This is a genomic window from Bradyrhizobium sp. CCBAU 051011, from assembly GCF_009930815.1.
Taxonomy (GTDB): domain Bacteria; phylum Pseudomonadota; class Alphaproteobacteria; order Rhizobiales; family Xanthobacteraceae; genus Bradyrhizobium.
On sequence record NZ_CP022222.1, the window covers coordinates 3,756,388 to 3,813,227 of the forward strand.

The 56,840-nt window shown below is 63.4% G+C and carries 55 protein-coding genes (2 of these 55 only partly in view); 9 read left to right on the forward strand and 46 right to left on the reverse strand.

Annotated elements, in window-relative coordinates; all coding sequences use genetic code 11:
- From ACH79_RS17760 to ACH79_RS17920, 33 genes are all read right to left on the reverse strand, one after another.
- Nucleotides 1–841 carry the 5' portion of a hypothetical protein gene (locus ACH79_RS17760; RefSeq protein WP_161852146.1) on the reverse strand. 293 nt of this gene lie to the left of the window's left edge, so only the first 841 of its 1,134 coding nucleotides appear in the window; its start codon is at nt 839–841; its stop codon lies off the left edge, out of view.
- Between the two features lie 21 nt (nt 842–862).
- Nucleotides 863–2,035: a caspase family protein gene (locus ACH79_RS17765; protein ID WP_161852147.1), complete on the reverse strand. Its 1,173-nt coding sequence runs from the start codon at nt 2,033–2,035 to the stop codon at nt 863–865.
- Nucleotides 2,036–2,046: 11 nt separating this feature from the next.
- On the reverse strand, nt 2,047–2,835 hold the full coding sequence (gene legP / locus ACH79_RS17770; protein WP_161852148.1) for a Dot/Icm T4SS effector Zinc-dependent metalloprotease LegP: 789 nt from the start codon (nt 2,833–2,835) through the stop codon (nt 2,047–2,049).
- Between the two features lie 119 nt (nt 2,836–2,954).
- Entirely contained in the window at nt 2,955–4,553 is a 1,599-nt protein-coding gene (locus ACH79_RS17775; RefSeq protein ID WP_161852149.1) for a phospholipase D-like domain-containing protein, read from the reverse strand.
- 370 nt (nt 4,554–4,923) lie between these two features.
- Nucleotides 4,924–5,775 carry a phytanoyl-CoA dioxygenase family protein gene (locus ACH79_RS17780; protein WP_161852150.1) on the reverse strand — a complete coding sequence of 284 codons (852 nt, stop codon included), beginning with the start codon at nt 5,773–5,775 and terminating at the stop codon, nt 4,924–4,926.
- Between the two features lie 106 nt (nt 5,776–5,881).
- Nucleotides 5,882–6,382: an L-2-amino-thiazoline-4-carboxylic acid hydrolase gene (locus tag ACH79_RS17785; RefSeq protein WP_161852151.1), complete on the reverse strand. Its 501-nt coding sequence runs from the start codon at nt 6,380–6,382 to the stop codon at nt 5,882–5,884.
- A gap of 192 nt (nt 6,383–6,574) precedes the next feature.
- Nucleotides 6,575–6,958 (reverse strand): nuclear transport factor 2 family protein, encoded by a 384-nt coding sequence (locus ACH79_RS17790; RefSeq protein WP_161852152.1) that lies wholly within the window; start codon nt 6,956–6,958, stop codon nt 6,575–6,577.
- A gap of 315 nt (nt 6,959–7,273) precedes the next feature.
- On the reverse strand, nt 7,274–9,946 hold the full coding sequence (locus ACH79_RS17795) for an alpha/beta hydrolase fold domain-containing protein (protein ID WP_161852153.1): 2,673 nt from the start codon (nt 9,944–9,946) through the stop codon (nt 7,274–7,276).
- A gap of 114 nt (nt 9,947–10,060) precedes the next feature.
- Complete coding sequence (locus ACH79_RS17800) at nt 10,061–11,251, reverse strand: ABC transporter permease (protein ID WP_161852154.1); 1,191 nt, start codon at nt 11,249–11,251, stop codon at nt 10,061–10,063.
- Nucleotides 11,252–11,253: 2 nt separating this feature from the next.
- Entirely contained in the window at nt 11,254–12,414 is a 1,161-nt protein-coding gene (locus ACH79_RS17805) for an ABC transporter permease (protein ID WP_161852155.1), read from the reverse strand.
- Entirely contained in the window at nt 12,411–13,091 is a 681-nt protein-coding gene (locus ACH79_RS17810) for an ABC transporter ATP-binding protein (protein ID WP_161856421.1), read from the reverse strand. Before ACH79_RS17810 ends, ACH79_RS17805 begins: the two co-directional genes overlap by 4 nt.
- Nucleotides 13,092–13,140: 49 nt before the next feature.
- On the reverse strand, nt 13,141–14,217 hold the full coding sequence (locus ACH79_RS17815; RefSeq protein ID WP_161852156.1) for an efflux RND transporter periplasmic adaptor subunit: 1,077 nt from the start codon (nt 14,215–14,217) through the stop codon (nt 13,141–13,143).
- A 408-nt stretch (nt 14,218–14,625) separates the two neighbouring features.
- The gene (locus ACH79_RS17820) at nt 14,626–15,639 is read right to left on the reverse strand and encodes an NAD(P)-dependent alcohol dehydrogenase (protein WP_161852157.1); all 1,014 of its coding nucleotides are present in this window, start codon (nt 15,637–15,639) and stop codon (nt 14,626–14,628) included.
- Between the two features lie 73 nt (nt 15,640–15,712).
- Nucleotides 15,713–16,339 (reverse strand): FMN-dependent NADH-azoreductase, encoded by a 627-nt coding sequence (locus ACH79_RS17825; RefSeq protein WP_161852158.1) that lies wholly within the window; start codon nt 16,337–16,339, stop codon nt 15,713–15,715.
- 13 nt (nt 16,340–16,352) lie between these two features.
- Nucleotides 16,353–17,930 (reverse strand): isochorismatase family protein, encoded by a 1,578-nt coding sequence (locus ACH79_RS17830; RefSeq protein ID WP_161852159.1) that lies wholly within the window; start codon nt 17,928–17,930, stop codon nt 16,353–16,355.
- Nucleotides 17,931–17,950: 20 nt separating this feature from the next.
- Nucleotides 17,951–18,799, reverse strand: coding sequence for an MBL fold metallo-hydrolase (locus ACH79_RS17835; protein WP_161852160.1), 849 nt, complete (start codon nt 18,797–18,799; stop codon nt 17,951–17,953).
- A 42-nt stretch (nt 18,800–18,841) separates the two neighbouring features.
- Nucleotides 18,842–19,732: an amidohydrolase gene (locus ACH79_RS17840; protein ID WP_161852161.1), complete on the reverse strand. Its 891-nt coding sequence runs from the start codon at nt 19,730–19,732 to the stop codon at nt 18,842–18,844.
- Nucleotides 19,729–20,847, reverse strand: coding sequence for a VWA domain-containing protein (locus tag ACH79_RS17845; protein WP_161852162.1), 1,119 nt, complete (start codon nt 20,845–20,847; stop codon nt 19,729–19,731). The genes ACH79_RS17840 and ACH79_RS17845 overlap by 4 nt, the downstream gene beginning before the upstream one ends.
- Entirely contained in the window at nt 20,844–21,725 is an 882-nt protein-coding gene (locus ACH79_RS17850; RefSeq protein ID WP_161852163.1) for a MoxR family ATPase, read from the reverse strand. Before ACH79_RS17850 ends, ACH79_RS17845 begins: the two co-directional genes overlap by 4 nt.
- A 9-nt stretch (nt 21,726–21,734) precedes the next feature.
- Complete coding sequence (locus tag ACH79_RS17855; RefSeq protein ID WP_161852164.1) at nt 21,735–22,757, reverse strand: xanthine dehydrogenase family protein molybdopterin-binding subunit; 1,023 nt, start codon at nt 22,755–22,757, stop codon at nt 21,735–21,737.
- A gap of 2 nt (nt 22,758–22,759) precedes the next feature.
- Nucleotides 22,760–24,343 (reverse strand): xanthine dehydrogenase family protein molybdopterin-binding subunit, encoded by a 1,584-nt coding sequence (locus ACH79_RS17860; protein ID WP_161852165.1) that lies wholly within the window; start codon nt 24,341–24,343, stop codon nt 22,760–22,762.
- 11 nt (nt 24,344–24,354) lie between these two features.
- A complete protein-coding gene (locus ACH79_RS17865; protein WP_161852166.1) occupies nt 24,355–24,834 on the reverse strand; it encodes a (2Fe-2S)-binding protein in 480 nt (159 codons plus the stop codon).
- Nucleotides 24,835–24,840: 6 nt separating this feature from the next.
- Nucleotides 24,841–25,659: a xanthine dehydrogenase family protein subunit M gene (locus ACH79_RS17870; RefSeq protein WP_161852167.1), complete on the reverse strand. Its 819-nt coding sequence runs from the start codon at nt 25,657–25,659 to the stop codon at nt 24,841–24,843.
- 16 nt (nt 25,660–25,675) lie between these two features.
- Complete coding sequence (locus tag ACH79_RS17875; RefSeq protein ID WP_161852168.1) at nt 25,676–26,119, reverse strand: SRPBCC family protein; 444 nt, start codon at nt 26,117–26,119, stop codon at nt 25,676–25,678.
- Nucleotide 26,120: 1 nt separating this feature from the next.
- Complete coding sequence (locus tag ACH79_RS17880) at nt 26,121–26,558, reverse strand: SRPBCC family protein (protein WP_161852169.1); 438 nt, start codon at nt 26,556–26,558, stop codon at nt 26,121–26,123.
- 9 nt (nt 26,559–26,567) lie between these two features.
- On the reverse strand, nt 26,568–29,465 hold the full coding sequence (locus ACH79_RS17885) for a flotillin family protein (RefSeq protein WP_161852170.1): 2,898 nt from the start codon (nt 29,463–29,465) through the stop codon (nt 26,568–26,570).
- Nucleotides 29,466–29,489: 24 nt separating this feature from the next.
- Nucleotides 29,490–30,323 carry a phosphoenolpyruvate hydrolase family protein gene (locus ACH79_RS17890; RefSeq protein ID WP_161852171.1) on the reverse strand — a complete coding sequence of 278 codons (834 nt, stop codon included), beginning with the start codon at nt 30,321–30,323 and terminating at the stop codon, nt 29,490–29,492.
- A 2-nt stretch (nt 30,324–30,325) separates the two neighbouring features.
- Nucleotides 30,326–32,563: an ABC transporter permease gene (locus ACH79_RS17895; RefSeq protein WP_161852172.1), complete on the reverse strand. Its 2,238-nt coding sequence runs from the start codon at nt 32,561–32,563 to the stop codon at nt 30,326–30,328.
- Entirely contained in the window at nt 32,556–33,338 is a 783-nt protein-coding gene (locus ACH79_RS17900) for an ABC transporter ATP-binding protein (RefSeq protein WP_161852173.1), read from the reverse strand. The genes ACH79_RS17895 and ACH79_RS17900 overlap by 8 nt, the downstream gene beginning before the upstream one ends.
- The gene (locus ACH79_RS17905; RefSeq protein WP_161852174.1) at nt 33,331–34,416 is read right to left on the reverse strand and encodes a branched-chain amino acid ABC transporter permease; all 1,086 of its coding nucleotides are present in this window, start codon (nt 34,414–34,416) and stop codon (nt 33,331–33,333) included. Before ACH79_RS17905 ends, ACH79_RS17900 begins: the two co-directional genes overlap by 8 nt.
- 1 nt (nt 34,417) lies before the next feature.
- On the reverse strand, nt 34,418–35,428 hold the full coding sequence (locus ACH79_RS17910; protein ID WP_161852175.1) for a branched-chain amino acid ABC transporter permease: 1,011 nt from the start codon (nt 35,426–35,428) through the stop codon (nt 34,418–34,420).
- A gap of 130 nt (nt 35,429–35,558) precedes the next feature.
- Nucleotides 35,559–36,386 (reverse strand): AraC family transcriptional regulator, encoded by an 828-nt coding sequence (locus ACH79_RS17915; RefSeq protein WP_161852176.1) that lies wholly within the window; start codon nt 36,384–36,386, stop codon nt 35,559–35,561.
- Between the two features lie 141 nt (nt 36,387–36,527).
- Nucleotides 36,528–37,778, reverse strand: a complete 1,251-nt coding sequence (locus ACH79_RS17920) for an ABC transporter substrate-binding protein (RefSeq protein ID WP_161852177.1) — start codon at nt 37,776–37,778, stop codon at nt 36,528–36,530.
- 325 nt (nt 37,779–38,103) lie between these two features.
- On the opposite strand from ACH79_RS17920, the gene ACH79_RS17925 reads away from it, so the two are divergent.
- Nucleotides 38,104–38,955, forward strand: coding sequence for a DUF2066 domain-containing protein (locus ACH79_RS17925; protein WP_246738582.1), 852 nt, complete (start codon nt 38,104–38,106; stop codon nt 38,953–38,955).
- A gap of 43 nt (nt 38,956–38,998) precedes the next feature.
- Here the strand turns inward: ACH79_RS17925 and ACH79_RS43000 are convergent, their stop codons facing one another.
- The 4 genes from ACH79_RS43000 to ACH79_RS17935 all read right to left on the reverse strand — a co-directional run bounded on the left by ACH79_RS43000 (nt 38,999) and on the right by ACH79_RS17935 (nt 41,437).
- Nucleotides 38,999–39,184, reverse strand: a complete 186-nt coding sequence (locus tag ACH79_RS43000; protein ID WP_202639262.1) for a hypothetical protein — start codon at nt 39,182–39,184, stop codon at nt 38,999–39,001.
- Nucleotides 39,185–39,187: 3 nt separating this feature from the next.
- The gene (locus tag ACH79_RS17930) at nt 39,188–39,952 is read right to left on the reverse strand and encodes an MATE family efflux transporter (protein WP_246738583.1); all 765 of its coding nucleotides are present in this window, start codon (nt 39,950–39,952) and stop codon (nt 39,188–39,190) included.
- Nucleotides 39,915–40,358 carry an MATE family efflux transporter gene (locus tag ACH79_RS44000; protein WP_246738584.1) on the reverse strand — a complete coding sequence of 148 codons (444 nt, stop codon included), beginning with the start codon at nt 40,356–40,358 and terminating at the stop codon, nt 39,915–39,917. Before ACH79_RS44000 ends, ACH79_RS17930 begins: the two co-directional genes overlap by 38 nt.
- Before the next feature lie 77 nt (nt 40,359–40,435).
- Nucleotides 40,436–41,437, reverse strand: coding sequence for an alpha/beta fold hydrolase (locus tag ACH79_RS17935; protein WP_161856422.1), 1,002 nt, complete (start codon nt 41,435–41,437; stop codon nt 40,436–40,438).
- 245 nt (nt 41,438–41,682) lie between these two features.
- Here ACH79_RS17935 and ACH79_RS17940 point away from each other — a divergent pair, with 245 nt between their 5' ends.
- Entirely contained in the window at nt 41,683–42,324 is a 642-nt protein-coding gene (locus tag ACH79_RS17940) for a TetR/AcrR family transcriptional regulator (RefSeq protein WP_161852179.1), read from the forward strand.
- Between the two features lie 100 nt (nt 42,325–42,424).
- On the opposite strand, the gene ACH79_RS17945 is transcribed toward ACH79_RS17940, so the two are convergent.
- The 4 genes from ACH79_RS17945 to ACH79_RS17960 all read right to left on the reverse strand — a co-directional run bounded on the left by ACH79_RS17945 (nt 42,425) and on the right by ACH79_RS17960 (nt 46,450).
- Entirely contained in the window at nt 42,425–43,399 is a 975-nt protein-coding gene (locus ACH79_RS17945) for a TRAP transporter substrate-binding protein (RefSeq protein WP_246738585.1), read from the reverse strand.
- A gap of 13 nt (nt 43,400–43,412) precedes the next feature.
- On the reverse strand, nt 43,413–44,720 hold the full coding sequence (locus tag ACH79_RS17950) for a TRAP transporter large permease (protein WP_161852180.1): 1,308 nt from the start codon (nt 44,718–44,720) through the stop codon (nt 43,413–43,415).
- Nucleotide 44,721: 1 nt separating this feature from the next.
- Complete coding sequence (locus tag ACH79_RS17955; protein ID WP_161852181.1) at nt 44,722–45,267, reverse strand: TRAP transporter small permease; 546 nt, start codon at nt 45,265–45,267, stop codon at nt 44,722–44,724.
- A gap of 499 nt (nt 45,268–45,766) precedes the next feature.
- Entirely contained in the window at nt 45,767–46,450 is a 684-nt protein-coding gene (locus ACH79_RS17960) for a helix-turn-helix domain-containing protein (protein ID WP_161852182.1), read from the reverse strand.
- Between ACH79_RS17960 and ACH79_RS17965 the strand changes: the two genes are divergently transcribed.
- The 3 genes from ACH79_RS17965 to ACH79_RS17975 all read left to right on the forward strand — a co-directional run bounded on the left by ACH79_RS17965 (nt 46,449) and on the right by ACH79_RS17975 (nt 49,732).
- Entirely contained in the window at nt 46,449–48,554 is a 2,106-nt protein-coding gene (locus ACH79_RS17965; RefSeq protein WP_161852183.1) for an ABC transporter substrate binding protein, read from the forward strand. The genes ACH79_RS17960 and ACH79_RS17965 overlap by 2 nt on opposite strands.
- Nucleotides 48,555–48,563: 9 nt before the next feature.
- Entirely contained in the window at nt 48,564–49,175 is a 612-nt protein-coding gene (locus ACH79_RS17970) for a response regulator transcription factor (protein ID WP_161852184.1), read from the forward strand.
- Nucleotides 49,176–49,360: 185 nt separating this feature from the next.
- Nucleotides 49,361–49,732: a response regulator transcription factor gene (locus tag ACH79_RS17975; RefSeq protein WP_371419422.1), complete on the forward strand. Its 372-nt coding sequence runs from the start codon at nt 49,361–49,363 to the stop codon at nt 49,730–49,732.
- A gap of 166 nt (nt 49,733–49,898) precedes the next feature.
- On the opposite strand, the gene ACH79_RS17980 is transcribed toward ACH79_RS17975, so the two are convergent.
- Entirely contained in the window at nt 49,899–50,351 is a 453-nt protein-coding gene (locus ACH79_RS17980; protein ID WP_161852186.1) for a hypothetical protein, read from the reverse strand.
- A gap of 157 nt (nt 50,352–50,508) precedes the next feature.
- Between ACH79_RS17980 and ACH79_RS17985 the strand changes: the two genes are divergently transcribed.
- Genes ACH79_RS17985 through ACH79_RS17995 form a run of 3 tightly spaced genes read left to right on the forward strand, consistent with a single transcriptional unit; the run spans nt 50,509 to nt 52,619 of the window.
- Complete coding sequence (locus ACH79_RS17985) at nt 50,509–50,964, forward strand: hypothetical protein (RefSeq protein ID WP_161852187.1); 456 nt, start codon at nt 50,509–50,511, stop codon at nt 50,962–50,964.
- Complete coding sequence (locus ACH79_RS17990; RefSeq protein WP_161852188.1) at nt 50,957–52,189, forward strand: HlyD family secretion protein; 1,233 nt, start codon at nt 50,957–50,959, stop codon at nt 52,187–52,189. The genes ACH79_RS17985 and ACH79_RS17990 overlap by 8 nt, the downstream gene beginning before the upstream one ends.
- A gap of 13 nt (nt 52,190–52,202) precedes the next feature.
- The gene (locus ACH79_RS17995) at nt 52,203–52,619 is read left to right on the forward strand and encodes a hypothetical protein (protein ID WP_161852189.1); all 417 of its coding nucleotides are present in this window, start codon (nt 52,203–52,205) and stop codon (nt 52,617–52,619) included.
- A gap of 42 nt (nt 52,620–52,661) precedes the next feature.
- On the opposite strand, the gene ACH79_RS18000 is transcribed toward ACH79_RS17995, so the two are convergent.
- From ACH79_RS18000 to ACH79_RS18015, 4 genes are all read right to left on the reverse strand, one after another.
- Nucleotides 52,662–52,868: a hypothetical protein gene (locus ACH79_RS18000; RefSeq protein WP_161852190.1), complete on the reverse strand. Its 207-nt coding sequence runs from the start codon at nt 52,866–52,868 to the stop codon at nt 52,662–52,664.
- Nucleotides 52,869–52,986: 118 nt separating this feature from the next.
- Nucleotides 52,987–53,985, reverse strand: coding sequence for an SIS domain-containing protein (locus tag ACH79_RS18005; RefSeq protein WP_161856424.1), 999 nt, complete (start codon nt 53,983–53,985; stop codon nt 52,987–52,989).
- 11 nt (nt 53,986–53,996) lie between these two features.
- Nucleotides 53,997–54,941, reverse strand: coding sequence for an N-acetylmuramic acid 6-phosphate etherase (locus ACH79_RS18010; protein ID WP_161852191.1), 945 nt, complete (start codon nt 54,939–54,941; stop codon nt 53,997–53,999).
- Nucleotides 54,942–54,960: 19 nt separating this feature from the next.
- Nucleotides 54,961–55,908 carry a BadF/BadG/BcrA/BcrD ATPase family protein gene (locus ACH79_RS18015; protein WP_161852192.1) on the reverse strand — a complete coding sequence of 316 codons (948 nt, stop codon included), beginning with the start codon at nt 55,906–55,908 and terminating at the stop codon, nt 54,961–54,963.
- Nucleotides 55,909–56,025: 117 nt separating this feature from the next.
- Here ACH79_RS18015 and nagA point away from each other — a divergent pair, with 117 nt between their 5' ends.
- A protein-coding gene (gene nagA, locus ACH79_RS18020) for an N-acetylglucosamine-6-phosphate deacetylase (RefSeq protein WP_161852193.1) crosses the window boundary here: on the forward strand, nt 56,026–56,840 show its 5' portion. The gene runs 367 nt beyond the window's last position; only the first 815 of its 1,182 coding nucleotides appear in the window; its start codon is at nt 56,026–56,028; the stop codon falls past the right edge of the window.

Consider the following 56,840-nt stretch of genomic DNA (forward strand, 5'->3'; position numbering starts at 1 on the left):
CCGCGAGCGCGTCCGGAAGCCAGGGATAGGAGGCGACCAGATTGCCGGTCCACTCGTCCAGGCCTTCGAGCTGGTTGGCGCGTATCAGCACGTAGGCGCCGAGTGTTGCGCGAAGCGGGGATTGCTTTTTCGTAGCGTAATAGTCGGGTCGGGTGACCAGCGTGCGCGATATCGACCGTGCCTCGTCCGCCTTGCTGTTGTTGGCGAAGTCGAGCAACGAGTTCAGTTCGCCGTCGTGAAAGTCGAACTCGAGGGTGAGCTTGTCGGTCTTGAGGTCCAGAGACCATTCGACCGTCGTTGAACCGCCTTCGTCGATCGGCACGGCGAAATAATTGTATTGCTTCGATCTCTCGATTTCGATCCAGACCGCTTCGCGCGAAAACGGGATATCCAGGTTTGACCGGGTCGTAGGCTCTCGCTTGAGTGGGATCTGGGAGCCGGTACCGGAGATCTTGTCGGCCAGCCAGTTGCCGCGAACAAGCGCAAACGACTGCCTGAAAAAATACTGCGTGACCGGGCGCGAAATCTCCCACAATGAATCCGAAAGCGTGTCCGTGGTTTCGAGGCTGGGAGGAAAGGCGACACCCGGGATCGCGATGTTGAGCTGCTTGCTCTCGCCGGGATTGACGACCACGACGTCGTCGACCGTGGACTGGTCGCCGCTGGGAAGCAGCGCCGTGACGTAGTAGCGCCCCGGCGGCACTTCCAGGGTGTCGTCGCTGACCCCGCGTGCCCTGAGCACGAGCTTCTCGTCACGCACCTCGATCGGCAAGGCGCCGCTCCATCTTTGGTTCGGCGGCGTGTCGAGCCTGAACGTGAGGGTTGCTTTGGGATCGGCCATAACAGTTTTCCTGAGCGGGCCTCAGTTCTGGGGCCTAAGCAGCGATGCCAGATTGTGCGTCCAGGGCTTCAGCGTCGGCTTCATGAACGGCCGCGGCGCCGAACGGAACGGGTTTGAGGTCAATCGTCCTGCGTTGACTTCCACCCGATAGACTCCTGCCTGGACGGTGAGCCCAAACTTCGTCTTGGCGCCGGGGTTGCATCCGGCAACCGCGGCATTGTTCTGATCGAGGACGCCGATGGCGCAGGGCAGACCCAGGCTGTCCGGTTGAACCTCGACGGATATGTCGATATCCGGCGGGCCCGCCAGATACCGGATCACCGGCGAACCAACCAGGCTGCCCATGGTCACGAGCGTCCCGAGATTGTTCTTGGTGTAATAGAAATCCAGCGCGTTCTTGATCGTTGTCGCCGTCACCGGCCACTGCCCGGTCTCCTCATCCGGCTCTTCGGCGCCACGGTTCAGGGCCATCGTCAGCGCCTCGGCGAAGTGGCTCGGCTTGCGGCTGCGTCCGAGCGCGAACGCGCCGTCGACCGTGCTGTAGATCAGCGGCGCCGCCCGCTTGTCCTTGCCACTGAGTTCGATTCCGAACACCGGCGGGACCGCCGGATTCAGAAAACTCCTCAGTTTTGCGTTTCGGTCCATACAGGCATCGACGAAGTAGAATTGCGTCAGCGCAATATTCGGGCGTGTAGCTGTCGGCGCCATGCCGCTTTTCAGATTGTGCATTTCGAAGCACTCGTTAAGCGGCGCGTCGCTCGTCAGGAAGTCCTCGAGCATGAGCACGGAATCCTCCGATCCGCGCTGCGTCCCGTGGCCCGCGAAGTAGAAGAAAGTCATGTCCTCCGGATTGTTCGAGGCGTCTTTGCGCCACTGGGCCGCGAGTTTGGACAATGCATCCCGGTTCGCGCGGGTTGGCGTCGCGTTGGCGAGCCGGGGCTCGACCTGCACCTCGGCCGGCGACGGCGAGAGCAACAGCCGAACGGTTTTCAGCGGCAGCCGCAAGCCGGTCGTCGTGATGAAGTCGAAGATCTTGAGGGCCGAGAGTGCAGGCGAAGAGAGCTTGTTGAGGTTCCACGTCTCATCGGAGGACGGCTCGCCGGCCTCGGGCAGGTTGAGATAGTCGCTGACGCCGACGATCAGCGCATGAACGCCGGCGCCCTCGACATTGTCGTTCTTGACGACCAGTCCCACCGGTCATCTCCTCATATCGTGACGAGCTTCTTCACCGATGCGATGTCGCCGGCGCTGAGCTTCTTGCGCTGCCCGATCTCGACGCCGGCCTTCTTCGGAATGATCGTGTCCTCGCCATTGGCGCTGAACGCGTTGCGCGGATAATGCATGATGGAGCCATAGTCGTAAGCGAGGAGGTCGACGCCATCCTGAATGTGCTGATTGAAATTGTGACGGGCACTCGGTAGCACCGCATCGAGCTTGACGGTCACAAACTGATTGCGATCCTTCCTGCTCTGCTCGTGCCAAAGCCCGACGGTGTGGCCGATTTCGTGAATGCAGTTGCCGGTGCTGCAGGCGCTGCCCAGGATTACCTCCTGCCGCCCGCCGCGCCGGCCAACCGAGGACGCGCAACCGCTCCCGGGACGAAACACGACGAAATCGCGATGGGCGGGATCAGCCGCGTTGCGCTTCACAAATTTGATCGGCGTGTTGTCTTGCCAGTGCTTGATGGCGTCGAGTACGCGCTGCTGGTTCGGCAGATTGGGATCGATCTCGAAGGGAATTGTGTTGTTCTTCCAGCGGAATTGGACGCCACGGATCCCGGCGCCCAAGGCTTGGGCGTCGTCCTGCAGGATGCCCGGATTGTCTTCCACCGTCTTCTTGGTGGTCTGCGCCTCGGCTACCGTTCCAAGGATGATGCATCCTTCGAACACCGCAAGACCGTCGACGGCGGTGTAGGTGACTTCCTTCCAGTTCGTGCCGAGCGGCTTGATCCAGGTCGTGTCGGTTGTATCGCTTGTCAGAAATCCATCGGTCATAACATTCTCCCATCATGAAACGGGGTCAGGCGGTAATTCGCCGAATGTGCTAGCGGGTGCAGTATCGAAACAGTTCGAGTTGCAATTCCAAAGCCGTCAACTAATAAAGGCACGGCCGCCTAGCCGTAGTAATCGCGCCATGACATCCGCACCATGCCCGGAGGCGTCTCGTCGCCGTCGCGCGCGACCGTCACCGGTGGATCATCCTCGATGAAGGCGCTGGCGCGGTTCTCCCAGTCGAACACGAAGGCGTTTTGGTAGTAGGTCGCGATTTCCTTGTTGAAGATGATCAGTCCGGCGTCCCGGTTGCGCAGCACGCCGTCGCCGGACCAGTTCGCGCTGCTGACCAGCACAATTTCACCGTCCACGATAATTCCCTTGTTGTGGATGCTGCTCTGGCTGCGGAATACCGTCTCCTTGAAGCCGGATTCCACGAGCTTTCTGATCTTGTCGCCGGCGCCGTTGCTGCCGACGATAATTCTCATGTCGAAGTTCGGGCGGTTGCTGAGCTCGGCGAGCTTCGCGAGCATGTCGGTAAATTTCTTGTCGATCTTCTTGTCGCTGAAGGTGATGTAGGAGAACTGCAGGAAGATCGATCGTTTGGCGCTCCCGATCAGCTCCATGATCCGGGCGATGTAGTTGTCCGGCGTCAGGACCGGCGCAACCTCGAACTCGCCGGGCCTGGTCGGCAGGATTTCGGGGGCGATCGGCGTCGGCGTATCGGCGACATCGTCGGCGTCGAACAATGCCTCGACCGGCACAAAGACATCAGGCAATCGGGCAGCGGCCTGCGCATCCAGCAGAACGCCGTCCTCGCCGTTCTCCGCTTCGGCCTCCGAACCATCGCGGTCGTGCTTGATGTAGCGCTCGAAGAGCTTGGCCAGTTTTTCGTCCTCGACGATGACATGCCATTCCCGGTTGCCCTTGCTGTACATTCCTTTCGCCTGGGCAGGGATTCCGATCGGGTCGATGTTCGGCTGGCTGCGCAAGCTCCAGTTTCCGCTGGACAGCCAGAATGCGCTGGAGTCCCGGACCGCGACCTTCTCGTGATAGGCGCTGGCGAAGCGGCGCGAGGCGCCGCACCGCACGATAAAGCCGTCGAGGTTGTCTTTCAGGGACCTCCTGAGCTTGGTGCGGATCTTGGTCTCCGGCTCGGTCATGCCGTCGTCCCAGGTCAGCACGACCTGGAGATCCTTGTCGCGCACCGTCTCGATGAAGCTCTTCGCGATATAGTCGGCGTTGAAGTCGTACATCGCGACGGAAAGCGTCTTTTTCGTCGCCTCGAGGAACGGCTGCAGCACCGGCCAACCGGCGTCAGGACCGATGTGGCAGACGATCGGTTTCTTGATCTTGAACTTTGCGTTGATCGGGTTTCCGGTGATCGGCTTGTAGGTGAGGCCGGAAGCCGAAGCCGCGATGCTGTCGGCGATGGGCTGATCGCTCATCAACGTCATGACCTGCCGCAGCGGGTCGGCTTGCATCACGCTGACGCGATAGGATCCGAGCTGCCGCGGCATGCGCTCTTCCGGCAGCACGCTGGTCGGCGGCTTTTTGTGGGCCACGTAGACGATGACCGCCGGCTCCTTGTGCACGGTGCCATCGATGATCGGAAAGCCGGGCTCCGCGGAAACAAATCCCTCGACCGCGGCCAATTGCGCCACGTTGGCGTCGATTACGGCCTGCACCTTGTCCTTGGTCTGTTGATCGAGGAAGCGCATCGTTCCGGTTCCCCCGCTTCAAATGAATTAGTCGCAATGGCAGTCGTGGCTTCTGTTTTCAAAAGGTGCGTACGGCAGTTGGGCGATCGGTTGCGCTGCGTGCCGCTGCCGCAGGCGGTAGCGACAAACTGCTGTATCGCCAGAGAAAAATTCGGTGGCCTGCAATCACTGTCAGCACGGAGATATACTCCGAGGTGCGATGCCTTCGGTTTCTACTTTGCCGGACCAGTGCGTACCTGTCAGTGAAGCACTTCACAAACCAGTTCAGAGGTTGCGAAGAAGGAGGACGAGCGCATCGTGTTCGATGCGTTTCCTGCGAGGGCATCGTGTGCAGATGATCGTCCCGTCCAGGTGCCGCGCCCGGTATCCGTCAATGCGTCCGCAGCAAGCGCCTGGGATGAACGCCGTCGACATAGCCCATGAACGGCGGATGGATCGAGTAGCCGATTAGTTCGCGTGCGCGCTCCGGCAATTGGCTGGCGAGATCGGCGGGGACGGCGAGTGCCATGTTCTCCAGTTGTCGCACCCAGCCGACGCAATATTGCGGCGTGATGATCAGCCGCGGCCGATCCGACCGGTTGGCGCCGCCGCGGTGCCATAACGTTCCCTTGGTGATCGCCAGCGATCCGGACGGCATGGTCAGCTTGATGGCGTCCGTTCGATTGCCTTCATCGTGCTCGGCTTCGTTGGTGAAGTGCGAAGGTTTCACCGCGCCCTCGATGTATTGTCCGTCCCAGAGATGACTTCCCGGAATGATTTCGGTGGCGCCGTTCTGCTCGGTCGTATCGTCGATCGCCCAGAACGTAGAGATGCCGAGCGCCGGACGGGGCCGCGGTATCTTGACGCTACTATCGTCGAAGTGCCACGGCTGAACCGTCTCGCCGGGATGAAGATTGATCGCGAGCATGGCCGTCAGCAGGCAGCTGTCGCCGAGCTCGGCTTCGGCAAAGGCCAGGGCGAGCGGATGGATCGCGAGCTCGGCAAACACCGGCGACTTTGCCAGCAAGGCATACACGCGGTTGGTTTTGGTGCCTTCGAAATCGTTGCGGCCGAGCAGATCGCGCGCCAGATGCGGCGCCAGCGCCGCGCGGATTTCTGCGACGCGGTCGGGCGCAAGTACGCGTTCGAAGATCAGGTAGCCATTGCGGTCGAACTCTTCCTTCAATGAGGCGAATGAGCGTCCCTTGAGCCAGGGCGAAATCTGCTCCGCTGTCGCTGCCATCGGCGCTCTCCCTTGCTGGCGCGGTCAAGCCGGGCTTGTTGGGATGCATCATACGCCACTATCGATGGCTTTCACGAGATTTCTGCGAGGCCACTGGGCGCGGAAATCATTCCCGCGGCGCGAAGGCGTAGCGGAACGTGCAGCTTGGCGCACCCTGCATCAGGGTCTGGTCGCGGCTTAGGCTGACCTCGCTGCCGCCGGCGGCAACGATATCGAAATCCGTGGCGCAGACCAGCAGCGCGCCGAGCTCCGGCTCGCCGAGCGCACGAAAGAATTCCGCAAAGCGGCAATGCGTGACGTCGAATTCCAACGCCTCCTTGTCTTGCCGGCGCATTTCCACCGTCACTTCGCGCTCGCTGACGTCGGCAAGCGCGGTGTGCATCGCCGCCCATTTGCGGCGCGCGCTGCCCTCGACGCTCGCGCCGACGTCGGCGAACAATTGCTTCGACCAGTCACGCAAGGCCTGTTTGACGATCGCGTCGGCTTTTTCCCCTCCCAGTTCAGCGCGCAACGCTCGCAACACGGGCAAAAGGACCTGGGCCTGGATCCGCGTCTTGTCGAGCAGCGATAGACGGGGATCGACCATGTAGCCGTCGAGGACATTCATCGCCGGTTCCTTCCATGTCGCGACGCACGGGCCTCTTCAACCTCGCCCCGCTTGCGGGGAGAGGTCGGATTGCGGAGCAATCCGGGTGAGGGGGTACAGGTCTCACGTCGCTCAGAACCCGCGGAAGTAGCCCCTCACCCCGACCCTCTCCCCGCAAGAGCGGGGAGAGGGAGTGGAGAGAGCTTGCGGAAATCACTCCCGCAGCTCGGTCATAAAAACCTTTTGCGCGATCTGCCAGCGGTCATCGATCTTCAGCAGCGACAGTTGATCGGTAAAGAAGCGCGGCGGGATGGCGCATTTGAGCTTGACGTAGGCCATCGTCGGACCGACGAGATCGATCGACAGTATCTCGTCGTGGCGCGCCAGGCCACGCTGCTTTGGCGACGGTCTGTTCCGCACGTTGCCGAGCCAGGTGTCGCGCGGCGTGATCGTCACTTCGCCGCCGTCGGTGACGCTGGTCAGTGCGCTGGTTGGATGAAAGGCGCTGGCAATCTTGTCGGCGTCGCCCTCGTGGAGACCGTCGAGATAGGAGTGGATCACGCCTTCGATATTTCTGACATCGTCTGTGCCGGTCATGAGGTCCGCTTTCTCCGTTTTTTTGATGAGCGTCCCGGCGACGACAAACGAAATCAATTGAGCGGTCAACGTAGAAAATCTAATGCATGATAGTCTGCTAGTCTCATGACATTCTTCGAGCCGGGGATCAGTCATCGGCTGGTATTGCAAACGCCCATTGCTGAGGGGATGACGGAGCGCCAGCAACGCGAACTCGTTTCGGCCTGCGCCGTGCCGTCGTCTCCCTCTCCCCGTTCTTCACGGGGAGAGGGCAGGGGTGAGGGGCTGTCTCCACGGGCTCGATGATGCAGCGGAGCGACCGTCATTCCGTGCGCGCTATCCAGCCGCGGCGTTGACCGCGATCGGCGGGGCGTCGCCACTCTCTTCCAGCTTTCGCGGCAACCCGGCGAAACCGCGCAGGGCTTCGGCCATCTTCGCGCGACCGCTGACGCCGGTGATCACCACGTCCACCATCATTAGCGACGAGTGGATGTGACCACGCGCCTGCAGCTGCTCGACCGGCACGCCTGCGGCAGCCAGCGCCTCGGCATATTCGATGCCTTCGTCGCGCAGCGGATCGAACTCGCAGGTTGCGACGAACGCCGGCGGCAGGTTCGCCAGATTGCCGCGCAGCGGCGATGCGCGCGGATCGGTGCGGTCGGCGGGCGAACAATAGATGTCCCAGAACCAGAACATCAGCGCGCGCGTCAGGAAATAGCCGACCGCGTTCTCGTTGTAGGAGGGGCGGTCATACCTGCAATCGGTGACCGGGCACACCAGGAGCTGGCCCGCGATCTCTGGGCCGCCGCGATCACGCGCGAGCTGGCAGGTGACGGCCGCGATGTTGGCGCCGGCGCTCCAGCCTGCGACCAGCACCGGTCCTGGCCTGCCGCCGAGTTCGGCCGCGTGCTCGGCGATCCAGCGCGTTGCCGCATAGCCGTCCTCGGCCGCGGCCGGGAAGCGATGCTCGGGCGCATGGCGATAGCCGACGCTGACGACGATCATGCCGCTGCGGCGGCAGATGTCGCGGCAGAACGGATCGTCGGATTGCTCGTCGCCCAGCACCCAGCCGCCGCCATGGAAATAGACCACGATCGGATGCGGCCCCGGCGTTGCCGGCCGATACAGGCGATACTGCAGCAGGCCATCGGCGCCGTGCACGACGCCATCGCCGACCTCGCCGACGGGACGGCCGGGAGGACGGGCCTTGTTAAATTCGGCGAGGAAGTCGCGCGCGCCCTGCGAGCCGAGCGACTCGATTTGCGGCAGGTTCATCTCCGCCAGCATGCCCAGCACCAGCCGCACATCCGGCTGCAGGCGGACCACTTCGCCGTCGTTGCACTGCTCGGCAACATCAGGCCCGGTCAATTTGAAGCCGAGCATGCCGCGGCCGACGACCTCGTTGCAGATGCTGCGATAGGGGCCGACGCCGCCAGTATAGGGCATCACGCCCTGCGCCTTGCCGGGCACGTTGGCGCCCGTGTACCAGGTGTTGGCGAGCCGATGCAGCGTCAGCGTCGAACAATCCGCCATGTGCTGCGCCCAGCCGGCTTGTGCGGTCTCCGTCGCGTCGATCGTTGTGAAGCCGGCCTCGCGCATCGCTGCCAGCCGGTCGACCACCCAGTCGACATGCTGTTCGATCGATACCGCCATGTTCGACAGTACCGACGGGCTGCCCGGGCCCGTGATCAGGAACAGATTGGGGAAGCCGGAGACGGTGAGGCCGAGATAGGTCTGCGGGCCGTTGGCCCAGACGTCGGACAACGATTTGCCGTCGCGGCCGGTGATCGGATGCACCGCCGTGATGGCGCCGGTCATGGCGTCGAAGCCGGTGGCGAACACGATCACATCGACGTCGAACGCGCGTTTGTCGGTCGTGATGCCGGACGCCGTGATCTGTGTGATCGGCTCCTGCCGCAGGTTCACCAGCGTGACATTGGGGCGATTGTAGGTGGCGTAGTAGTTGGTATCGAGGCACGGACGCTTGGCGCCGAACGGGTGGTCGTACGGCGTCAACGCTTCGGCCGTCTCCGGATCCTTCACAACCGCGCGGATCTTCTCGCGGATCAGATCGGCGAGCAGCCTATTGCCATCGACGTCGACGCCCTGGTCGGCCCAGAGCTGGGTCAGGATGTGGACGAGATCGCCGGCGGCCCACGCCTGCTCGAAGCGCTCGCGGCGTTCGGCGTCGCTCAACTGCCAGCTCACCGCCATCTGTTGCGGGTAGGGGACGCCCGCGAGCGACCAGCGCGCCTGCTCGCGATAGGTAGCGCGGTCGGTTTCGAAGTAGGTCTTGCGATCGTCGGGCTGCGGACCGTTATGCGCGGGCAGCGCGAAATTCGGCGTGCGCTGGAACACGGTGAGATGCGCCGCTTGCTCGGCGAGCAGCGGGATCGACTGGATGCCAGATGAGCCCGTGCCGATGACGGCGATGCGCTTGCCGGCGAGCTTGACCTCGTCATGCGGCCAGCGGCCGGTGAAATAGACCTCGCCCTTGAAGTCCTTGACGCCGTCGATCTCCGGCGGCTTCGGCGCGGAGAGGCAACCGGTCGCCATGATGTAATAGCGGCAGGAAACGCTCGCGCCGTTGCTCGTCGTGAGCCGCCAGCGCTCCGCAGTCTGGTCCCAATTCGCCGCGGTGACCTTGGTGCCGAAGCGGATATCGCGCCGCAGGTCGTAGCGGTCGGCGACGAAGCCGAGATAGCGGAGTATTTCGGGCTGGGTTGCGTACTTCTCCGACCATTGCCACGCGCTGTCCAGATCGGGATCGAATGTGTAGCTGTAGTCGATGGTCTGGATGTCGCAGCGTGCGCCGGGATAGCGGTTCCAGTACCAGGTGCCGCCGACATCGCCGGCTTCCTCGATCACAACGGCGGAGAAGCCGGCCCTGCGCAAGCGATGCAGGAGATAAAGGCCGGCAAACCCGGCGCCGACGACGGCGACATCGACTTGCTGTGTCGTGCCGCTGTCCGCTTCAGAAGAACGTGCCGCAACCGCTGCGTCTGGCATGCCACTCCTCCCGTATGTTTTATTTTGGAGGAGGCTACGCCCACGGATTCAGTTTGTCATCAGGGCAAATGCAATCATTGGATGTTCGACAGGGCCTCAACGGCAGCAAGAAGTTCAGTTCGCGTAGAGGCCTTCGACGATCGGCAATCGCGCGGCGCGGACTGCCGGAAACAGTCCACCGATCAGGCCGACGATCAGCGCAAGCGCGACGCCTTCACCGATCAGCCAGGGACTTAGCTTGAAGTCGAATACCACCTGGGTGAAGTTGCCGCCGAGCGTCGAGGCGGTGACGCCATCGAAGATCAGATAGGTCGCAGCAGCACCTAGCAGGCCGCCGATGGCGGCGAGCAACAGCGACTCGGCCAGCGTGCCGACGAAGGCGGGAAAGCCGCCGAAGCCGATGGCGCGCAGCGTCGCGATTTCCGTGGCACGTGATGCCACCGACGAATACATCGTGTTGAGCGCGCCTGCGATCGCCCCGAGCGCCATCGCGATCGCCAGCGGCCAGCCGAGCTTCTGGATCAGATCGGTGGTTTGCGAGGCCTGCTCGGCGAAGTAGCTGGCTTCGGATTTGACGTCGAGCTTCAGCCGCGGATCGGTGTCGCTATGGTTCTTGAGATCGCTCAGCGCGGCGGGGCTGGTGAGGCGCGCGCGCACGGTCTGGACGATGTTGTTGCGGTTGAACAGGCTCTGCACCACATTGAGATCGGCCCAGATCTCGGATTCGAACACGCTGCCGCCGGCCTCGAATACGCCGACGACGTTCCAGCGCGTGGAGCCGAACGACACGGTAGAGCCGATGTCGAATCCCTCGAACTCCCGCAGCAACGCCTTGCCGACCACTACCTCATTGCTGCCGCGATTGAACATGCGGCCTGCGGTGATGGTAACGCCCTTGCGCAATTCGCTGCCCTGTTCGCCGATGCCGCGCAGCGGCAGATTGGCCTTAGTCTTGGTCGAACGCTTGATGCCGTCGACCACGAGATAGAGTTCCGGCGAGATCAGGGGCTTGCCATCACTGCCGCGGGCGATGCCGGGACCGTCCTCGATCAGCCGCACCTGGTCGCGGCTCACCGTGCTGTTAATCTCGGCCTGCGAGCCGGCCCGCAGCACGATCGCAATGTCATCGGCGCCGGAGCCTGCGATGGTGCGCTGGAAGCCATTGGCCATCGCCAGGAATGCCAGCAGCACGATCACCACCAACGCGATCGCGATCACCGTCGAGAGCGAGAGCCAGCGCCGCTGCGAAATGCTCTTGAGATTGATGGCGGTGACCGCCGCGACTTGAAGCCAAAGCGAACGCATGCCTATCCCCGTCCGAGCGCGGTTGCAATCTTGAGCCGCATGGCGTTGAGCGCCGGGATGATCCCCGTGATCAGCCCAAGCGCGATCATCAGTGCCAGCCCTTGCAGCGCTATGGTTGGCGATACCGCAAAGGCGGGCGCGATGTTGGAAAGGCTGGTGCGGAGCGCCATGGCGATCAGCGCCGCAATTGCGAGGCCAGGAATGCCGCCGAGCAGCGCCAGCAATACGGATTCGCCGAGCACCATCGTTAGGATCCGCGGACCCGAAAAGCCGAGTGTCTTCAGCACGCCGATCTCGCGAGTGCGCTCCCGGATCGACAGCGCCATGGTATTGCCGACGATCATCAGGATGGTGACGAAAGCCGCGCCAACCACCAGCAATACGATCAGCGCGATGTTGCCGAACTGGGCCGCGAACGCTTTGCCGAACGCCTTTTCGGTGTCGGTCGAGGTCTCGGCGGTGGAATTGGCGAACATCGCGTCGATCGCCTTTGCCACGCGATCGTTGTTTTCGGGCGAGGTGGTCTGAAGGATCATCCAGCCGATAGTGTCCTTGCCGAAACTGCGGGTCTCGTCGAAATAGGGGTACTGAAACAGCAGGAAATTGGTGTCGACGTGGTCGGCCTTGCCCTTGAGGATGCCGGCAATCGTGAGATCCCAGGTGTGTCCGCCGCTCTTCTGACTGAAGATGTTGCTATTAAGAGGGATGCGGTCGCCGATCTTCCAGCCCCACTTTTGCGCCAGGCTTTCGCCGACCACCGCGCTGCCGCGGTCACGCATGAAGGCCTGAAGCTGCTCGGGCGCAACCTCGAATTCGCTGCGGTACACATCGAAATAGGTATTCGGCTCGATCGCGAGCGCCATGATGAAGTTCTTCGGGTCCTGATAATAGCCGCCGAACCAGTTGGCGAAGGTCACCTGCCGCACTCCTTCCACCGCGCGCACGCGATTGAAGTAGGCGATCGGCATCGGTTGAGTGAAGTTGATCTTGTTGACGGTGATCATCCTATCAGCGGCGGCGGCATCCTCGCCAGCCGTGAAGGCGCGGTAGAATCCGGCGAGCACGCCGAAGATCATGAAGGCGATCAGGATCGACACGATCATCAGGCTGGCGCGCAATTTGCGGCGGAACAGGTTTTTTCGGACCAGGTCGAAGTCGTTCACGCGGCAAGCTCCCGTTCGACGAAACGGCCCTTGTCGAGATGCAGGACGCGCTTGGCGTAGTTGGCCGCCGCCGGGTCGTGGGTGACCATGACGATGGTCTTGCCGAGCTCGCCATTGAGCAGTTGCAGGATCGACAGGATTTCGTCGGCGGACTGACGGTCGAGGTCGCCGGTCGGCTCGTCGCACAACAGCAGGTTTGGATCGGAGACGATGGCGCGGGCAATCGCCACACGCTGCTGCTGGCCGCCCGACATTTCGCGCGGACGGTGTTTTGTGCGATCGGCGAGCCCGACCACGGAAAGCGCGGTTTGAACACGCTCCGCGCGTTCCTTGCTGCGCAATTTCGTCAGCAGCAGCGGCAGCTCCACGTTCTGCGCCGCGGTCAGCATCGGCATCAGATTATAGAACTGGAAGATGAAGCCGATATTGGCGGCGCGCCAGGCCGCCAGCTCGCCCTCGGAGAGACCGTCGATGCGGTGGTCCGCAACCGCAATCTCGCCGGCGTCGGCGCGGTCGATGCCGCCCAGCAAGTTGAGCAGCGTGGTCTTGCCCGAACCGGACGGCCCCATGACGGCAATGAAATCGCCGCGGGGAATCGCAAGGTCGAGGTGATCGAAGATCGAGATCGTTTCCTTGCCTTTGGTGAAACGCTTAGCTACGCCGGTAAGGCGAACCATCGGATGCTCGGCTGTCACGCTTGTCTCCCTTGAGGATTCCGGCTGGAAGCTATTTCGCTGCGGTGGCTTCGGTGGCGCCCTTTGCCTTGGCGTCAGCCAGGAAGTTCACCTTCACCGCCATGTCAGGCAGAATGCGCGGGTCCTTCTTGTCGAAGCGGATGCGCACCTTCACCGTGGCCTTCTCGCGGTTCGCGGTCGGCACGATGGCAATTACCGAGGCGGGAATGGTCCAGTCCGGATAGGCATCCAGCATCGCGTTCACGGCGCCTCCGGGGGCGACCCGGCCGATGAAGGCCTCGTTGACGTCGACCTCGATTTCGATCGAATCCATGTCGACGATGGTGCAGATGCCGGTGCGTGTGTAGCCGCCGACCGACATCGGCGAAATCATCTCGCCCGGCTGCGCGCTACGGTCGATGACGACGCCGGCAAACGGCGCCCGGATCTTATGCTTGTCGAGCATCGAGGCGCTGCGCTTCGCGTCGATCTTGGCAGTTTCGAATTGCGATTGCGCCTGGCGCAATTGCGCGCTGAGCACACCGACCCGGGCCTGCGCCTTGGTCAGATCGGCTTCGGTGGCAAAATTCTTTTGCGACAATGTTTGGACGCGCGTCATGATCCGGGTCGCGTCCTCCAGATCGGCGGTGATCGCGGCGATCGCGGCATCAGCCGTCTCAACGCGCGAGCGGGCCAACTCATAATCCCTTTCGGCAAGCACGCTATCGAGCCGCGCGACGATCTGACCCTCGGTCACCGTCATGCCTTCGTCGATGAAGACCTCGACCACCTTGCCGGTGATCTCGGCCGCCACCGTCGCCTTGCGGCGCGCCACTACATAGCCGGAGGCCGCCAGGCTGCCGGCCGCCTTGTTATTCGTTGCCGGTTGCTGAGGTTGCGGCTGCTGCGCTGTCTGCGGCTGCGCGGCGGGCTGCTGTGCGGTCTGCGACGCAGTCTCTTTGGGCGGGTCTTGCCGGCTGAACTCGAACGCGCCAAAGGCGGCGAATGCGACGACGCATGCGACAATCGCCGCGGAGATCGGCAACCAGTGGCGATTGGACCGTTCCGGCTTGTTGGCGCTGCGATCGATCGAAAGCGATCTCAGCAATTTGCTCTTGTCTTCGGTCATCGTTCATTTCCATCCGGCTGCTCGCTGCAACTTCCGCGCGGGCAGCGTCATTCTCGCGCTGGTGGTCTCACTCACAGCCGGTTCATGTCTCGCCAAAGAAGGGGGCAGGCCTCAAGCTTTCCGTAAGGCGGCGACCCCGGCTCGGTTGTAATCCCGTTGAGCTCTCGCGAGCGCCGGGCGGCGCCCGTTTTTCGACGAGGCGAGTTACAGGAATTTAAAGCCTAATGGCGACGGAGGCAATTCCTGAAACCAGCACGAGTTGTACGATCGGTGTTGCCAGTTGTGGCCATGAGTATCGAGGATCCGTCGCGCAGACGCCTGTCGATCCCCGAATACGCTCAAAACTCGGCAAAATCTTGCAGCGGGAACCAGTTGCTGAAATCGGCAGTCGATGGCGAAATGTCGCGGTCAGCCGATCTCGATCGCCACCTTCCCGAAATGCGCGCCGCTCTCCATATGAGCAAACGCCTGTTTCGCCTGGTCGAACGTAAAGGTCCTGTCGACCACCGGCTTCATGCGACTTGTCGCGATGCCATCCACCATCGCCTGGAGGTCTTCGACCGATCCGACGGTGACACCCTGCAGCCGCTGCTGCTGCATGACCATCAACGGCAACCGCGAGTCGGACGACGGCGGCCCGGCGAGCACGCCGATGAAGGCGATGGTGCCGCCGATCCTGGTCGCCCGGATCGATTCGTTCAGCGTACCGACCCCGCCTACCTCCACGACGAGGTCGACGCCGTGGCCGCTCCACTCGCGGGCTTTCTTTCCCCAGTCGGGCGTCGCCTTGTAGTTCAAAGTGAAGTCTGCGCCGAGCGTCTTCAAACGCTCGATCTTGGCGTCGCTGGAGGAAGTTGCGATGACACGCGCGCCGCACATTTTGGCAAACTGAATGGCGAAGAGGGATACCCCGCCGGTGCCCTGTGTCAGAACGAGCTGACCGGGTCTTATCCCGCCGAGCTTGACGACCGCGCTCCAGGCCGTGACGCCGGCGCAGGGGAGAGCGGCGGCTTCGATGTCGCTGAGATGCTCCGGCGTTCTGACCAGCGCATGCTTCGGAAAGATCCGATACTGCGTGAGGACGCCGTCCACCGAGCCGCCGAGTGCAGCGCGCATCTTGGCTTCGCTCGGTTCGCCGCTGATCCAGCTTTCGAAGAAGCTGCCGATGACGCGGTCACCGGGCGCGAATTCCCGCACGCCCGGGCCGACCTGCTCGACGACGCCGGCACCGTCTGATAGCGGCACAAGCGGAAATTTCTGGCGCGAGCCATAGCCGCCCTTGACGGTGATGAGATCGCGATAGTTCAGCGTTGCCGCTTTGATCCGGACGAGCACCTGGCCTTCGCCGGGCTCAGGCACAGGCTTGTCGACGAGGGCAAGTCCATCGATTCCGTTCGGTCCCTGCAGCTCATAGCACTTCAACGGAAATCTCCTTCGGCACGCTCCAGTAAGCGCAATATTGCCGCAAATGTTCCGGTTCCGCCAAGCCAGCGCGTCAGAATCGCGCAGCCATCTCGGCCAGCCGGCGATGCGCAGCTTCGCGTGCGGTGCGGATCGGCTCGGCTGGCCCGGTGGTCGGTCCGATCGGCACAAAGCGCACGTCGCTGACGCCGATGAAGCGCAGCGCCTCGCGCAGGTATGGCGTCGCCATGTCGATGCGGCCGCGATTCATGCCGGTGACGAAGTCGCTGCCGCTGGCAAGGATGACGACCGTCGGCCGGTCCTTGAACAGCGGCAGATACCCTTGCGCCGGATCGTAGCGGAACGCCAGCCCGGGCTGCGTGATGACGTCGATCCATTGTTTCAGCTTGTAGGGAATACCAAAATTCCACATCGGCGTCGAAATCAGCACGCGATCGGCAAGCGCGAAGCGGATCGCGATGCGCTCGGCGACCGCAAAGGCATCGCGCTGCGAATCCGTGAAAGGCCGCCCGTTGATGCGGGCATATTTGGCCTCCAGGACATAACCCTCGAATTCCGGCAGGTGATCGCGCCACAGGTTCATCGCGTCGAGGTCCCAGTCCGGCCGTGCCTGGCGGAAGCGGTCGATAAAGATCCGCGCACCGGCGGTGGATTCCGAGTCCGCGCGCGGCGAGCAGCTCAGGTGAAAGAGTTTTGGCATGGCCGGGGCCCGCTCATCCCAATCCCCTGATGACCGCATCGGCGTTGGTGACGACGGCGACGTTCTGCATGGCGAAGTTAATCGAGGCGCTGTGCCATTCCGCATTCATGGTCGAGCAGCAGTCTTCGGGCACGATCATGAAATAGCCCTTGTCCGCGCCGGTGCGGGCGGTGTGCTCGATCGACATGTTGGTCCAGGCGCCGGTGTTGATGATCATGTCGCGGCCGGTCGCCTTGAGGATGGTCTCCAGGCGGGTGCCTTCCCAGGCGCTCATCCGCATCTTCTCGACGATAAAATCGCCGGCGCGCGGCTCAAGCCCCGGAACGGGAGCCGCGCCCCAGCTTCCGCGCACCATCGCGCCGCTGTCGACCAGTCCCTCGAATAGTGGCGCATTGAGTGTAACGCCGGGGGCGCCCGGCTCGACGATGAACCAGACATGGATGATGACAACGCCGCGGGCGCGTGCCGCCTCGGAAAGGCGGCGGACATTGTCGATCACGCGCTGCTGGCGCGCGTGGCCAGGCGAGCCGGAATCCGCGAATGCGCCGCCTTCCATGATGACGTCATTCTGCAGATCCTGGATGATCATGGCGCAGCGACGCGGATCGAGTTGCATGTCGCCGCCAGTTAGCTGAGGAGGCGCGGGCGAAGCAGAGCTGGTGTCAGGACCGCTCGAAGCCCGGCCGCTCATATAAGGTTCATGGCGCGGCCCGGCTTTAACCGGGATCGCATAGACCGAGTGTGTCGCGGTCAGATAGAGCGTGCGAAAATCAGGCCCGCCCCAGGCGAGATTGGCGACGAGTTCGGGCACGCGTACCTTGCCGAGCAATTCGCCTGATGGCGAATAGACCCAGACGCCGCCTGGCGCGGTGACCCAGATATTGCCACGCTGATCGCACTTCATGCCATCGGGCAGGCCGGGTTCGAGCTCGGAACGGATGCCGCTGGCGAAGACGCGTGCATTGGACAGCGAGCCATCGGCTTCGACGTCGAAGGTGCGGATCAGTGCCTGCACGGTGTCGTTGACGTAAAGCAGGCGTTCATCGGGTGAGAAGCAGAGGCCGTTTGGCTGGTCGAACAGATGGCGGTCGACCACGAGTTTTGGCGGGCCGCCGCCGGGCGGCACGCGAAAAACGCCCTGGAAGCCGAGCTGGCGCGGCCGCTCGACGCCGTAGACCGGCATGCGGCCGTACCAGGGATCGCTGAAATAGATCGCACCACTCGAATGGACGCAGACGTCGTTCGGGCTGTTGAGTTCCTGGTTCTCGAAATGCGAGGCAATCACCTCGCGCCTTCCGTCGGGACGTTCGCGGATCAAGGATGAAGTCGCATGCTCGCAGACGATCAGATTGAGCTCGGCATCGTAGGTCATGCCGTTGCATTTGTTCGCGGGACGCTTGACCTCGACGACGCCGCGCTTGGCGTCCCATCGCCGGCGCACATCGCCGGGCATATCCGAAAACAAGAGATAATGATGCGTTGGATGCCAGATCGGTCCTTCCGTAAAATCAAAGCCGGTGCCGACCTGGCCAACGGGGGCATAGGGGTCGATCAGAGTCTCGAACTCGGGGCGCAGCGTGACGTGCGTCATCGGTCCGTCCTTCTCTCGCGTCAGGCCGGGAACCAGTTGCGCTGGGGCAGGCTCTGCACCACGGGGCCGGGCACCTGATCGTGCAGCCGGCCGACCACATTGCCGCCTTCGATTTTTGCCGGGCGGTCGTGGACCGGGAGCAGATAGCGCGAATTGCTCAGGAGTTTTTTGATTGCCGCCTTCTCCGCGCGCTTGCTGGTGCCGTGATTGCCCGTGGTGCGCGGCTCGGCATCATGAATCTCGTGGAAGGGCGTGACGATCTGGTCATTAAAATCGTAGATCACGTCGCCGCAGATGGTGGCGATGCCGTCAGCGGTATGAACGTGGATGTTCATGGAGCCTTCGGTGTGGGCGTTGGCGGCCTCGCAATAGATGCCCGGCATCAGTTCGACCGGACCGGTCACTTCGAGATCGAGGAAGCGCAGCGCGCTCTTGGTGTGCAAACGGTCGATCAGGTGCTTGATATCGGGCGCCGGATACTGCGGGTGCATCAGGCCGGAGACGGAATATTCCAGCTCCTTGCGATTGAGCACCACCGTCGTGTTCATCGGAAACAAATCGTCCTTGCCGGCGTGGTCGATATGTAGATGAGTGTGGCAGACGTAGCGGACGTCGCCCATGCGCACGCCGTGGCGCGCGAGCTGATTCTCGATCATGTTCTCGTGGAATTGCAGGCCGCGCATGCCCAGCGTTTCCATGATCTGGTTGGAGCGATAGCCGGTGTCGACCACGACCGGATAGGGGCCGCCGACGATCAGAAAGCCGAGCGTCAGGACGCGGCGGGTACGGCCGCAATCGCGGCCGAGCACGAGAAAGCTCGATTCCAGTTCGATATCCCCGTAGTCGAGGATCTTGATCTCAAGCGGCATATGTTCCCTCCCATATTCTTTTAATTGTCGATACGCGCGCCGTCATCGGTCTAGCCGGTAGACGCGCATGGCAGTCGTTCGCAGAACGGCGTCGCGCTGATCGGCGGCAAGCGAGGCCGTGGCGGCGAGAAAGGCGTCAATCAACTCGCGATAGGTCGTCCAGAGTTTTTCGATCGGAAAATTGGAGCCGAACAGGCAGCGATCGGCGCCGAAGATCGCCACCGTATCGGTGAGAATGGAGGCGATGTGCACGGGATCGTTGCGATGGATGAAGGTGCCGAGGCCGGAGAGTTTTGAGACGACGTTCGGGCAGGCGGCGAGCCGGGTCATGCCGTCAGGCCACGCCGATCGGCCCTGCGGCGAGAGGTCTTCCAGCATGCCGGCGTGCTGCAGGATGAAGGTGACATCGGGACAGGATTCGGCGAGGCCCGCAGCATCCGCCATCTGCGGCGCGAACACCTGCAGGTCGAAGCTGAAGCCATAATCGGGGAGCCGCGCGATATTGCGCCGGATTTTTGGATCGGCGCAGAGGTCCGGTCGGGCCGCAAAGCGATAGAGCGGGTTTTCGTGCCAGTGCAATTGCATGCGCACGCCGCGCACTAACGGATAGTGCGCGAGACGATCGAGCTGCGGGCGGACATCGTCGACGTTGAAATCGGCGTAGGAGACGATCGCGTGTGGCCAGCCATGATCCTTCGCGGTTTCCTGCACCCAGGCGGTTTCGTCCTCGAAGCGGTCGTTGGCCCAGTTGGTCTGCACATAGACCGAGCGGGTCACGCCGGAGCCCGCGAGATCATCGAGATATTCCTGGATCGGATAGTCGCGCCGGATCGGCTCGTAGGGGCCGAAGATGCGCGGCTGCATCGGACCAACAAGCCAGGGCAGGTCAGCCTGACGCCAGATATGATGATGGGCATCGACGATGTCGGTCACGCGGCCTTCCTTTGTCCAAGCGAGAGAACGTGTGAAACGATCGCGGCTGATGATCCGCCGTCGACCAGATCATCCACGAAATGGCGGATTGCGATCAGCGCTTCGGTCTGCGGTTGAAAACCGGGACCTGTGGCGAGCGGCGTCAGCCAGCTCAGCCGCCAGGCGCGCTGCGACAATTTTGCGACGGCATCGCGCAACGCAGAGGGATCGCCGCGCTCGAGGCCGTCGGACAGGATGACGACCGCGGCGCCGCGCGCATAGCCGCCGAACCGGGGCACCGCCAGGAACGCCTGCAGCGCATCGCCGATCCGGGTGCCGCCGTCCCAGTCGCTGACTAGATGGGCGGCGGCCGACAGCGCCTGCTCGCGCCGCTTGAGGCGGAGCGCGCGGCTGACACGGGTGAGCCGGGTGCCGAAGGTGAACACCTCGACATTGGGAGCCGCATGTACCACGGCATGCGCAAGCTTCATATTGTCGTCGGTCCGCCCCTTCATTGAACCGGAAACGTCGATCAGCAACAAAACCTTGCGCGGGCGGGTGCGCCGTTTCAGCCGGCCGAGCCGCAGCACCTCGCCGTCATTGCGCACGCTCTCACGCAAGGTGCGGCGGAGATCAGCCCAAGGGCCGCGCCGGGCGCGCATGCGCCGGTGGCCGCGCCGCCGGGGCAGACGCGTGGGCGCCTCGCGTGCAAGCCGGCGCAGGGCATCGCCGGTTTGGCTTGGCGCGAAGCGGCGTTCGACCAGCGCCTCGGCGCGGGCTGCAACAAGCCCGGATTCATTGGCCTCGTCGGCCAGCAATGTTTCGTCTTGGCCGCGGCCTTCCTCCTGCAGACGAACCACTTCTTCATCTTCCGCGCCGGCATGATCCACCGCCTCGCTGCCGAGGAAATGAAGGTCGAACAGCCGATCGTAGGTCGCGCGGCGCTCGGGAGGCGGGGCGAGTGTCGCCAGCCCGGCCTGCCGGATCGATTCCATGCTGCGCGGGCCGAGAAGCTCGATCGCTGCGAGGAACGCCGTTGTCTGTTCCGGCGCGACCGCGAAGCCGTTGACGCGCAGCAACGCGACAAAGGACACGAAGACGCCGGCGGCGCGCGGTAATCGAAATTCGTCGCTCACGCGGCAGCCTCCGCAATCAGGGCGTCGAGCCGGCCAGAGATAAAGGTGAGATCCTCCTCGTCCTTCAGCGCGACGCCAATCGAGCGCTTGAAGGCGTCCGGCCAGCGCGCGCCGCGCGCGTGCAACAGCGTGGCCGCTTCCGCCCAGTCCACGGCTTCCGCAATGCCCGGCGCCTTGCTCAGCGGCTCGCGCCGCAGCTTGCCGACGGCGGCGACGACGGCACGCGCCGTGGATTCGGCAACGCTCGATGCCCGCATCATCACAATGCGCGCCTCGCGCTCGGCGGTGGGATAATCGATCCAGTGATAGACGCAGCGGCGACGCAACGCTTCGTGCAGGTCGCGAGTGCGGTTTGAGGTCAGCACGACGACGGGGCGCTCGGCGGCGCGGACCGTGCCGCGTTCGGGGATCGAAATCTGGAAGTCGGAGAGGAATTCGAGCAGGAAGGCCTCGAATTCCTGGTCGGCGCGGTCGATTTCGTCGATCAGCAGCACGGTGGAGTCGGGCGCGCGCAACGCGGCGAGCATCGGCCGCTCGATCAGAAAAGTCTCGCCGTAGATGTCGATGCTTTCCTCGCCGGCCTGGCGGATCGCCAGCATCTGGCGCGGATAGTTCCACTCGTAGAGCGCGGCTGATGCGTCAATACCTTCATAGCATTGCAGGCGGATCAGGCGGCGGCCGAGCACGGCGGCGATCGCCTTGGCGGCTTCGGTCTTGCCGACGCCGGGCGCGCCTTCGAGCAGCAGCGGCTTGCCGAGCGCCAGCCCTAGATAGGCCGCCGTGGCCAAACCGTCGTCGGCGAGGTAATACGCCGTGCGCAAGGCTCGTTCGAGCGCCTCCGGACTATCGATGCCGACGATGTTGCCGCGTACCACCATGGAAAGACCTCAGCGCCGCGCTTGCGGCCGCGCGCCGCCCTGCGCCTTGATTGCCCGCAAGACTTTCTCCGGAGTGATCGGCAGTTCATCCATCCGCACGCCGACGGCATTGAAGATGGCGTTGGCGACCGCCGGCAGCACCGGGTTGGCGCACATTTCGCCGGGGCCCTTGGCGCCGAACGGCCCGTCGGCAGCAGGACGTTCCAGCACCGCGATATCGTGCGGGCAGATGTCGCCGGGGCCGGGCATCAGATATTCGACGAAGTCGCGCGGGCCATGCGCCGGATCGGGATAATAAGGCTCGGGTGTTTCAAACAGCGCGTGGCTTACTCCCATCCACGCACCACCGACGAGCTGTTGCTCGACGAGCCGCGGATTGAGCGCGCGACCCAGTTCATATGCGCTGTCCATGCGCACCATCGCGACCTCGCCGGTCTCGTCGTCGACCTCGACCTCGGCGACCAAGCAGGCGTGCGCGTAACAGGTGGCGGGCGACATTTCGCCGGTCTCGGGGTTCACCTCCGACAACGGCACCAGAAAAATGCCGCGTCCGGATATCGTCTTGCCCTGCTTGAACTGCGCCGCGATGGCGACGTCCTTGGTCGAGATCGAGCGGTGCGGCGCGCCCTTGACGTGGATATTGCCGCGCCCGTCGGTGTCGAGGTCGGCGGCATTGACTTCCAGTTCCTCGGCGGCGGCCTCCATCATGACGCCGCGCGCCTCCTTGGCCGCCGCCATGACAGCATTGCCGACGCGATGGGTGCCGCGCGACGCGAACGAGCCCATGCAATGCGGACCGGTGTCGGAGTCGGCGGTATCGACATAGACATCCTCGACCGGCACGCCGAGCGTTTCGGCGCAGATCTGCCGCGTCACTGATTTCATGCCCTGGCCGAGATCGATCGACGACAGCGACACCGTGAACTTGCCGCTGGGGTTGGAATGAACCAGCGCCTGGCTGGGGTCGCCGCCGAGATTCATGCCGATGGGATAGTTGATCGAGGCGATGCCGCGTCCGCGATGTTTGGCCATGGTCAGCGCCTCCTGGTGCCGAAGACGGAGGAGAAGCGGGTGGCGCCGTGAGACGACGGCGGCGCCTGCGGCCTTGGAGGAGGGGGTGGCGCGGGAGGCGGCGGCTCGTGGATCGGTGCAGGAGACGCGCGATCGTAGGTGGTCCGCTGCTGCGAGACGGCGGCGCGCTGCGGCACCGGTTCGAGCGGCGTCGGCGATATCGCCGCGCGGCTGCCGCCGCCGTCCTTGCGCGACGACATCCGCTTCACCTCCTCGCGCAGCGGCCATTTTGCTTTCTCGGCGGCGACCTGCACGCATTCGATCAATGCGGTGTTTTTCGCCTCGCGCCGGTGCGCCTTCATGTCACCGTCGCGATAGGCATTGAGGATGCGGAACTCCATCGGATCGATACCGACCAGATGCGCGAGCTTGTCCATCTGGCATTCGAGCGCAAAGTCCATCGCCGTGACACCGAAGCCGCGCATCGCGGTCGCCGGCGTCCGGTTGGTGAACACGCAGTAGACGTCGCCATGGACGTTCGGGATCGTATAGGGGCCCGGCAGGTGAGCCACGCATTTGACGACGGCGTAACTTGAGAGCCGGGTATAGGCACCGCTGTCGAAATAGGCGCGGATCTTGCGGGCGACGATGCGGCCGTCGCGCATCACGCCGTCCTTGATGTAGATGCGCTCGGCGCCGCGCGGGGAGCCGAATTGCATCTCCTCCTCGCGGCCGAGTTGATAGCGCACCGGACGCCCGGTCAGCATCGCGCCGAGAATGGCGAGCGGCTCGGTTAGCGTATCGACCTTGCCACCAAAACCGCCGCCGACGGTGCCGCCGATGAAATGGAAGGTGTTGGAGGGGACGTCGAGGATTTTTGCGCAGGTATCGAGCGAGAAGAATAGTGCCTGTGTTGAGGTATACACGACGTAGCGTCCATTGGTGTCGGGCGCTGCGATCGAGCCATTGGTTTCGGTCGGCGCATGCTCGATCGGCGACATCTGATAGCGCTGTTCGAGCACATGGTCGGCTTCCGCAAAACCGCGCTCGACATCGCCGAAGCGCAGCTTCTGATGGTCGTAGACATCGTGATAGACGAAGGTGTTCCTGGGATAGGTTTCGTTGACGACGGGCGCGCCGGATTTCAAGGCGTCCTCGACGTCGAACACGGCGGGTAGCGGTTCATAGTCGACACGCACTTTTGCGATGGCCTCATAGGCCTCACGCGGGCTGTCGGCAACGACAGCGACGATCGGCTCGCCCTTGTAGCGCACCTTGTCGACGGCGAGCGACGGCTCGTCGTCCTTGCCGAAGTTGATCAGGCTTAGCAGGGTGTTGAGATTGACCGGCACGTCGGCACCCCGGATGATGCGCCGCACGCCGGGCGACCGTTCCGCTTCCATCGTGTCGATGCGGCGCAGGCGGGCATGCGCATGCGGGCTGCGCAGTACCTTCAGATGCAGCATGCCCTGCAGCTTGTGATCGTCAAAATAGGTCGAGGTGCCCGTGACATGGCCGAGCATGTCCTGGCGCTGCGTGCCCTTTCCGATCTCTTTCAAATTATCATCGCGCTCGTCGGCGAAGATGTCCTTGCGCAGTTCCAGCATGGTCGTTCCCTCTAGGCGCGGGCGCGTCCGCTCGTGGCGGCGGCGAGGACGGCGTTGATGATCGGCTCGTAGCCGGTGCAGCGGCAGATGTTGCCCGAGATCGCCTCGATGACCTCAGCGCGGGTCGGCGAAGGGTTGCGGTCGAGCAGCGCTTTCGCCGCCATCAGCATGCCGGGCGTGCAGTAGCCGCACTGCGCCGCGAACTGCTCCATGAAGGCACGCTGCAGCGGATGCAGGTTGGGTCCATCCTTCAGCCCGTCGAGCGTTTCGATCGAGCGGCCGTTCACGGTTTCCGCCAGCGTCAGGCAGGATAGATGCAGTTCGCCGTCGATCAGCACGCTGCAGGCGCCGCAGCCGCCCTGGCCGCAGCCGAATTTCGGCGTCATGTCGCCGATCAATTCGCGCAGCGCGACCAGGAGATTGACGCCACCGTCGACGAACAAGGCGACGTCGCGGCCATTGTGACGAAACTGGAGCGGGGTCTTGGTCATGATTGCTTACTCCAGGCCCGACAGCAGGCGGCGAAGATGAACGCCGACGATCTCGCGGCGATACCAGGCGCTGCCAAGGGCGTTGTCTGCGGGCGATACGCTCTCTGTTGCGGCCGCGGCGGCAGCGCTGATTGCGGAATCGTCAAGCGAGCGTCCTTCCAGGGCGCGCTCGGAGGCTCTGGCGCGAATTTGCGTCGCGGCCATCGAGCCGAGGGCGATGCGGGCGCCTGAAATTCGGCCGCCGCTCAACGGCAGGTGCGCCGCCAGCGTGATCACCGAGCCGCCCTTCGGCTTGATGCGGGCGATCTTACGATAACGGAAGGCCTCAGTGCTCGCTGGTCTCTGACAGGAAACCGCCAGCACCAGCGCGCCGCTTTGGCGTTCGCGGGATTGCAAAAATTCCTCGATCGGCATGTCGCGGGCGCCCAGGCCGCCCTGCACCGACACGGCGGCGTCGAGCGCGAGCAGCGCGACGGTGAAGTCGCCATAGGGGGTGGGCGCGAACAGATTGCCGCCCACCGTGCCCATATTGCGCACGGCCGGCCCGCCGATCGAACGCGCAGGCGCGTGCAGAAAGGCAAGATCGCGCTCGGCCAGAATTCTTGCGAAGGTGACGCCGGCGCCGAGCGTGACCCGCGAGCTGGCCACGTCGATGCGGGACAGCGCCTGATCGGTCGCACGCACGACGGTCGAGATCGAGACGTCGCCTTCGTTGAGCGCGCGCATGACCAGCGTGCCGCCGCCGAGATAGCGCGCGCTACGGTCGGACGACAATGCTGAGGCCGCCTCGCCGAAGCTTGCAAATGTCTTCACCGTGACGGGCATCGTGGCTCCTCCGCTTTCATGCGGCCTCCTTCAGATGCCGGCGAATGGCGTCGAAGCCGGCTTGATAGATCTGTTCCGCGACCATCTGCGTCAGCCGCTCGGCATCCGCAGGCCGCGTGGTGAACCTGGATTCCCAGTGCCAGAAGGTGCGGTCGCCGTCGGTGACCGGCAGCAGGCGGACATGGGCGACATAGTTGAACATCGGGATCGGCGTATCGAGCAGGCAATAGCTGAAGGTCTGTTCGAGGTCCGACAGCGCCAGCAATTGCTCGCGCAGCTCCGAGCCATCCTGCAGCTTGAAGCGCCTGACACAGCCGATCTTGTCGGAGGCCTGCGCGCGCTCGATCGTGCTGGTCGCCACCGCCGGATGCCAGCGGTCGTGGCCGTTGAAATCGCGCAGCACGTTCCAGACCGCGCCGGTCGGCGCGTCGAGGATCGTGCTTTTGACGATATGCGGCACGCTAGCCTCCGAAGGCGCGCTTCAGCGCGTCGAATCCGCCCTGGAACACGCCCAAGCCGATATTGTTGACGAGTTCGTTCTCCCGCTCCGGCGCGCAGTCGAACTCGGCGGTCCATTCGAGAAAGGTCTGGTCGCCGTCGGTCACCGGCGTCAGCCGCAAGGTAGCGACGTAGTTCTCCACCCCCATCGGCGATTCCAGAATGGAGTAGGTGCAGAACATGTCGTAGTCCGAGAGCCCGAGCAGCTTTTCGCGAATGCGATCGCCGTTGCGCAGGCGAAAATCGCGCACGCAGCCGATCTTGTCGGCGGGCTCCCCGCCCTCGATGCGGCTCTCCGCGATCGCGGGATGCCAGTTGGGCATCCCGTTGAAATCACGCACGCGCGCCCAGACGCGGTCGTTGCGTGCGTTGACGACGGTGGAGACGTAGACGCGGGCCATGGCGTGTTCTTACCCTTTCTTGCGCGGTCCGCGTTCGGCGGCCGGCGCGCCGGTGGCGTCGGGGGCTGGGGGTGCATCGGGCTTGCTCGGGCCGGCCTTGCGCGCCGATTCCTTGATGCCCTGCATGTCGCGCGCTTCGCGAATGAGGCCGGGCATCTTGGCGAGGCTGCCGCCCTCGACGCCGATGTCGGAGAGAATCGAGTCGATCAGCGGCGCCTGCACGCGATAACGCAGCGCCGAGTCGATCACCTCGTCGGTGGCGCTGCGGCCGCCACCACCGCCCGTGCCATTGCCGTTCAGGCCGTCGACACTGAGAATCCGGATGCCCTCGATCTTTTCCATCGGTTTGACGCTCTCGCGCACGATGCCCTCGATGCGGTCGAGCAGCTTGCGGCGGAACAGCGAGTAGCGCGCCTGGTCGGTGAGCACGTTTTCGGCTTCGTTGAGCAGCCGTTGCGCCTCGGCCTCGACGGCGGCGCGCACGCGCTCGGCTTCGGCCGCGATCCTTGTTTCCTCGGCTTGCTTCTCTGCAAGCAGCACCTCGATGGTCTTGCGCCGCTTGGCGATCTCGCTTTCGCGGGCGGTGACGACGCGCTCGGCCGCCTCGGTCGCCCCCACGCGTGCATCCTCGGCTGCCACCTTGGCGGCGGATTCCTCCAGCGACTTCTGATAGAGGGCGATCGCCTTTTCCATCAGCGCCGTTTCGACTTCCTTCTCGCGATCGACTTCCAGTTTGCGCAGGTCGCGCTCGCGGCCGATGCGCGCTTCGTCGAGGCCACGGTCAGAGGCGATGCGGGCGCGCTCGACTTCCTCGCGGGAGGCGATCTCGGCTTCCTGCAGCGCCTGGACGCGGGCGACTTCGAGCTGTTCGATCGCGCGCCGGCGGGAAAGCCGGGCCGCTTCGAGCGCCTGTTCGCGCGAGACATCTGTTGTCTCGACTTCCTTGCGCGCGATGATCTCGGCCTGCTTGACCTGACGGTCGGCGTCGATCCGCTCGGAGCGCTTGGCAGCGAGCGCAATCACGCGCTCCTCGTCGGCGATCTCAACCGCTCTCTTCTGGTCGATATTGAGCACCTCGCGCGTCCTGGACGAGGCGATACGCTCGGCCTCCAGCGCCAGTTCGACCTCGACGCGCCGCCGTTCGATCGCATCGCGCCGCTTGAGTTCGGCGGTCTCAATGGATTCGGTGCGCTCGATCTCCAGTCCCCGTGTTTCCTTCTCGGCCCGGATGCGCTGGGCGGCGATTACCTTCTCCTGGGCAATGCGCGCGGCCTCGATGGCTTCGCGCGAGGCGATGTCAGCTTCCTCGATCGTGCGGTTGCGCGCGATTTCGAGCGAGCGAACACGCTCTTCCTGGGCAATACGTGAGGCTTCCGTTGCCTCGCGCGCGGTGATCCCTGCGACTTCCAGCGCCTGGTTGCGTTCGATTTCCAGCTTGCGGGTGGAGTGCTCGGCGCCGATCCGCTCCGCGGCCAGCGTCCGCTCTCGCGCAATCCGTGCCGCTTCCACCGCCTTCTGCGCCTCGATCTCTGCTTCCTGAATGATGCGAACCTGCGCAATCTCCAGCGAGCGGGTGCGCTCATCGGAGGCGATGCGCTCGACGTTGACGATCGTGGTCTGGGCGATGCGCGCCTTCTCGGTCGCCTCGCGCGCCGCGATTTCGGCTTCCTCGACCGCGCGGGTGCGTTCGATCTCGCGCCTGCGGGTTTCCTCCTCATTGGCGATCCGCGCGTCGGTGATGACGCGATCCTGCTGGATGCGCGCCTTCTCGACGGCTTCGCGTGCGGTGATCTCGGCTTCCTCGACCGATCGCGTGCGTTCGATGTCACGTTGCCGAACCTCGCGCTCGGAGGCGATGCGGGCGGTATCGACCGCGCGCTGGTTGGCAATTTTGGCCTTTTCGATTTCCTCGCGCGCGAGTAGTTCCTTTTCCTCGACTGCGCGCGTCCGCTCGATCTCGCGGTGTCTTGTTTCCCGCTCGGAGGCGATGCGGGCTTCGGCGATCGCAAGCTCGTTGGCGATGCGGGCCTTCTCGATCGCCTCGCGGGCGGAAATCTGCGCCTGTTCGGCCTCGGTCTCGCGCAATGCGCGTTCGCGCGCCACTTCCGTGCGCTGCAGCGCGCGGCGCATCTCGATGTCACGTTCCTGTTCGAGGCGGGCGGTCTCGCTTTCGCGCTCGATCTCCAGTGCCTGCCGTTCGGCTTCGAGGTTGCGGGAGCGGATCTTGATCATCGAATCCTGTTCGATGTCGTTGCGCAGCTTGCGCCTGGCCTCGATGTCCTCCATCAGGCGGGTCAGACCCTCGGCGTCGAACCGGTTCGACGGATTGAAATATTCCAGGTCGGTCTGGTCGAGGTCGGTGATGGCGACGGATTCGAGCTCAAGTCCATTCTGGGCCAGCGCCTCGGCGGCGGCGGCCTTGACGCGGGCGACATATTCGCCGCGTTGCTCGTGCATCTGCTCCATGGTCATTTCCGCGGCGACCGAGCGGATTGCCGAAACGAATTTACCGGACAGCAAAGCGTGCAACTGCTCGGGTTCGAGCGTGCGCCTTCCGAGCGTGGCCGCGGCAATCGCGACCGCCTCGCGGGTCGGCTGCACCCGCACATAGAAATCGGCCTCGATGTCGATGCGCATGCGGTCGCGGGTGATGACGGCGTCATGCTTGGACCGCACGATGCCCATCGGCAGCACGTTCATGTTGACGGGCGTATAGTCGTGAATGAACGGCAGCACGAAGGCGCCGCCGTTGATCACGACGCGTTCGCCCAACAGACCGGTGCGGACGAAGGACACCTCCTTCGACGAACGGTGGTAGAGCCAGTTCACGATATAGACGACGATGGCGATCACGACGATCGCAACAATCAGCCAGAGGATCAACTCGCCAACCAGAGTCCCCGACATCTTCTCCTCCCTTTGGTCTCGGCGTTATCGCGCGCCGATCGCCTTGAATTTACGAACCTGTTCCGTGAGCGCCCGCTCCACCGGCAGGCGCTCCATCGAGGAGGCACCGTAGAAGCCGTGGCACTTGCGCGTGTGTTTCATGATGAAGTCGGCATCATCTGGCTCGGCGATGGGGCCGCCATGGGCCAGCACGAGTATGTCCGGATTGACGCTGAGCGCCGCCGATGCCCAGGTGTCGATCTGTTCCGGACAGTCTTCGAGCTTCGGCGCGGTGTGCGCCCCGATCGCGCCGCCGGTGGTCAGGCCGAGATGGCAGACGATGATGTCGGCGCCCGCGATCGCCATCGCGGTCGCCTGGCTCTCGCTGAACACATAGGGTGTGGTCAGCATGTCCTTGTCGCGCGCCTTGGCGATCATGTCGATCTCCAGCGCGTACGACATGCCGGTCTCTTCGAGATTGGCGCGAAACACGCCGTCAATCAGCCCGACGGTCGGAAAGTTCTGCACGCCGGCAAAGCCCAGCGCCTTGAGCTGATCGAGGAAGGTATCCATGTCGCGGAACGGGTCCGTGCCGTTGACGCCGGCCAGCACTGGCGTCCTGGTCACGACCGGGAGCACCTCGCCGGCCATCTCCACCACGATGGCATTGGCGTCGCCGTAAGGCATCAGGCCGGCGAGAGAGCCGCGTCCGGCCATGCGGTAGCGACCGGAATTGTAGATGACGATCAGGTCGACGCCGCCGGCCTCCTCGCATTTGGCTGATAGCCCCGTGCCGGCGCCGCCGCCGACGATCGGCTCGCCCTTGGCGGCCATGGTGCGGAACTTCTTCAGGATGGCTGAACGTTCGAATTTCGCCATGGTCACCTCGCGACTTTCCGACGTGTCCCCGGGCGTCCGACCAGAGGGCGGAGCGCGTTGACGATGGCGGATGCAAATTCGGGCTCGTTGATGTGGCGCTTGATGCGGATGAGCTGGCGGTTGCCGGTCTGGCGTACGCTGCGTTCCAGCGCGGTAAACAGCGCCGCATCCGCCTCCGGATCCCAGAACGGCTGGCCCGGTGCATCGAGTGCGGAGACGCCGCCTTCGGGGAGAAAGAAACGTACCGGCCCGTCCATGCGGTTGAGCTTGTCGCCGATCCAGCGCCCCATCCGGTCGTTCTCTTCCGGCGTGGTGCGCATCAAGGTCACCTGCGGATTGTGAACGTGGAATTTGCGCTGGCGATAGCGATCGGGAATGGTGTCGGGCCCGCCGAAATTGACCATGTCGAGCGCGCCGACCGAGCCGATGAAGGGCAGGCGGCTGCGGATGATCGCACCAAAGCGGTCGTCGGTGGCGGGGAATACGCCGCCCATCAGGAGATCGCAGACTTCCGTCGTCGTGAGATCGACGACGGCGGCGAGCATTCCGGAATCGACCAGCTTCTCCATCGAGCGGCCGCCGACGCCGGTGGCGTGGAAGACGAGGCATTCGAAATCGTTGCGCAGGTCGGCCGCGATCTTCTGCACGGCCGGCGTCGTCACGCCGAACATGGTGATGCCGATAGCCGGCAGATCGGCCTGCGCCCTGCGCTCATTCGCGGCCTGATTGTCGAGACGCGCCTTCACCATGCCGGCGATGGCGTTGGCGCCGTTGGCGAGAACGGCGCGCGAGATCGAGTTGAGGCCCTGCACGTCGGTGACCGAATACATCATGGTGATATCGGCAGGGCCTACATAGGGTCCGACATCTCCCGATGCGACCGACGAGATGATGAGCTTTGGCACGCCGACGGGAAGGGCGCGCATGCCTGGCGCGACCAGCGAGGCGCCGCCGGAGCCGCCCGCTGAAATAATGCCGGCGACATTGCCCTGACGGCGCAGCCAGTTGGCGAAGGCATCCGCCATCGCGGAGACCGACGCGCCGCGATCGGCGCCGAACACGCTCGACCCGCCACGCCCATGGTTGAGCGCGATTTCCTGCGCGGAGACGTCGCAGGTGGAGAGCTTGCCGCTGGTGGAGACGTCGACCAGGCGCGTCCGCAAGCCCTGACCGGCGATCACGTCGCGGATAAAGCGTAGCTCTTCGCCCTTGGTATCGAGCGTTCCGACGACGAGGACGACGGGTGGTCCGGACGCGCTTGGTACGATGGCGCCGGCCTGGCGCCTTTGCCGGGTGGCGTCTTCGATGCGCGTAACGCCTGCCGAAAGCGTGCGCGCTGCGCCCTCGATGCGCGCAATGGGGGCCGGCTGCGACCAACGTGTCGGCAAGGTGGGATTGGAGATATAGATCCGGACTGGCGCTGTGCTTGACGCGCGCGGCGGCACGGGACGCGCCTTGGCCTCGGCGCTGGCATCGGCGGCGTCGATATCCGAGTCCGGCTCGGCATGGACTCCAACGACACCGACGCCAAGCAGGCGTTGCTGCAATTCGCGGTCGGCCGCCAGGCGCGCGGAGTCGATGATGCGGTTGACGCGGCCATTGACCATGATGGCCACATTTTTGGAGATCGCGGTGGCGACGCCGATATTCTGCTCGATCACCAGTACCGACATGTCGCCGTCTTCGCCGAGGCGCACCAGCATGTCCTCGACCTGGGCGACGATGACAGGCGCCAGCCCTTCGGTCGGCTCGTCCATGATGAGAAGCTGCGGATTGGTGAGAAGCGCGCGAGAGATCGCCAGCATCTGCTGCTCGCCGCCGGAGAGCTGGCCGCCGCCATGGTCCTTGCGCTCGGCAAGGCGGGGAAATGTTTCGTAGATGCGATCGATGGTCCAGGCGCCGCGGCGCATGCTGGCTGCCAATCGCAAGTGTTCGTCGACGCTGAGCGACCGCCACAACCGACGTCCCTGCGGCACATAGCCGACGCCCGCTTGCGCGATCCGCGCCGGGCTGAGGCGGGTGATGTCCTCGCCGCGGACGCGGACCGAACCGCCGCTCGCCCGCAGCAGACCCATGATGGTCTTGCACAGCGTGGTCTTGCCCATGCCGTTACGGCCGACCACCGAGAACACGCCGGAATCCAGCGTCAGGTCGACGCCTTGCAGCGCATGCGAATGGCCGTAATAGACATCAAGGCCCCTGACTTCGAGCGCGGGTGCGGAGCGGCGGACCTCACTCATGGCCGGCCCCCAGATAGAGTTCCTGCACCTCCGGGTCGGCCTCGATCTCGTGCGGCAGACCCTCCTTGAAGACGCGGCCGTTGTGCATCATCGTGACGCTTTCGACGACGCGCAGCGCGACATCCATGTCGTGCTCGATGATGATGTAGCCGATGTGGGCGGGCAGCGACGTCAGGATTTCGATCAGCTCGCGCCGCTCGGTGGGGGAGAGGCCCGCGGCCGGTTCGTCGAACAGGATGAAACGCGGGGCGCCGGCGAGTGCGAGCGCGATCTCGAGCTGCCGCTGCTGGCCGTGCGCGAGTTCCGCGACGCGCTGCTCCCTGACCGCTGTCAGGTGCACGGCCTGGATCAGGGCTTCAGTCGCATGCATGAGGGCGTCGTTCGTGCCCGGACGCAGTACGGAAAATCGTCCGCGGGAAACGCCGCGGCAGGCTAGATAGACATTGTCCCGCACCGTGAGGCCGGGGAATAGCGCTGAAATCTGGTAGGTGCGGCGGAGGCCGCGCCTGATCCGCTCATAGGGCGGGAAGTGGGTAATGTCCTCGCCGAAGAAGCGGATGGTGCCGGATGACGGCGGAAAATCACCGGTCACGCAATTGAACAGCGTGGTCTTGCCGGCGCCGTTGGAGCCGAGCACGGCGCGGCGTTCGCCCGGGCGAACCGTGATGGTGACGTCGGTCAGTGCCGCGAGCGCGCCGAACAGCCGCGTCACGCCGCGCAGTTCCAGCGCAGCGCCGGCAGCCACCGATGAAAAGCGTGGCGCGGCGTTATCCATGCGGCTTCCCTCCGCCCGGACGAGCGTCAGTGGCAGCGCGGCGGCGCCAGCGCCAGCGCTCCCACAGTCCGATCACGCCATCCGACGACCAGAACACGATGGCGAGGAAGCCGAGCCCGATCAGCAGCCGGAAGCGGTTGCCGTCGAGACCGAACTTGACCAGCAGATCGAGCGCGAAGGTGCGCAGGATGACGAAGATGAAGGCGCCGATATAGGGGCCGACGGGACGGCTGATGCCGCCGACCACGGCAATAATCAGGATGTCGATGCAGGCGCCGACGCTGACCGAGCCGGGCGAGATCTGCCGGTAGTTCCAGACCTGCAGGACGCCGCCGAGTGCGGCGATGAAGGCCGCGAACGCGTAGGCTGCCACGCGGTGCGCGTTGACATTGAAACCGAGCGCCGCCATGCGGCGGGGATTGTCGCGCACGCCCTGCAGCGCGAGGCCGAACGGCGCGAGCGAGACATATTGAACGGCGAAATAGCAGAGCGCCGCGACGACGAGCGTGACGTAGTAGAAGGGGATGTCGGAACGCCAGTCGACGCCCCAGAATTTCGGCGTCGCGACCGTGTTGATGCCGGTATGGCCGCCGAAGATCGCCCAGTTCTGGTTGGTGAAATAGTAGAAGGCCGCGCCGATCGCGAGGGTGATCATGATGGTGTAGATGCCCTCGGTGCGCACCGCGAGCGCGCCGCCGAGCGTGCCGAAGGCGGTCGCGAGCACCAGCGCCATCGGCGTTGCCAGCCACCACGGCCAACCGAGGCTGATATTGGTGTTGGCGCTCATGCCGAACACCGCGACCATATAGGCGGCAAAGCCGGCGACGGTGAGCTGCATCAGACTGACCATGCCGCCATAGCCAGCGAGGAACATCAGGCTGAGGGCGATAGTCCCGAGGATCATCGTCGTGGCGAAGATCTCGATCAGGAAGAACCCGTTGGCGATGAACGGCATGATCAGCAGGATCACGCCGACCAGCCAGACAGTCGGCTTGTTGAATTCCGGCCATGCCAGCAAGGCTGCGCGCGCCGCTGCCGGCTGACTGATCTGAGGTTGGGCGCCCTGGATCAGCGACATGTCAGCGCCTCGCCAGAAGGCCCTGCGGCCGCAGCGCCAGCACCAGCACCATGATGAGGAAGGTCACTACGATCGCGTAGGTCGGGATGTAGACGGAGCCAAGCTGTTCGGCGAGACCGATGATGACGGCGCCCAGCGCAGCTCCCGGGATTGATCCCATGCCCCCGACGATCACGACGACGAGCGACGCCAGCAGAAAGCGGGTGTCCTCGCCCGGCGAGATCGACTGGAACGTGCCGCCGACGACGCCCGCGATGCCGGCAAGCCCGGCGCCCAGCGCGAACACGGCCACGAAGACGAGCTGGATCGGCACGCCGGTGGCGGCGAGCATGTCGCGGTCATCGACACCGGCGCGCACCATCATGCCGACGCGGGTCCGGTTGAGCGCCAGCCACATCGCGATGCCGATCACGACGGCCGCGACGAAGATCACGAGCCGCACCAGCGGATAGCGCAGATACACCGCCTCGCCGGAGGATCTGACCGCGGTGACCAGCGGCAATTCGACCGGGCCGACCAGCCAGCTCGGGGTCTGGATCTGATAGAAATCGCCGCCGAATGCCCACAGCATCAGATCGGCAAACACGATCGAGAGCCCGATCGTGACCATGGTCTGGCGCAGATCCTGCCCTTCCATGCGGCGGAAGACCACGATTTGCAGCACGATGCCGACCAGGGCGACACCGAGAAACGCGATGATGAAGCCGAGGATCCAGGAGCCGGTCCAGGCGCTGATGGCGTAACCGATGTAGCCGCCGAACAGATAGAGCGAGCCATGCGCCAGATTGACGTTGCGCATCAGCCCGAAGATCAGCGTGAAGCCGCTCGCGACCAGGAAGTAGAGGCCGCCGAGCGTGATGCCGTTGAAGACGGCGTTGAGAAAGACCCGCTTCCTGCCGAATGCCTCTTCGAGGCCGGGTGGCCAGACGGCAAGGATTAGCCACAACAGCACCGCGACCGCGACAAGTGCGATCAGCGCCCATGCCGGATGGCGTTCGATGAATCTTGTCACGGTAGCAGCGCGGCCGTCACCATGCCGTCCTCCCAGACGCCGCGGCCGTTTCGGCTCGCGTTTTGGGACCATCCTAATGGGGCCGCGGACCTTGCACTTGATTGTCAGTATCTTTTCGCGCGCTCTGCGCTCAGGGGCGCAACACTTTGGCGGCGCGGCGGTATTCCGTCGGCGCCATTCCGACATTGGCGGCGAAGAAACGGGTGAAACCGCTTTGGGAGGAGAAGCCGAGATCGAAACCGATATCGGCGATCGGCACCTCGGTCGCGACGAGCGCGTCCAGCGCCTGTTCCATGATCAGTGTATTGAGATAGAGGTTCGGGGTGACGCCGGTCTGGGTGCGGAACAGCCGGTAGAAGTGCGGGCGCGACAGCCCGGACGCCCGCGCGATCGAATCCAGCTCGATCTCCGCGCCCGGGCTTTCGGACATCAGCTTGATGGATTTGCGGACGCGAAAGTCGGTGATGGCGCTGGCGGTGCGCGTCTCCTGCACCGGCTCGGAACTCTGCCAGCTCTCGTCATAGCAACCGTCGATCAACTGCCTGAGTTCGCAATCCAGACTGCTCAGCGACGGTGCGCCGCAGACCAGCGCCGCGGTTCGCCTGATATGCCTGTCGAGGGCGACCGTGCGCTTGAAGCAGGTGTGGCCGAACCGCAGGCCGTGAGCCCGCGCCGCGTCGGGCGCGAACCATTCGGCGTTGACGTAGAGCACGAAGAAGATCGCGCCGTTCTCCACATCGGTCGGGACAAAATTGTGTGGTTCCCAGGGGTTGATGGCAACAATGGAATCTTCTGCGAGAAGCCATCGCTCATCGCACACATCAATGCGCGCCGGCGTTCCACCGACATGAAAGATCAGGTGCCCTTCACGATGCGCGTGCATGTTGAAGGGGCGGTTCAACTGATAGACCGTCGCGCGACCGAACCGGCCGTGGAAGACGGCGAGAGCCTTGCTCATGCCTTCCCTCCCGCGGGATGTTCTTGTCTTTTCAACCAGCGTTCAACATCCGCCGCGAGAATGCAAGGGAAGATCATGTCCAGGTTCGGGCCCGAGTGGACCCCGGCGCCTGACCGGGGCCCGTTCGCAAATGCGAAGAACTCAGTACTTCTTGCACTCCGGAACCGTTCGGCTCGGCAACCCGATCTTGGAGAACACCGCGGGGTCGTAGCCGAGCGTCTGGTTGACGTTCGGGATCACCTTCACGACCTTGCTGAACAAGGCGCCCTTGCCGTCATCCACCACTTCGGTGACGAAATTGGTGCCGATGGCCTGGCGGTTGGAGTCGAGCTTGATCTTGCCGTTGGGCGCGTCGAGCTCGATCTTGGCCAGCGCTTCTCTGTATTTCGCCTGGTTGTTGCTGAGATCGCCGTTGACCTGACGCAGCGCGAGGATCAGCGCCGCCGTCGAGTTGTAGTAGTTGGTGGCAAGCAGTGACGGGCTTGGGAACCGCTTGTTCGGTGGGAACGCGTCCTGATAGGCCTTCACGAACTTCTGCCAACCCGGATCTTCCCAGGTATCGGCCTGGCCGCTCGCGGCAATGGTGCCGATCAGCGCATTCTTGGCGTTGCCCTTGGCCGAAAGAATGGTCTGGTCGACCATGATCGAGCCGCCCATCAGACGAGCCTTGCCGCCGGCCTGCTGGTATTGGTTCAGGAAATTGACGGCGTCGGCGCCGCCGAGGCCGAGATAGATCGCATCGACATCGTCGGGAAGAGCAGCAATGACGGAGGCGAAATCCTTCGTTCCGAGCGGCACCCATTGCCGGTTCGTGACCTGTCCGCCGGCGCCGCAGAACTCCAGCACAAGTCCGAACACCTGGGTGTAGATGAACGAATAGTCGTCGCCGACCGTCGCTATTTTTTTATAGCCTTTGGTTTCATAGGCGTATTTGCCGAGGCCGACCTGCCATTGGGCGCCGTCCATGTTGTAGCGGTAGAAGTTCGGCGCCGGGTCGACATAAGTCGTCTCCTGTGCGCCGGAAGCGGCGTTGATGAAGGTTAGCTCCGGACGCGTCTTGGCAAAGTTCTTGACCGCGATGCCTTCGTCGCCGGACAGGGGTGAAAGCAGGATCTGGACCTTGTCCTGTTCGATCAGCTTGCGTACGGCACGAACCGCGGAATCGGGCGTGGCATCCGTCGAGGCGATGATGAATTCGATTTCCTTGTCGCCGACCTTCTTGCCGAGCGTGTTGATCGCCGTCTGATGTCCGCGTATGCCGTCCTCGCCGAGCACGGTATAGGTACCTTCGAGTGTCGCGGTAACGCCGACCTTGATTTTCTCTTGGGCTATGGCGGCGCCGGAAAGCAACAGGCTGCTCAGCGCGACCAGTCCCGCACAGCTTTTAAACATCGAACCCCTCCCTTGTATCGCCGGTTTTTCTATCGTCAGGTCGTTCCAAACTCGCCATGCCGTGGATGACCGATTGCTTGATCGTGCAGCCGGAATGCATGGCGAGCGGGACCGCCGGGCGAAAACTAGCTGATGACGAGGGCGACGCGCGCAGCTTCACCTGCCACAACTTGACCGGTAGTCTCATTTTGCATGTTGCGCCGCGACGAGGTTTGCAGTGATAGAAGGCGGCGATTGAAGATGGCGGAGCGCAAAGACGACGCAATAAGTCCCTGATTTTGCTGGCAAGCCATGCTGTTTGGAAGTTGGCGTTTCCGCAGAACGAATGCCCAAGAACAAACACATGACCGAAAAGAACAACATTCCCGAACGGAACCGCGAGATAGTCAGGACATCTCTTGCAGCCGCCTTGATCTGGTGCGCCGGCAGCATGGCCGCCGTGGGCGCCGAGCTTTATCGCACGAAGGTCACTGCGACGGGGCAGGGCGAAGCAAACCGCATCGCCGGCTTTGCGACATGTCTGGAAGACGTCCTCATCAAGGTATCCGGCGCGCAGAAGCTCGCCGGCGACCGGCGGTTGGCGGCCTACAAGTCGAAAGCAAAGGATTTCGTCACGACATTCAGCTATCGCGACCAGTTTTTGGGCAAGCCGATCCGCGACGAGCAGGGCACCCGCGATCGGCCCTACGACCTGACGGTCGATTTTGAGGAAAGCAAGATCGACGAGCTTCTCAAGAAGCTCGGCCTCAAGCCCTGGCTGTCACGCCGTCCGGTGCTCGCGGTCTTTGTCGCGATGGAGCAGGGCCCAAGGAACTACATCGTGACCATAGATGGAACCCAGTCCGACCTGCAGCGCGACGTGTTGCTCGCCGCGGCAGACAAGCGCGGCATGCTGATCGTGTTGCCCGGCGCGGCGGCATTGACGAAATCGAACATCACTGGCGAGACACTCGGGACGACGCCGTTGTCGGCGCTTGCGCCTGTTGCAGCCGAGCAGGACGCGGAGGCCAACCTGACCGGGCGACTGGTCTGGGATGATCGGCAGCTCGGCTGGGCCACGCAGTGGCAGATCGATTGGGCCGGCCGGACGCACCGCTGGCAGGTCCGCGGCGTCACATTCGATGAAGCCTTCCGGCGTGGCATCGGCGGCGCGGCTGAAGTTTTGTCCGGGCAGTAGCGGCGAAAGCAGCCGGCTGCGTCAGGATGATCCGTGTCGGGGATTATTTCGAGGTCTGACCGGCCGGCCCCCAGCCGCGGAGCCAAAGTGCAGATGCGACGATGCCGCCGGAAATCAGCGAGCCTGCGGCGACCACGATGAAGAGCTCACGTAAACCTCCGCCAAGTCCGGCAACGACGATCCAGCCCAGCCCCGCCGCGACGAGCAGCCGGACGGTCCCTCCGATCACCGGTCACATCACGCGGCCCGCCCCTTGGCCTGCGAAATAGAGCAGCATCCCGAGACCGGCTACACCGTAAAATGGTGCGACGATGCGGAAATAGGTCGAGCCGGCGGCAAGAACCTCGGGCTCGGTGCTGAACAGCGACAGCCAGGCGTGTGGAAATATTGTCACGACAAGTCCGAGCAGTTCGGTGACACCGGCTGCAAATAACGCGGCAATCCATGCGATGCGCTCCGCCCTTCCGATCTGGCCCGCTCCGATGTTCACGCCGACCATGGTGAGCGCCGCGCTGCCCAGCGCGAACAGCAGCGGAATCTGGATGTAATCGAGGCGCGACGCGATCCCGTAGCCTGCGATGGCGTCAGTGCCGAACAGCCCGACGGCGCCGGTGACCAGAACGACGGTCAGATTGGACTGGATGGTGCCGACGGCCGACAACCCGCCGACGCCGAGGATATCACCGAGCAGCCGCCACTTGACGAGGCGTATATCGAAAGGCAGGCGCAGCGAGGTCCGGGCCGAGCGCATGTAGGCGATCAGCACGAGCGCGCCGACGAGATAGTAGACGATAACGGCAATGCCGGCCCCCGTCACGCCGAGCCGCGGAAACGGCCCCCAGCCGAAGATCAAGGCCGGCGAAAGCGGAAGCAGCACGAACACGCCTAGCAGAATGACGGCAGCCGGCGCGACCGTGTTGCCGGCGCCGCGAAGCGCCGCCGCCAGAAGGCTGACAAATTCAGACCAGGGCCGCGCCGAAGAAGATGACGTGGCCATATTCGAGCGCCGCGTCGAGCGCTCCGGCCTGGCCGCCGAGCAGCCGGTAGACAGCCTCGCCAAACAGCCATTCCGCACCGGCAAAGACCATTCCGAATATAATGGCGAGAACGAGCGCGTTCAGCGCAAGTGCTTCGGCTTCGGCCACCTTGCCGGCGCCGATCGCGCGCGCGATGGCTGACGCGACGCCGCCGCCGATGCCGCCGTTCGACATCATCTGCATCAGCATGAAGATGGGAAACACCAGCGTGACGCCCGCCAGGGCTTCCGTGCCGAGGAAGCTGACGAAATAGGTCTCCGCGATCCCGACAAAGGTTTGCACGATCATGACCACGAGGGTCGGCAAAGCGAGTTTCAGGAGCGTCGGCAGGATCGGGCCGTCGAGCATCGCCTTCTTGACGTTCACCGCGTCGTTTTCTTTCCGGCTGCCGGCTATGGCCACCGGTCGGGGTAGGAACGGTTGTTGGGAGGGCAGAGTTGTCATCAGCGCCTCGGCAGGTCTCGAATGAATTCCACCAGCGCGGCGCTGACCTCGTTCGGTCGCTCCTGCTGGGTCCAGTGGCCACAGCCGGGGAGCATCTGAATCTTGCGCAGGCCGGGAACGAAATTCTTCTGGTTGGCCAGCAACTGGTCCGTTCCGGGAAAGGAAAGCAGGAAGTCGCGATCGCCTGCGATGTAGAGCGCCGGGACGGACACCTGCAGGCCGGCAATCGCGCCGGTGATTTCCCAGTTGCGATCGATGTTGCGGTAGTAGTTGAGCGCGCCCCGGAAGCCGGTTCGCTTGAACTCCTCGCCGTAAAAGTCGATGTCGCTTTCGCCGAGCCAGGATGGCAGGGTTTTGGGCGCGCCGGGTCCTTGCAGAAATCCGCCGCCCTTCGGCACCATGCCGAGGCTCAGTGCAGGTCCGCCGGCGGCGACGGCTGCGCGAGCTGCAGCTACGCCATCGCCGGACGCGCCGAACAGCATGTTGCGAATAGTCGCGCGCGGATCGCGTCCCAGCTCCGCCTCGGCAGGACCCGGCTCCATGAAATAGAGCTGATAGAATTGCGCAGTCTCCGTGCGCGGCATGAGGCTGGTCGGCGGCGCCTTGCCGCGCGGGCGGAACGGGACGCTGAGCGCGGCGACTGCCCAGAAGCGGTCGGGCCGCATCAGGGCCGCCTGCCAGGCGATGCTGGCACCCCAGTCGTGACCGACGATGACGGCCGTCGCCGCGCCCAGGGCATCGAGAATGCCGACCATGTCGCCGACGAGGTGCAGGATCGTGTACTGATCGATCGCCTGCGGCGCGTCGCTCTTGCCGTAACCGCGCAAGTCGGGCGCGACGACACGGAAGCCGGCGGCGGCCAGCGCGTCGATCTGATGCCGCCAGGAGAACCAGGATTCGGGAAAACCGTGCACCAGCAGCACCAGCGGTCCTTCGCCCTGTTCAGCGATGTTGAGGCGGATGCCGTTGCATTCGATGATCCGTTGCGTCGTGTTGCTCATTTTTCGGTCTGGCTCCGAAGTTGCTGCGAATGCATTTGCCGAGATCGCGTCAGGCGCGATCCGGAATGCGAGCGGCGCCAATGCCATGGCCAATAGCTGGCGTCTGTTCATGATGTTTCCTCCGACTAGGCCTCCGCAGCGATTCACGGCGCCTTTACCGCATCGGTCGCCTCTGGTACTGTATGGTACCATAAGATTCGATATAAGGTACCATCTGGTACCAAGTCAAGCAGGAATTGATACCGATGAGTCCAAGGGTGAAGCCGCGCGAGGAGGAAGCCGACGGCGCCGCCGTCCGGAAGAGGATTCTCGGCGCGGCTTTTTCGGCGTTCATGGAAGGCGGCTACGCGCAGACCAGCACGCTGGAGATCGCGACGCGCGCGCGCGTCTCGAAACGCGAGCTCTATTCGCTGTTCGGCAACAAGGAAGCGATGCTGGTCGCTTGCATCACCGAACGCGCCCAACGGTTGAAAGCGCCGGCCGATCTGCCCGAACTACGCGACAGGGAAACGCTGGCCAACGTTCTTATCGGATTTGGAACGAAGCTTCTGACGGAAACGACCGATCCGGTTGTCGTCGCCGTGTTCCGGCTGGCGATATCGGAAACCGTGCATGCCCCGAGGGTCGCGGAAGTGCTGGAATCGATCGCGCGCGGGCCTACGCGCGATTCACTCTGCGAGATCATGGCCAAGGCCAGGTCAGCGGGGCTTTGCGATGGCGATCCCGACACGATGACCGAACAATTTCTGGGGCTGCTCTGGGGTGACCTGATGACAGGCCTGTTGCTTCAGGCGGCCGATCGCCCGAGCAACGGCGAAATCGCGCGCCGGGCTAGAGAGGCAACGATGGGTGTTCTCCACCTCCATCCGGGTGACTCGAGTCGATGAGTGGAGGCCGAAGTTTAATCTCGCTCGCCAACGTCGCCGCAAAAAGAATAGCGTCCGGCGATCGACGCCGGACGCTACAAGCGCACAATAAAAAAGGGCTTTACTTCTTATACGTGGCGATCACGGCCTCGCCATCGGCGCCGGCCTTCTTGAGCCAATCGGCCGTCAACTGCTCGCCGATCTTCTCCAGGCCGGACTTCAGTGCCGGAGGCGGCGGCAGCACCTTCATCTTGTTGGCCTGAAGCTGTTCGAGATACCATTTTGCCTTTTCTTCCGCGAGCTTCCAGCCGCGCTCTTCGGCGACCGCCGCCGCCTTCAGGATCGCGTCCTGGGTCGGCTTGTCGAGTGCGTCGAACGCCGCCTTGTTCACGAAGGTGACGTTCTTCGGAATCCAGGCCTGCGTATCGTAGAAGTGGGTCATGGTTTCCCAGGACTTGCTGTCGTAGCCGGTCGAGCCCGAGGTCATGAACGCGTTCACGACGCCGGTGGCCAGCGCCTGCGGCAGTTCTGCGGCCTGGATGGTGACCGGCTGGGCGCCGACAAGCTCGGCGATGCGCGAGGTGCCGACGTTATAGGCGCGCCACTTCAGGCCTTTCATATCCTCAACCGTGTTGAGATCCTTCTTGGCGTAAATGCCTTGCGGTCCCCACGGCACCGCGAACAGAAGCATCAAGCCTTGCGAGGCGAGCTTCTTTTCGATCGCGGGTTTCGACGCGAGCCACAGCTTCTTGGCTGCCGGGTAGCTCGTCGACAGGAAGGGGATGACGTCGATGCCGAACATCGGATCTTCGTTTTCGTGCAGCGAGATCAGAACCTCGCCCGCCTGCGCCTGGCCGGTCGCGACCGCGCGCTTGATTTCCGGCGCCTTGAACAGCGATGCCGCGGGATGCACGGTGATCTGCAGCTTGTTGCCGGTGGCATCGGCAACGTCCTTGGCAAATGCGATCAGGTTCACCGAATGCGGATTGTCCGCCGGATAGGCCGCGGGGAGATTCCATTTTGTCTGCGCCATTGCGGGAGCGGCAAGCGCCGCGACGCAGGCGGCCATTGCGCAGGTCTTTATAAGTTTGAACATGACAAATACCTCTCTAGCCAGGGAACGCTATCCGCGGCAGCAGCATCACGATATCAGGAAAAACCGTGATGATGGCAACCGCCAGAACGAGTAAAAAGAAGAACGGCAGGGCGGCCTTGGCGACCGTGTTGGAATCCTTGCCGCTCATGGTCTGCAGGACGAACAGGTTGAAGCCGACGGGCGGAGAGACTTCCGCCATTTCAACCACCAGCACCAGGAAAATGCCGAACCAGATCAGATCGAACCCGGCCTGCTTCACCATCGGAATGACGATGGCGGTGGTCAGCACGATCATGGAGATGCCATCGAGCGCCGCGCCGAGCACGATGTACATGACGGTGAGCGCCGCGATCAGCGCATAGGGGCTGAGCTGGAGGCTGTTCACCCAGTTCGCGAGCGCCAAGGGGATGCCGGTATAGGCCATCGACGTGCCCATGTAGGAGGCGCCCGCCAGGATCAGCAGGATCATACAGTTGACCCGCGTCGCGCCCATGACGCTCGCCCAGAACGATTGCCAGGTCAGCGCGCCTTGCCACCATGCGATCGCGAGTGCCCCCAATACTCCCCAGGCTGCGCATTCCGTCGCCGTCGCCCAGCCCATCAGCAACGACAGAAAAACGAAGACGATCAGCAGCAGACAAGGAATAAGATTGAGCGATTCTGAGATGCGCCTGCGAAGGCTCATGGGCGGATCGGCCGGCGGCGTGCGGTTCGGATTGGCGAGCGACCACACTGCGATGTAGCCGGAATAGAGCGCCATCACCAACAGGCCCGGCAGAAATCCGGCGAGGAAAACCTGGATGATGGAGACGTTCGCCTGCACGGCGTAGACCACCATGGTGATCGACGGCGGGATCAGAATGCCGAGCGTTCCCGCACCGGCCAGAGAGCCGAGGCTCAGGTTTTCGTCATAGCCGCGCTTCTTCAATTCCGGCAGGGCGATCTTGGCCACCGTGGCGCAGGTCGCGGCTGACGATCCCGACACCGAACCGAACACGCCGCAGGCGAGTACATTGACATGCATGAGTCGGCCCGGCAGCCAGTTCAGCCACGGCGCAAATCCGCGAAACATTTCCTCCGACAGGCGCGTTCGGAATAGAATCTCGCCCATCCAGATGAAGAGCGGCAACGCGGCGAGTGACCACGACGCACTGTTGCCCCACACCGTTGTCGCAAGCACGCTGCCGGCCGGAATGGCGCCGCCGGCGAATTGCATGCCGGCCCATCCCGTCGCCATCAAGGCGACGCCGATCCAGACGCCGGCACCGAGCAGCAGCGCAAGAAATCCGAGCAGGATGGCGGCGATGGAGAGCAGCTCCATGTCAGACCCCGCTCTGCATGGCGCGCTCGACGATTTCCTCAGCGCTCCGCGGTTTCGGCAATTCGTAGCGCGGCGCAAAGCCGCGCAGGACATGGACCAGCTCGTCCACAAACGCGATAAAGAGAATCACCAGGCCGCCGCTGTAGCCGAGTTGCGGAATCCACAGCGGCACCGCAATGACGCCTTGCGAAATGTCGGAAAATTTAAGCGATTGCCAGGTCATGATCGCGGCATGCCACGCGAAAAAGCCGATGAAGCCGACGCCGATCAGAAGCGCTGCGATCTCGACATAATGGCGGACATTGTCGCTGAGACGGTCGATCAGCAGGCCGACGCGGATCATCTCGCCGTGCTTGAACGTGTGCGCGAGCCCAAGGAAGGCGGTTGCCGCCATGCACCATGAGATGAAATCATCGCCCGCCGGAATATTGATACCGAGCGGCCGGCCGCCCGACAGCAGCAGCATCAGCACAAAAATTGCAATGAGGAAGAGGCCGGCGAGATAGCCGGAGAGAAGATAGAGTCGATCAAGAAACACGCGGATCATATTTAGGTCCTTACCCCCTCGCACGCTTATCGCCGGGAAGCAATAGACGTACCAATTCCCGTGGCCGTTCCCTTCCAGAAGGGCGGGCCGATTTTGGCCGGGCCGAAAGCAGCTGGCTGAAAATCAGTCCCCAGAAGGGGTAGGTTTCCGGAGTTGCGCGAGGACGTCAAGGCGGGAGGGGCAAATCCTGCGGATGCGGGTAGGATACGTCGCGACGGCGCTAGTCACCTTGGGGGGCCGTTTCTTCGCTCTCACTTCGTGCGAGTTGCGCCGGAGGTGCCCCACTTCTTCCTTCCGTTTCCGCTTGGCTTGCCGAACCGTAGTTTGCGGGTTGCGGCGCTTTCAGGATGTGAACGCGAGATGCACAACCTGTGGGTCGTGGTCCCAGCGAGTTAGCCGAACTTTGTCCTGATGTTCGGATAGTCCACCGCGGTGCTGTTCGAGGTTCTGCTCAAGAGGATCGAGCATCTCGGCGCGATTGCCGCTCTGGGGATGTTCTTCAGTGTTGTAAATCGTAGCTAGCGAGCTTGTCCCGGTCGCGCAGAACGATTTGTCGCTGGCTTTTGCCGATGAAGCTGAGAACGCCGAGATCGTGCAGCCGCGACAGGGCGCGCGATATCGTCTCCAGCGTCAGCCCGAGATAGTCGGCGATGTCGCGCCGGCACATCGGCAGCGCGAGAATGCCTGCCGCCGTTGATCGGCGGTCCATCTCGATCAAGAATGCCGCGACGCGCTCCAGCGACGTTTTGCGTCCCAGTAGCAGCATGTGATCTTCGGCGTGCCGGAGATTGCTCGTCGTCATGCTGAGCAGATTGCGGGCCACCTTCGCATTGCTCTCGGCCACCAGCTCGAGGCTGCGCCGTTTCAGCAGGCGAACGGTGGTGTCGATGATTGCTTCGGCGGTAAAGCGATGCTCCGTCCCGATCTCGAGCCCGAAAATATCGCCGACGAGGTGGAAGGCGCCGATCTGACGGCGACCATCTGAGAGCAGTTTGTAGCTCCGTACGGCGCCGGCCGCGACCTGGTAAACATAGTCGGCCGGCTCCTTCTCGCCGAAGATTTCGGCACCCTTCTTGTAGCTGAATTCGTTCAAATTGATTCTGATCGGCGCCCCGCTTTTGGGGTCGTACTCTCCAAAAATGCCAGGGAATTCAGCAAAGCTGGTACTGACGCGGGCAAGCATGGACCATCTCCTCGATCGAACGAGCCGATCACGCAAGTGGTGGCCTCGATTTTTTTCTAACTGTAGAATGCGACGCTGCTGCCACATTCTGCGAAAATTGTTTCACAATGGGAGGCCATTCTCGCGATCAGCGGCCGGCGGTCCATTGTCCCTGAGGACAGGTCGGATGCGTCAATATGGCTGCCACGGATGCGATACTCTACGATTGCATACCGGGTGTTCGCGACCGCCGCCGGATGCTAGTTTTGCCCGTGCTAGATTCAGGGGCGCCATGGTCTGGATCATCGGGTGGATTGTAGGGCTGATCGCTTTGCTGGCACCGATTTGTGTCTCGGCACAGCAGGCGCGGCCGCATTCCGTCCTCGTGCTCGATCAATCGGATTTGCGCGGACCGTTCCATTATCAGCTTTGGTCGGGAATGCGCGGGGTGCTCGATGCCCGCGCCGGTGTGCGCGTGACGATCTACGGCGAGAACCTCGATCTGCCCCGCTTCGGCGGAGCCGCCTATACGGAAAGCCTGAAGCGGCATCTCAAGGAAAAATACCGGGATCGACCGATCGATGTCATCGTGGCAATGGGCAGGGGAATGCTCGAGCATACGTTGCGCTGGCGCGCAGAATTGTGGCCGGACACTCCCGTCGTATTCGCCATGCTGGACGAGAGTGATCTTGCGAAGCTCGAGGGGCAAGCGGGAGTAACGGGAGTCATTCTCAAGAATTCTCTGGCGGGGACCATCAAAGCCGCGCGGGCGGTGGTGCCCGACCTCGACACCGTTGCTCTGGTGGGGGATGCCTGGGAGCGGCAGGCTCTTTTCAGTCACTGGTCTGAGGAAATTCCCGCCGCAACATCCGGCTTGAACGTGATCGATATCGTTGGGCAGAAGATGTCCGACATCCGCAAACGGGTTTCCGAATTGCCGGAGCGGAGCGCCATCATCTATACAGGCGTGTTCTCGGACGGCGAGGGCACATTCTATCCCGCGGCGACTGCGTTCGGGATGATTGCCGAAAAGGCCAACCGCCCCATCATCGTCGGCGCCGAACCGCTTTTGGCCGTGGGGGGAATCGGAGGATATGTCCTGATCGCGACGGAGATCGGCGCGGAGGCCGCGAAAATCGCGCTGCGCATTCTCAACGGCGAACGCGCCGGAGAGATCTCTCCGGTAAGCGGCGGCGTGAAGCCGCTCTTCAACTGGCAGCAAATGCAGCGCTGGAATGTCAGCGAATCCAGCCTGCCCGAAAGCGGCGAAATTCGCTTCCGCGAGCAGACGTTCCTGGAGAGATATCGCTGGCAGAGCTTGGCCGTCGTGGCGGCGCTGTTGCTCCAGGCGGGGCTGATCACGTTCCTGCTGCATGAGCGGCACTTGCGGCGCGATGCCGAGGTGGAATCGCGCAATCGGATGTCCGAACTCGCTCACGTCAATCGGAATGCGACGGCTGGCGAATTGTCCTCCTCGATCGCGCACGAGCTCAATCAGCCATTGGGCTCGATCCTGACCAACGCCGAGACCGCCGAATTGATCCTGAAGTCGGATAATCCCGATCTCGGAGAAGTCAGGGAAATCCTCGCCGACATCAAACGCGATGATCAGCGCGCCGGCGAGGTGATCCGCCGGCTGCGCGCTTTCCTGAAGCGGACGCCATTCGAGACTCGAGAGATCGATCTCAACGAGATCATGAGCGAGACGTTCAAGTTCCTGTCGGTGCAGGCCTCGGTGCGCAATGTTGCCTTGTACCTGCAGACTGCACCGGGCGCGTTGCGCATCAAGGGCGATCCGGTTCAGTTGCAGCAGGTCGTGCTGAACCTGGTCGTCAACAGCATGGATGCCATGAGCGCAATGCCCTACGGCCGCACCGTGATAGGCCGCACGGAATTGAACGGCGGGTCCACGATAGAGATTTCGATTTCCGATTCCGGCCCCGGCATCCCTTCCGACAAGATCGGTCAGGTGTTCGACCCGTTCTTCACTACCAAGGACCAGGGCATGGGGATCGGGCTTTCCATCGCGCGCAGCATCATCCTGGCCCACAAGGGAAATATCTGGGCCGAGAATCAGAGCGGCGGTGGTGCGACGTTTCATTTCACGCTTCCATTGGCGGCATAGGAGTTGAGGTTGCAGGGGCACGTTCACGTCGTCGATGACGATGCTTCGTTCCGGACCGCGATCGAGCGACGTCTGAAACTCGCCGGCTATCAGGTCGCGACCTATCCGTCGGCGCAGCAACTGCTCGACTGCCTGCCGGATGACAACGAGCCCGGCTGTATCCTGCTCGACGTGCAGATACCCGGCCTGAGCGGCCCTGAATTGCAGGGACGCCTGAACGAACTCGGCTTGACGTTGCCGATCGTATTCCTGACCGGGCATGCCGACACGCCGACGACGGTGCGGACCATCAAGGCCGGCGCGGAAGACTTCCTCACCAAGCCGGTGGAATCAGAGCAGCTGCTCGGCGCCATTGAGCGAGCGATGGCGCGTCATGCCACCGTGCGCGATGAACGGTCCAGGCTGGGAGAGGTGCGAGCGCTGGCGACGGAACTGACGCCGCGCGAGCGGCAGGTGTTCGGCCTCGTCGTGCGCGGCAAGCTGAACAAGCAAATCGCTCATGAGCTCGGCACGACGGAGCGCACCATCAAGGCGCATCGCCATCAGGTGATGGAGAAGATGAAGGCGCGATCTTTGGCTGAACTGGTGACGCTGGCCGAGCGGCTCGGCGTGCTCAGCTGATACGTACGGAACCTGTCCGGAAGGACAGTGTGAAGTTCTTTGACAGGTAGTATCCTAGTCACCGATAAAACCCGAGAACCCCGGTGGTTGAATAGGCGGGAACCTTCGTCCATTCCAAAAGTTTAGCCGGGCAGCCTAGAGGCTATGCCGAGCGTTCCCGTAACAACTGAAAGCCGAGCAGCTTGTTGCAGCGCAAAGCCGTTTTTATCGTTGATGATGACCCCTCCATGCTGAAGGGCCTGCGCCGGCTGCTCGGGGTGCATGGTTTTGAAACTGTGCCGTTTGAAACAGCAGATGCCCTGAAGGATCATGACAATTTCGAACAGGCCTTCTGCCTCGTGCTCGATGTCAACCTGAGCGACGGATCGGGCATCGAGCTGCGCCATCAGTTGGCGGAAGCGGGCGTGAACGTGCCGGTCATCTATATCACCGGCAATGACAGCGACGCCACGCGCATGGCCGCCTTCGCCTCCGGGTGCATCGCTTACCTGACAAAGCCGTTTACCGCGACGTCGCTGATCGAGCCTATCCAGCGGGCTGCCGCCGCTGCTGCCTAGTTCATTCTTCGATCTTCTGCTCTCTCCGGTTCGCCGATCAGTGCAGAACTAGCTGCATCGCCGGCAATGCAGGTATTGGTGGGCGCCTGGTGAAAGGAATCCTGTGTTCCGGTCCATTGTCCTTGGATATGCGCAATGATTCCCGGTTCAATGGCGATCGGTCCCGCTAGCCGTCCCAGCTTATGGTGATGCTGATGTCGCCGGGCACGTCACCGGAAAAATCGACGATCTGATAGCGGATGCGATAGCCGCGCGGCTGCAGATAATCGCTCCAGAGCTGGAAGATCTCCTTGGGGATTCCGTTCAGCGTCTTTTCCCAGCCTTCTTCCATCTGGTTGATGGCTCGGCCGCGATCGCTGCACAGCGTATTCGGGAAACGGTAGAGCTGCACCTCCGTCAAGCCGTTGCGCACTGCACGGTGGATCACGGTCGAGGCGAGCTTGACCTTCTCATCCTCGGACAGACCCGACGGTCGGCTCAGCTTCTCGATCAGGGCATACTTCTCGGCTTCTGCCGCAGCCAGCCGCTTGACCATCTCGTCGGCCTTTTGCACCTCCTTCAGCGCCGCCTGCTTCTGGATTTCCTTCGCGCTGGGGATCAGGTCGTCGATCTTGGCCATGTACGTCGCTCCTGAATGACCGTTCACAGCATTGGGCGCTCAACGTTACGGCTGGCGCCGCGGAGCACTTCTTGATTCAGATCAAGCATTGGGAGACCATAGCTCCCACTCTGCGCAATGCGCAGTCTTCGGGCGACCTGACAGGGGAGTACGAGCTTTGAGCGAACAGATGCATCCGGCAGCGCCACACCATCTGCCGTTCTTTGTCCCTGGTCCGGACGGATCGGACACCCTGATGGTGGTGATGGGGATTTTCCTTGTGGCCGTCATCCTATGGGTCGGCACCCTGTACTGGAAATTGCATAGCCTGCCGGAGCGCATGGCGCACCGGACGCATAAGCTGCAGTTCGAGATCGTCGCCGTTCTCGGCTTGATCTCGCTCTTTACCCACATGCATATCTTCTGGATTGCGGGCCTGTTGCTCGCGATGATCGATCTGCCGGATTTCGGCACGCCGCTGCGCAGCATCGCGGGATCGGTCGAGCGTATTGCCGATGCGGCGCCTGGCCCGCCGCTTGACGAAGAAAAGTTCGAAAATGTCCCGGCGCAGGCCGACGGTCGTGGCGCCACAAAGGAAGCCGCCGCCAAGCAGGAGGTGCACACCCATGCTTGAGCTGATGATCTGCTCGCTTGTGACGATCCTGCCCGACTATCTCTATCGCCGCTATGCCCAGGGCAAACGGTTCGGCAAGGAGATCACGTTCTTTTCGGTCTGGTATGAACTGCGCTGGGGCATCACCGGCTGCCTGATGCTGACCATCGGGTTGATCACGATGATCTTCTACTACCATCCCTCGACGACATCGGCGGCGATCTACTTCCGCACGGTGCCGATCCTTCCCGAAGGCTCGGGCCGCGTTGCCGAGGTGAATGTCGGCTTCAGCGAGGCGGTGAAGAAGGGCGACGTCCTCTTCAGGCTTGATAGTTCGAAACAGCAGGCGGCCCTCGAGACGGCCAAGCGGAAGATTGCCGAGGTCGATGCGGCGTTGATGAGCGCGCGCTCCGATGTCGTCAAGGCGGAAGCTCAGATCGGCGAAGCGAAAGCCAACCACCAGCAGGCCAAGGACGAACTGGAGGTCAAGAGCGAGTTGCAGCGCCGCAATCCCGGCATCGTGCCGCAACGCGACATCGAGAAGCTGCAGGTGCTGGTCGATCAGCGGCAGTCCGGCGTCGATGCTGCGAATGCCGTCAAGGAGTCGGCGGTGTTGCGCGTCTCAACGCTGCTGCCCGCCGAGAAAGCGAGCGCCGAGGCCGCGATGGCGCAGGCGCAGGTCGACCTCGACAAGACCTACGTTCGAGCAGGCGTCGATGGTCGCGTGGAGCAATTCCTCGTGCGCACCGGCGACGTCGTCAATCAGTTGATGCGGCCGGCCGGAGTGTTGATTCCGGAAGGCGCAGGGCGGAGCGTGCTGCAGGCCGGGTTCGGCCAGATCGAGGCCCAGGTCATGAAACCGGGCATGGTCGCGGAAGCAACCTGCATCTCGAAACCCTGGGTGATTATTCCGCTCGTTGTTACCAGCGTGCAGGACTATATCGCCGCGGGCCAGTTCCGCTCCGGCGAACAACTGATCGATCCGCAGAGTCTGCGGCAGCCGGGTACGATCCTCGCCTTCCTGGAGCCGCTGTACAAGGGCGGTCTTGAAGGGGTCACGCCGGGCTCTAGCTGCATCGTCAATGCCTATACCAGCAATCACGACGTGATCGCCGACCCGAAGACCGGCGCGCTGAAAGGCTTCGCCCTGCATGCCGTCGATGCGACCGGCCTGGTGCATGCGCTTCTGCTGCGCATCCAGGCGCTGCTGCTGCCGGTCAAGACGCTGGTGCTGAGCGGTCACTGAGGGGAAAGATGAGATGAATTGCTTCCACACCAATGCCGTATCTGCGGCGCTCCTGCTTGGCGTCTCGATCGGACTTTGCGGTTCTGCCGGCGCTTTCGATCTCAATGGAGCCTGGGCAAGCGATCCGGACAACTGTTCCAAGGTGTTCATGCGCAAGGGCACACAAGTGACTTTCACCGACATGTCCGACGTGTATGGCGGCGGCTTCATCGTGGAGGGCGACCAGATCACCGGAAAATTCGCGCGCTGCCGCATCAAGGCAAAGAAGGATGAAGGGGCGACCATCAATCTCCTCGCGGCCTGCGCCTCCGACATCATGCTGCAAAGCGTACAGTTCAATCTCAGGGAAGTGGACGCCAACACCGTCATGCGCCTGTTTCCGGGGATGTCCGGCATGGAAATCAAATACGCGCGCTGTCCGGCGCTGTAGCGGAACTCCGGTCGGTCGATGCCTTGATTCAGGTCAAGGCCGCTACTCGCCAGTGGTGCCGGATGATCGAAGGGGAGCTTCGCTGGCACCGGTCGGCTTGATGTCGAACGAGCCTCGCCAAGGGCGGCTGATCGGATCGTCCGCCGCCTGATGCACTGCCCGAGCACGCCGCATGAACCCGATGAGATTGCCGACCTGGCTGCGGATCGCCTTGGTGGCCGGCCTGTTCCTGCTGGTCGCAGGCAACAAGACGGGTACCGCGATTTCGTTTTTGAACGCGGGCGAAAGCCGGTCGCCGCTTGACGGTCGAATTGCGTTGACCGCACGGGCGCCATGTCTGGTGCCCCCGCTTTCGTTCAGTCCGCCGTCAAAACGTCTCGGTAATCTTGCTCAGGCGAGGGGGACGATCCGGGTCGAATCCGCAGGCGCGCGCTGTCTGTTCGATCATCCGATAGGCCGGAACGAGCATGGTGATCGGGTCGGTGGCGGGGTCATCCTCGGCCAGCCAGGGCAGCGAGCCATGCGGCCCGCCGCATAGATGCAGCGCGATCTCCTGCGCGCGCAATTCTTCTGCCAGCGCGTCAACAGTAGCCGCCGTTTCATCCCTGAGGCGCATCATGACAACCGGCGTGCGCGATGACAACGCGGCGCGCGGCCCATGCTGCAGCTCCGCGGCGCTCAGACCAATGGAAGGCAGGCGCAGGATTTCCGAAAGTTTGAGCGCGATCTCCCGCGCCGAGCCGAGACCAAGACCCCGCGCCGCCACAAACACGGCTGACGCCTTGGCGAGATCATCGGCAATCTCGGACCAGTCGAGCGCCAGCGCGCTGTGCAGGCGCTCGGGCAGCCTGTCGAGGGCTGACCGCAGCGCCCGATCTTCCGCCAGCTCGGCAACAAGTTCGGCGCCAGCGGCCATCGAGCCGATCACGGTCTTGGTCGCCGCCACGGAGTGCTCTTGGCCGGCTTCGATCGGAACGACGAACTCGGCTTCGTCAGCTACCGGCGACGACGTCGCATTGACGATAGCGATGGTGCGGGCGCCCGCGGCGCGCGCCGACCTGGTCGCCGCGACGAGATCGGGGCTGCGCCCGGATTGCGAGATCACGATGAACAGCGCATGGCGCAGCATCAAGGGCGTGCGAAATGCCGTGATCACCGAAGGAGCGCTGGCTGAGACGGGAAGGCGAAGCCGCGTCTCGACGAGGTATCTTAAGAAAACCCCGGCATGCCCGGAGCTTCCGCGGCCGCACACGACGCACAGGGGGGCAGAGCCAATCCCAATTCGCTGCGCGATGTCGCGCGTGGCGGGGCGGTTGCGAACAATGTTGGCGACAACATCCGCGCTTTCCCCGATTTCGCTCGCCATTGCGGATGACGTCACGGCTCAACCGCTCCGCCTTGCTTGCGTGCCGCCGCTGCCTTGGGATGCCGGTCATGATCCTTGGTGAGCTCGGCAAACACGCGCCGAAGGTTGCCGTCACAGTTTTTCAGAATGGTCTCGGCATCAACCCTGTCGACACCCAACGCCAGAAGGCTTGCCGTCTTGATGTCTCCCTCGGCCTGCTCAAGCGAGCGTGCCGCGTGCGACGGATCGCAGCGGGCGATTTGCGCCACCATGGCCTCGGCGCGCCGCTTCAGCTTGGCATTGGTCGGCTGCATGTTGACCATCATGCCGCGATACACCCGGCCAAGGCGCAGCATGATCCCCGACGAAATCAGGTTGAGCACAACTTTCTGGGCTGTGCCTGCCTTCATCCGGGTGGAGCCGGCGATCAGCTCGCGGCCGGTCTCGATCAGGATCGGAAACTTTGCCGATTCCAGCAGCGCGGTGCCGGGATTGTTGGCGATACCGATCGTCACTGCACCGAAAGAGCCTGCCTGCTGCAGCGCCGCGACTGTGAATGGCGTTGTCCCGCTGGCAGCAACGGCGATCACCACGTCGTGCGGTGTGAGCCGCGCGGCATTGATCTGCGCGACTGCATCATCGACATCATCCTCCGCGCCCTCGATGCTGGTAACGAACGCGCTGTCGCCGCCGGCGACGATGAAACGGACGCGCTCCCTGGGCCAGGCGAAGGTCGGCATCAGCTCGGCGCCATCCTGGACCGCCACGCGGCTCGAGGTGCCGGCGCCGACATACACGATGCGACCGCGATCGCCCAGCGCCGCCTTGGCCGCTTCGGTCGCCGCAGTGATCGCGGGAAGGGCGTGACCAATCGCCGCGACTGCCGCAAGCTGGCCCTCCCACATCGCTTCCATCGCTGACGTCAGCGACCATGCATCAAGATCGGCAAAGCGGGGATCGACTTCTTCGGTGGCCATATAGTTGATCCATGTGCCATCAAACGCGGAACTTCGAAGCCTGTTCATGGTCAGATTCTCTGTCCGTCTCTGTCTCCGTTTCCCTCTTGGGCAGGTCAAGCCGTCCTCGCGCCAGCAGAAGCGCGCCGGCCGCCGCGTCGGCATCGGGACGCCTCAGGCGAGCGCGCAGGTCAGGCGTCAGCCAGGGCGTCATGGCATCGGCCAGCCCGCCCACCAGCGAGAGTCGGTCAATTCCCCTCGCCAGGAACAGATCGAGCAGATCGCCAATGGCATCGGCCGCACGTTCGACGATGCGACGGCCGACCGGATCGCCCTGATTGGCGTGTCGCATCACGATCGGCGCAAACGCAGCGTAGTCTGCGGCCCTGGCTTCTTCAGACCAAGCCACCGCCTGATAAGGATCATGATCGAATGCGCCCAGCACCTCTGAAAGCAATGGGGTCAGTTCGCCGCGGCGATCCGCGGCCCGCAGCGCCAGTCGAACGACGTGGAGGCCGATATCGGCACCGCTGCCTTCGTCCGACACAGGAAAACCGTAGCCGGCGATACGGATTTCGCGACCGTCGATCAGGCCGACGCCGACCGAACCTGTGCCGGCTACCACGATGGCCCCGTCCGCGCCGCTATGGGCGCCGAGACAGGCCGCGAGGCCGTCGCTGGTGAAGATGACGGACGCAAAGGGATGCGCGATCTTGTTGAGCGCCGCTTCCGCGCCCCGGCGACCAAGACCGGCAAGGCCAATTCCGGCGTGCATTCGCGCGAAATCCTCGTGCGTCAGTCCGGCCTGTGCGGCGGCCGCTTCGGTGGCCTCCATGATCGACCGCCAGGCCTTCTCGAAGCCAATCCGCGTCGTGGCAGGCCCCGAGCTCGCTGTTCCGAGTACCCCGCCGTTTTCGTCTTCGATCCGGGCGCGGCAGCGAGTTCCGCCGCCATCAATGCCGAGATACGTGGTACCTTTTGTTCCCATGGAAAGTTAACGCGAAGGTTTCCCTCCGGGTCCTCCCGAGCTCCTTGGTGTACATATGAAGTCTTGTGCAGGACTCGTCTCACGAGTCCGTGACTTATCCTTCTCGGATCAATGCTGATGGGCCATTTGGGTTCTTCCTCCCTCACGGTTGCCGCGCAGCGCATCTTTGATGGTGCCGACATGCGCGGGCCGGGGGCGGTCAGGATCTCACAGGGGCGGATTGAAAGCATCACTTTCGGCGAGGCGGCGGCGCGGGCCTCAATCCAGCTTCCCGCGGACGCGATCCTCGCACCCGGATTCATCGACATCCAGGTGAACGGAGGCGGAGGCGTTCTTCTCAACGACCAGCCCACGGAGGCTGGCGTTCGACGCATCGTTGAGGCGCACCGCAAGGCGGGGACCACGGGCTGCTTGCCGACCCTCATCACCGATCGCAGCGAGGTCATCGAGCGATTGGCTGCGGTCGCCGAGGCCAGTCTGAAGATTCCCGGTGTTCTCGGCTTTCATCTGGAAGGACCGGCCCTCAACCGGTCTCGCAAGGGCATTCATCCGGAGGCCGAGATACGCGTGCCCGATCAGCGCGATCTGGCCGCGATCAAGCGTTTTGGGGGATGCGGCCGCTCCATGGTGACCCTGGCCCCGGAATGCGTGCCCGCGTCCATGATCGATGAATTGATCGGCGCCGGGTTGCGTATCGCCGCCGGCCATAGCGACGCCACCGCGACCCAAATCGGGCCGGCGGTCGATCGCGGTGTCTCGGGGGTGACCCATCTGTTCAATGCCATGTCGCAGCTAAACGCCCGGCAGCCGGGCTTGGTCGGCGCCGCACTTGATGATGACCGGCTGTTTGCAGGGATCATCTGCGATGGCATCCACGTTGATCGCGCCGCTTTGTGTGTGGCCTTCCGCTGCAAGGGGCGCGACCGCTTGAT

What these genes read in the sequence shown, in the direction of transcription:
- legP (WP_161852148.1), bottom strand. Translation starts at nt 2,835, where the DNA reads ATGACCGATGGATTTCTGACAAGCGATACAACCGACACGACCTGGATC.
- ACH79_RS17775 (WP_161852149.1), bottom strand. Translation starts at nt 4,553, where the DNA reads ATGCGCTTCCTCGATCAACAGACCAAGGACAAGGTGCAGGCCGTAATC.
- ACH79_RS17780 (WP_161852150.1), bottom strand. Translation starts at nt 5,775, where the DNA reads ATGGCAGCGACAGCGGAGCAGATTTCGCCCTGGCTCAAGGGACGCTCA.
- ACH79_RS17785 (WP_161852151.1), bottom strand. Translation starts at nt 6,382, where the DNA reads ATGAATGTCCTCGACGGCTACATGGTCGATCCCCGTCTATCGCTGCTC.
- ACH79_RS17790 (WP_161852152.1), bottom strand. Translation starts at nt 6,958, where the DNA reads ATGACCGGCACAGACGATGTCAGAAATATCGAAGGCGTGATCCACTCC.
- ACH79_RS17795 (WP_161852153.1), bottom strand. Translation starts at nt 9,946, where the DNA reads ATGCCAGACGCAGCGGTTGCGGCACGTTCTTCTGAAGCGGACAGCGGC.
- ACH79_RS17800 (WP_161852154.1), bottom strand. Translation starts at nt 11,251, where the DNA reads ATGCGTTCGCTTTGGCTTCAAGTCGCGGCGGTCACCGCCATCAATCTC.
- ACH79_RS17810 (WP_161856421.1), bottom strand. Translation starts at nt 13,091, where the DNA reads ATGGTTCGCCTTACCGGCGTAGCTAAGCGTTTCACCAAAGGCAAGGAA.
- ACH79_RS17815 (WP_161852156.1), bottom strand. Translation starts at nt 14,217, where the DNA reads ATGACCGAAGACAAGAGCAAATTGCTGAGATCGCTTTCGATCGATCGC.
- ACH79_RS17825 (WP_161852158.1), bottom strand. Translation starts at nt 16,339, where the DNA reads ATGCCAAAACTCTTTCACCTGAGCTGCTCGCCGCGCGCGGACTCGGAA.
- ACH79_RS17830 (WP_161852159.1), bottom strand. Translation starts at nt 17,930, where the DNA reads ATGACGCACGTCACGCTGCGCCCCGAGTTCGAGACTCTGATCGACCCC.
- ACH79_RS17835 (WP_161852160.1), bottom strand. Translation starts at nt 18,799, where the DNA reads ATGCCGCTTGAGATCAAGATCCTCGACTACGGGGATATCGAACTGGAA.
- ACH79_RS17850 (WP_161852163.1), bottom strand. Translation starts at nt 21,725, where the DNA reads ATGGTGGTACGCGGCAACATCGTCGGCATCGATAGTCCGGAGGCGCTC.
- ACH79_RS17855 (WP_161852164.1), bottom strand. Translation starts at nt 22,757, where the DNA reads ATGGCCAAACATCGCGGACGCGGCATCGCCTCGATCAACTATCCCATC.
- ACH79_RS17860 (WP_161852165.1), bottom strand. Translation starts at nt 24,343, where the DNA reads ATGCTGGAACTGCGCAAGGACATCTTCGCCGACGAGCGCGATGATAAT.
- ACH79_RS17865 (WP_161852166.1), bottom strand. Translation starts at nt 24,834, where the DNA reads ATGACCAAGACCCCGCTCCAGTTTCGTCACAATGGCCGCGACGTCGCC.
- ACH79_RS17870 (WP_161852167.1), bottom strand. Translation starts at nt 25,659, where the DNA reads ATGCCCGTCACGGTGAAGACATTTGCAAGCTTCGGCGAGGCGGCCTCA.
- ACH79_RS17880 (WP_161852169.1), bottom strand. Translation starts at nt 26,558, where the DNA reads ATGGCCCGCGTCTACGTCTCCACCGTCGTCAACGCACGCAACGACCGC.
- ACH79_RS17885 (WP_161852170.1), bottom strand. Translation starts at nt 29,465, where the DNA reads ATGTCGGGGACTCTGGTTGGCGAGTTGATCCTCTGGCTGATTGTTGCG.
- ACH79_RS17890 (WP_161852171.1), bottom strand. Translation starts at nt 30,323, where the DNA reads ATGGCGAAATTCGAACGTTCAGCCATCCTGAAGAAGTTCCGCACCATG.
- ACH79_RS17895 (WP_161852172.1), bottom strand. Translation starts at nt 32,563, where the DNA reads ATGAGTGAGGTCCGCCGCTCCGCACCCGCGCTCGAAGTCAGGGGCCTT.
- ACH79_RS17900 (WP_161852173.1), bottom strand. Translation starts at nt 33,338, where the DNA reads ATGGATAACGCCGCGCCACGCTTTTCATCGGTGGCTGCCGGCGCTGCG.
- ACH79_RS17905 (WP_161852174.1), bottom strand. Translation starts at nt 34,416, where the DNA reads ATGTCGCTGATCCAGGGCGCCCAACCTCAGATCAGTCAGCCGGCAGCG.
- ACH79_RS17915 (WP_161852176.1), bottom strand. Translation starts at nt 36,386, where the DNA reads ATGAGCAAGGCTCTCGCCGTCTTCCACGGCCGGTTCGGTCGCGCGACG.
- ACH79_RS17920 (WP_161852177.1), bottom strand. Translation starts at nt 37,778, where the DNA reads ATGTTTAAAAGCTGTGCGGGACTGGTCGCGCTGAGCAGCCTGTTGCTT.
- ACH79_RS17925 (WP_246738582.1), top strand. Translation starts at nt 38,104, where the DNA reads ATGCCCAAGAACAAACACATGACCGAAAAGAACAACATTCCCGAACGG.
- ACH79_RS17930 (WP_246738583.1), bottom strand. Translation starts at nt 39,952, where the DNA reads ATGGCCACGTCATCTTCTTCGGCGCGGCCCTGGTCTGAATTTGTCAGC.
- ACH79_RS17935 (WP_161856422.1), bottom strand. Translation starts at nt 41,437, where the DNA reads ATGAGCAACACGACGCAACGGATCATCGAATGCAACGGCATCCGCCTC.
- ACH79_RS17940 (WP_161852179.1), top strand. Translation starts at nt 41,683, where the DNA reads ATGAGTCCAAGGGTGAAGCCGCGCGAGGAGGAAGCCGACGGCGCCGCC.
- ACH79_RS17945 (WP_246738585.1), bottom strand. Translation starts at nt 43,399, where the DNA reads ATGTTCAAACTTATAAAGACCTGCGCAATGGCCGCCTGCGTCGCGGCG.
- ACH79_RS17950 (WP_161852180.1), bottom strand. Translation starts at nt 44,720, where the DNA reads ATGGAGCTGCTCTCCATCGCCGCCATCCTGCTCGGATTTCTTGCGCTG.
- ACH79_RS17955 (WP_161852181.1), bottom strand. Translation starts at nt 45,267, where the DNA reads ATGATCCGCGTGTTTCTTGATCGACTCTATCTTCTCTCCGGCTATCTC.
- ACH79_RS17965 (WP_161852183.1), top strand. Translation starts at nt 46,449, where the DNA reads ATGGACCATCTCCTCGATCGAACGAGCCGATCACGCAAGTGGTGGCCT.
- ACH79_RS17960 (WP_161852182.1), bottom strand. Translation starts at nt 46,450, where the DNA reads ATGCTTGCCCGCGTCAGTACCAGCTTTGCTGAATTCCCTGGCATTTTT.
- ACH79_RS17980 (WP_161852186.1), bottom strand. Translation starts at nt 50,351, where the DNA reads ATGGCCAAGATCGACGACCTGATCCCCAGCGCGAAGGAAATCCAGAAG.
- ACH79_RS17990 (WP_161852188.1), top strand. Translation starts at nt 50,957, where the DNA reads ATGCTTGAGCTGATGATCTGCTCGCTTGTGACGATCCTGCCCGACTAT.
- ACH79_RS17995 (WP_161852189.1), top strand. Translation starts at nt 52,203, where the DNA reads ATGAATTGCTTCCACACCAATGCCGTATCTGCGGCGCTCCTGCTTGGC.
- ACH79_RS18005 (WP_161856424.1), bottom strand. Translation starts at nt 53,985, where the DNA reads ATGGCGAGCGAAATCGGGGAAAGCGCGGATGTTGTCGCCAACATTGTT.
- ACH79_RS18010 (WP_161852191.1), bottom strand. Translation starts at nt 54,941, where the DNA reads ATGGCCACCGAAGAAGTCGATCCCCGCTTTGCCGATCTTGATGCATGG.
- ACH79_RS18015 (WP_161852192.1), bottom strand. Translation starts at nt 55,908, where the DNA reads ATGGGAACAAAAGGTACCACGTATCTCGGCATTGATGGCGGCGGAACT.